Origin of the sequence: Mesorhizobium sp. M0016, assembly GCF_040324035.1 — a bacterium.
Classification (GTDB): domain Bacteria; phylum Pseudomonadota; class Alphaproteobacteria; order Rhizobiales; family Rhizobiaceae; genus Mesorhizobium.
Map to the genome: position 1 here is coordinate 1 of NZ_JAMYVM010000017.1, position 56,831 is coordinate 56,831.

56 protein-coding genes, 1 tRNA gene and 2 riboswitches (1 of these 59 running past the window's edge) are annotated in these 56,831 nt (G+C 63.6%); of the genes, 20 read left to right on the forward strand and 37 right to left on the reverse strand.

Annotated features, from left to right (window positions below; all coding sequences use genetic code 11):
* Positions 1–182: 182 nt before the first annotated feature.
* From cobO to NKJ88_RS22210, 5 genes are all read right to left on the reverse strand, one after another.
* Positions 183–797, reverse strand: a complete 615-nt coding sequence (gene cobO / locus NKJ88_RS22190) for a cob(I)yrinic acid a,c-diamide adenosyltransferase (protein WP_023830515.1) — start codon at positions 795–797, stop codon at positions 183–185.
* A 1-nt stretch (position 798) separates the two neighbouring features.
* Positions 799–1,311 (reverse strand): bifunctional adenosylcobinamide kinase/adenosylcobinamide-phosphate guanylyltransferase, encoded by a 513-nt coding sequence (cobU, locus tag NKJ88_RS22195; protein WP_023710812.1) that lies wholly within the window; start codon positions 1,309–1,311, stop codon positions 799–801.
* The gene (locus NKJ88_RS22200; RefSeq protein WP_023670783.1) at positions 1,304–2,107 is read right to left on the reverse strand and encodes a CbtA family protein; all 804 of its coding nucleotides are present in this window, start codon (positions 2,105–2,107) and stop codon (positions 1,304–1,306) included. The genes cobU and NKJ88_RS22200 overlap by 8 nt, the downstream gene beginning before the upstream one ends.
* A gap of 15 nt (positions 2,108–2,122) precedes the next feature.
* Positions 2,123–2,302: a CbtB domain-containing protein gene (locus NKJ88_RS22205; RefSeq protein WP_023670784.1), complete on the reverse strand. Its 180-nt coding sequence runs from the start codon at positions 2,300–2,302 to the stop codon at positions 2,123–2,125.
* Between the two features lie 36 nt (positions 2,303–2,338).
* Positions 2,339–2,534, reverse strand: a riboswitch (cobalamin riboswitch).
* A gap of 67 nt (positions 2,535–2,601) precedes the next feature.
* Positions 2,602–3,294, reverse strand: a complete 693-nt coding sequence (locus tag NKJ88_RS22210) for a gamma-glutamylcyclotransferase (RefSeq protein ID WP_031199063.1) — start codon at positions 3,292–3,294, stop codon at positions 2,602–2,604.
* 134 nt (positions 3,295–3,428) lie between these two features.
* On the opposite strand from NKJ88_RS22210, the gene NKJ88_RS22215 reads away from it, so the two are divergent.
* Positions 3,429–4,604, forward strand: coding sequence for an aromatic ring-hydroxylating oxygenase subunit alpha (locus tag NKJ88_RS22215; protein ID WP_023670786.1), 1,176 nt, complete (start codon positions 3,429–3,431; stop codon positions 4,602–4,604).
* A gap of 7 nt (positions 4,605–4,611) precedes the next feature.
* Here the strand turns inward: NKJ88_RS22215 and NKJ88_RS22220 are convergent, their stop codons facing one another.
* On the reverse strand, positions 4,612–5,811 hold the full coding sequence (locus NKJ88_RS22220; RefSeq protein WP_352445494.1) for an MFS transporter: 1,200 nt from the start codon (positions 5,809–5,811) through the stop codon (positions 4,612–4,614).
* A gap of 233 nt (positions 5,812–6,044) precedes the next feature.
* Here NKJ88_RS22220 and NKJ88_RS22225 point away from each other — a divergent pair, with 233 nt between their 5' ends.
* A complete protein-coding gene (locus NKJ88_RS22225) occupies positions 6,045–7,055 on the forward strand; it encodes an acetyltransferase domain-containing protein (RefSeq protein WP_352445496.1) in 1,011 nt (336 codons plus the stop codon).
* The gene (locus NKJ88_RS22230) at positions 7,052–7,558 is read left to right on the forward strand and encodes a methyltransferase family protein (protein WP_023670789.1); all 507 of its coding nucleotides are present in this window, start codon (positions 7,052–7,054) and stop codon (positions 7,556–7,558) included. Before NKJ88_RS22225 ends, NKJ88_RS22230 begins: the two co-directional genes overlap by 4 nt.
* Before the next feature lie 311 nt (positions 7,559–7,869).
* Here the strand turns inward: NKJ88_RS22230 and NKJ88_RS22235 are convergent, their stop codons facing one another.
* Both NKJ88_RS22235 and mgtE read right to left on the reverse strand, forming a co-directional pair.
* Complete coding sequence (locus NKJ88_RS22235) at positions 7,870–8,256, reverse strand: MerR family transcriptional regulator (protein WP_023685221.1); 387 nt, start codon at positions 8,254–8,256, stop codon at positions 7,870–7,872.
* Between the two features lie 158 nt (positions 8,257–8,414).
* Positions 8,415–9,833, reverse strand: a complete 1,419-nt coding sequence (gene mgtE / locus NKJ88_RS22240) for a magnesium transporter (RefSeq protein ID WP_023753461.1) — start codon at positions 9,831–9,833, stop codon at positions 8,415–8,417.
* Between the two features lie 313 nt (positions 9,834–10,146).
* Here mgtE and NKJ88_RS22245 point away from each other — a divergent pair, with 313 nt between their 5' ends.
* The 5 genes from NKJ88_RS22245 to sucD all read left to right on the forward strand — a co-directional run bounded on the left by NKJ88_RS22245 (position 10,147) and on the right by sucD (position 15,206).
* Positions 10,147–10,767 (forward strand): response regulator transcription factor, encoded by a 621-nt coding sequence (locus tag NKJ88_RS22245; protein ID WP_032910960.1) that lies wholly within the window; start codon positions 10,147–10,149, stop codon positions 10,765–10,767.
* 146 nt (positions 10,768–10,913) lie between these two features.
* A complete protein-coding gene (locus NKJ88_RS22250; protein ID WP_352445500.1) occupies positions 10,914–12,104 on the forward strand; it encodes an aminotransferase class V-fold PLP-dependent enzyme in 1,191 nt (396 codons plus the stop codon).
* Positions 12,105–12,114: 10 nt separating this feature from the next.
* On the forward strand, positions 12,115–13,089 hold the full coding sequence (locus tag NKJ88_RS22255) for an HpcH/HpaI aldolase/citrate lyase family protein (protein WP_023670793.1): 975 nt from the start codon (positions 12,115–12,117) through the stop codon (positions 13,087–13,089).
* 18 nt (positions 13,090–13,107) lie between these two features.
* Complete coding sequence (locus NKJ88_RS22260) at positions 13,108–14,292, forward strand: malate--CoA ligase subunit beta (protein WP_023712720.1); 1,185 nt, start codon at positions 13,108–13,110, stop codon at positions 14,290–14,292.
* A gap of 14 nt (positions 14,293–14,306) precedes the next feature.
* Entirely contained in the window at positions 14,307–15,206 is a 900-nt protein-coding gene (gene sucD / locus NKJ88_RS22265) for a succinate--CoA ligase subunit alpha (protein WP_023690296.1), read from the forward strand.
* A 27-nt stretch (positions 15,207–15,233) separates the two neighbouring features.
* Here the strand turns inward: sucD and NKJ88_RS22270 are convergent, their stop codons facing one another.
* Positions 15,234–16,166: a TauD/TfdA dioxygenase family protein gene (locus NKJ88_RS22270; protein WP_023685215.1), complete on the reverse strand. Its 933-nt coding sequence runs from the start codon at positions 16,164–16,166 to the stop codon at positions 15,234–15,236.
* Positions 16,167–16,565: 399 nt separating this feature from the next.
* Here NKJ88_RS22270 and NKJ88_RS22275 point away from each other — a divergent pair, with 399 nt between their 5' ends.
* Together NKJ88_RS22275 and NKJ88_RS22280 are read left to right on the forward strand one after the other, a co-directional pair.
* Positions 16,566–17,645: a sensor histidine kinase gene (locus NKJ88_RS22275; protein WP_023685214.1), complete on the forward strand. Its 1,080-nt coding sequence runs from the start codon at positions 16,566–16,568 to the stop codon at positions 17,643–17,645.
* A gap of 235 nt (positions 17,646–17,880) precedes the next feature.
* Positions 17,881–18,114, forward strand: a complete 234-nt coding sequence (locus NKJ88_RS22280; protein WP_081726058.1) for a GcrA family cell cycle regulator — start codon at positions 17,881–17,883, stop codon at positions 18,112–18,114.
* A 200-nt stretch (positions 18,115–18,314) separates the two neighbouring features.
* Here NKJ88_RS22280 and NKJ88_RS22285 read toward each other — a convergent pair.
* Positions 18,315–18,399 (reverse strand) — tRNA-Leu (locus tag NKJ88_RS22285).
* Positions 18,400–18,737: 338 nt separating this feature from the next.
* On the opposite strand from NKJ88_RS22285, the gene lipB reads away from it, so the two are divergent.
* Positions 18,738–19,481, forward strand: a complete 744-nt coding sequence (lipB, locus tag NKJ88_RS22290; RefSeq protein ID WP_023735909.1) for a lipoyl(octanoyl) transferase LipB — start codon at positions 18,738–18,740, stop codon at positions 19,479–19,481.
* Between the two features lie 19 nt (positions 19,482–19,500).
* Here the strand turns inward: lipB and NKJ88_RS22295 are convergent, their stop codons facing one another.
* From NKJ88_RS22295 to NKJ88_RS22420, 26 genes are all read right to left on the reverse strand, one after another.
* Entirely contained in the window at positions 19,501–20,751 is a 1,251-nt protein-coding gene (locus NKJ88_RS22295; RefSeq protein ID WP_023735910.1) for a peptidase M50, read from the reverse strand.
* A gap of 460 nt (positions 20,752–21,211) precedes the next feature.
* Positions 21,212–21,895, reverse strand: coding sequence for an ABC transporter ATP-binding protein (locus NKJ88_RS22300; protein ID WP_023685211.1), 684 nt, complete (start codon positions 21,893–21,895; stop codon positions 21,212–21,214).
* Positions 21,892–23,130: a lipoprotein-releasing ABC transporter permease subunit gene (locus tag NKJ88_RS22305; RefSeq protein WP_031209216.1), complete on the reverse strand. Its 1,239-nt coding sequence runs from the start codon at positions 23,128–23,130 to the stop codon at positions 21,892–21,894. The genes NKJ88_RS22300 and NKJ88_RS22305 overlap by 4 nt, the downstream gene beginning before the upstream one ends.
* Before the next feature lie 119 nt (positions 23,131–23,249).
* Entirely contained in the window at positions 23,250–24,578 is a 1,329-nt protein-coding gene (gene proS, locus NKJ88_RS22310) for a proline--tRNA ligase (RefSeq protein WP_023823103.1), read from the reverse strand.
* Between the two features lie 730 nt (positions 24,579–25,308).
* Positions 25,309–25,593 carry a DUF1467 family protein gene (locus NKJ88_RS22315; protein ID WP_023823104.1) on the reverse strand — a complete coding sequence of 95 codons (285 nt, stop codon included), beginning with the start codon at positions 25,591–25,593 and terminating at the stop codon, positions 25,309–25,311.
* A complete protein-coding gene (gene mce, locus NKJ88_RS22320) occupies positions 25,590–25,994 on the reverse strand; it encodes a methylmalonyl-CoA epimerase (RefSeq protein ID WP_023805491.1) in 405 nt (134 codons plus the stop codon). Before mce ends, NKJ88_RS22315 begins: the two co-directional genes overlap by 4 nt.
* Positions 25,995–26,091: 97 nt before the next feature.
* On the reverse strand, positions 26,092–27,765 hold the full coding sequence (locus NKJ88_RS22325; RefSeq protein ID WP_023753471.1) for a ribonuclease J: 1,674 nt from the start codon (positions 27,763–27,765) through the stop codon (positions 26,092–26,094).
* Between the two features lie 32 nt (positions 27,766–27,797).
* The gene (locus tag NKJ88_RS22330; protein WP_352445505.1) at positions 27,798–28,619 is read right to left on the reverse strand and encodes a biotin--[acetyl-CoA-carboxylase] ligase; all 822 of its coding nucleotides are present in this window, start codon (positions 28,617–28,619) and stop codon (positions 27,798–27,800) included.
* A gap of 5 nt (positions 28,620–28,624) precedes the next feature.
* Positions 28,625–30,061 (reverse strand): NADH-quinone oxidoreductase subunit NuoN, encoded by a 1,437-nt coding sequence (nuoN, locus tag NKJ88_RS22335; protein WP_023823105.1) that lies wholly within the window; start codon positions 30,059–30,061, stop codon positions 28,625–28,627.
* Positions 30,062–30,079: 18 nt separating this feature from the next.
* Positions 30,080–31,585 (reverse strand): NADH-quinone oxidoreductase subunit M, encoded by a 1,506-nt coding sequence (locus NKJ88_RS22340; RefSeq protein ID WP_023823106.1) that lies wholly within the window; start codon positions 31,583–31,585, stop codon positions 30,080–30,082.
* A complete protein-coding gene (nuoL, locus tag NKJ88_RS22345) occupies positions 31,585–33,558 on the reverse strand; it encodes an NADH-quinone oxidoreductase subunit L (RefSeq protein ID WP_352445507.1) in 1,974 nt (657 codons plus the stop codon). Before nuoL ends, NKJ88_RS22340 begins: the two co-directional genes overlap by 1 nt.
* 10 nt (positions 33,559–33,568) lie before the next feature.
* Positions 33,569–33,877 (reverse strand): NADH-quinone oxidoreductase subunit NuoK, encoded by a 309-nt coding sequence (gene nuoK, locus NKJ88_RS22350; protein WP_023670810.1) that lies wholly within the window; start codon positions 33,875–33,877, stop codon positions 33,569–33,571.
* A 1-nt stretch (position 33,878) separates the two neighbouring features.
* Entirely contained in the window at positions 33,879–34,499 is a 621-nt protein-coding gene (locus tag NKJ88_RS22355; protein ID WP_023690957.1) for an NADH-quinone oxidoreductase subunit J, read from the reverse strand.
* A 123-nt stretch (positions 34,500–34,622) separates the two neighbouring features.
* Complete coding sequence (gene nuoI, locus NKJ88_RS22360) at positions 34,623–35,114, reverse strand: NADH-quinone oxidoreductase subunit NuoI (RefSeq protein WP_023690956.1); 492 nt, start codon at positions 35,112–35,114, stop codon at positions 34,623–34,625.
* A complete protein-coding gene (nuoH, locus tag NKJ88_RS22365; protein ID WP_023685202.1) occupies positions 35,114–36,157 on the reverse strand; it encodes an NADH-quinone oxidoreductase subunit NuoH in 1,044 nt (347 codons plus the stop codon). The genes nuoI and nuoH overlap by 1 nt, the downstream gene beginning before the upstream one ends.
* Positions 36,158–36,159: 2 nt before the next feature.
* Positions 36,160–38,241 carry an NADH-quinone oxidoreductase subunit NuoG gene (nuoG, locus tag NKJ88_RS22370; protein ID WP_023823108.1) on the reverse strand — a complete coding sequence of 694 codons (2,082 nt, stop codon included), beginning with the start codon at positions 38,239–38,241 and terminating at the stop codon, positions 36,160–36,162.
* Positions 38,241–38,522, reverse strand: a complete 282-nt coding sequence (locus NKJ88_RS22375) for a pentapeptide repeat-containing protein (RefSeq protein WP_023731233.1) — start codon at positions 38,520–38,522, stop codon at positions 38,241–38,243. The genes nuoG and NKJ88_RS22375 overlap by 1 nt, the downstream gene beginning before the upstream one ends.
* An 11-nt stretch (positions 38,523–38,533) precedes the next feature.
* Entirely contained in the window at positions 38,534–39,226 is a 693-nt protein-coding gene (locus NKJ88_RS22380; protein WP_023823109.1) for a helix-hairpin-helix domain-containing protein, read from the reverse strand.
* Between the two features lie 72 nt (positions 39,227–39,298).
* The gene (nuoF, locus tag NKJ88_RS22385; RefSeq protein ID WP_023670819.1) at positions 39,299–40,603 is read right to left on the reverse strand and encodes an NADH-quinone oxidoreductase subunit NuoF; all 1,305 of its coding nucleotides are present in this window, start codon (positions 40,601–40,603) and stop codon (positions 39,299–39,301) included.
* Between the two features lie 3 nt (positions 40,604–40,606).
* Entirely contained in the window at positions 40,607–40,810 is a 204-nt protein-coding gene (locus tag NKJ88_RS22390) for a hypothetical protein (RefSeq protein WP_023690953.1), read from the reverse strand.
* The gene (locus NKJ88_RS22395) at positions 40,810–42,141 is read right to left on the reverse strand and encodes an NADH-quinone oxidoreductase subunit E (RefSeq protein WP_023823111.1); all 1,332 of its coding nucleotides are present in this window, start codon (positions 42,139–42,141) and stop codon (positions 40,810–40,812) included. The genes NKJ88_RS22390 and NKJ88_RS22395 overlap by 1 nt, the downstream gene beginning before the upstream one ends.
* Complete coding sequence (locus tag NKJ88_RS22400) at positions 42,142–43,332, reverse strand: NADH-quinone oxidoreductase subunit D (RefSeq protein WP_023670822.1); 1,191 nt, start codon at positions 43,330–43,332, stop codon at positions 42,142–42,144.
* A gap of 66 nt (positions 43,333–43,398) precedes the next feature.
* Positions 43,399–43,776, reverse strand: coding sequence for a four helix bundle protein (locus NKJ88_RS22405; protein ID WP_352445511.1), 378 nt, complete (start codon positions 43,774–43,776; stop codon positions 43,399–43,401).
* 33 nt (positions 43,777–43,809) lie between these two features.
* The gene (locus tag NKJ88_RS22410; RefSeq protein ID WP_023823112.1) at positions 43,810–44,412 is read right to left on the reverse strand and encodes an NADH-quinone oxidoreductase subunit C; all 603 of its coding nucleotides are present in this window, start codon (positions 44,410–44,412) and stop codon (positions 43,810–43,812) included.
* A gap of 4 nt (positions 44,413–44,416) precedes the next feature.
* A complete protein-coding gene (locus NKJ88_RS22415) occupies positions 44,417–44,998 on the reverse strand; it encodes a NuoB/complex I 20 kDa subunit family protein (RefSeq protein ID WP_023670824.1) in 582 nt (193 codons plus the stop codon).
* Positions 44,989–45,354 (reverse strand): NADH-quinone oxidoreductase subunit A, encoded by a 366-nt coding sequence (locus NKJ88_RS22420; protein WP_023670825.1) that lies wholly within the window; start codon positions 45,352–45,354, stop codon positions 44,989–44,991. Before NKJ88_RS22420 ends, NKJ88_RS22415 begins: the two co-directional genes overlap by 10 nt.
* Before the next feature lie 327 nt (positions 45,355–45,681).
* On the opposite strand from NKJ88_RS22420, the gene NKJ88_RS22425 reads away from it, so the two are divergent.
* From NKJ88_RS22425 to NKJ88_RS22465, 9 genes are all read left to right on the forward strand, one after another.
* The gene (locus NKJ88_RS22425) at positions 45,682–46,905 is read left to right on the forward strand and encodes a winged helix-turn-helix domain-containing protein (RefSeq protein ID WP_352445513.1); all 1,224 of its coding nucleotides are present in this window, start codon (positions 45,682–45,684) and stop codon (positions 46,903–46,905) included.
* A 29-nt stretch (positions 46,906–46,934) separates the two neighbouring features.
* Positions 46,935–47,627 (forward strand): DUF6348 family protein, encoded by a 693-nt coding sequence (locus tag NKJ88_RS22430; RefSeq protein ID WP_023823113.1) that lies wholly within the window; start codon positions 46,935–46,937, stop codon positions 47,625–47,627.
* Between the two features lie 58 nt (positions 47,628–47,685).
* A riboswitch (cobalamin riboswitch) is annotated at positions 47,686–47,890 on the forward strand.
* A 38-nt stretch (positions 47,891–47,928) separates the two neighbouring features.
* Positions 47,929–48,354: a DUF1636 family protein gene (locus NKJ88_RS22435; RefSeq protein WP_352445515.1), complete on the forward strand. Its 426-nt coding sequence runs from the start codon at positions 47,929–47,931 to the stop codon at positions 48,352–48,354.
* 2 nt (positions 48,355–48,356) lie between these two features.
* Positions 48,357–49,409, forward strand: a complete 1,053-nt coding sequence (gene cobW, locus NKJ88_RS22440; protein ID WP_023823115.1) for a cobalamin biosynthesis protein CobW — start codon at positions 48,357–48,359, stop codon at positions 49,407–49,409.
* 18 nt (positions 49,410–49,427) lie between these two features.
* The gene (gene cobN, locus NKJ88_RS22445; protein WP_352445517.1) at positions 49,428–53,102 is read left to right on the forward strand and encodes a cobaltochelatase subunit CobN; all 3,675 of its coding nucleotides are present in this window, start codon (positions 49,428–49,430) and stop codon (positions 53,100–53,102) included.
* Complete coding sequence (cobG, locus tag NKJ88_RS22450; RefSeq protein WP_352445519.1) at positions 53,099–54,589, forward strand: precorrin-3B synthase; 1,491 nt, start codon at positions 53,099–53,101, stop codon at positions 54,587–54,589. The genes cobN and cobG overlap by 4 nt, the downstream gene beginning before the upstream one ends.
* Positions 54,590–54,591: 2 nt before the next feature.
* Entirely contained in the window at positions 54,592–55,224 is a 633-nt protein-coding gene (locus tag NKJ88_RS22455) for a precorrin-8X methylmutase (RefSeq protein WP_023823117.1), read from the forward strand.
* Positions 55,221–55,994 carry a precorrin-2 C(20)-methyltransferase gene (locus NKJ88_RS22460; RefSeq protein WP_352445521.1) on the forward strand — a complete coding sequence of 258 codons (774 nt, stop codon included), beginning with the start codon at positions 55,221–55,223 and terminating at the stop codon, positions 55,992–55,994. The genes NKJ88_RS22455 and NKJ88_RS22460 overlap by 4 nt, the downstream gene beginning before the upstream one ends.
* The gene (locus NKJ88_RS22465; RefSeq protein ID WP_023700382.1) at positions 55,991–56,755 is read left to right on the forward strand and encodes a precorrin-3B C(17)-methyltransferase; all 765 of its coding nucleotides are present in this window, start codon (positions 55,991–55,993) and stop codon (positions 56,753–56,755) included. The genes NKJ88_RS22460 and NKJ88_RS22465 overlap by 4 nt, the downstream gene beginning before the upstream one ends.
* On the opposite strand, the gene NKJ88_RS22470 is transcribed toward NKJ88_RS22465, so the two are convergent.
* Positions 56,719–56,831, reverse strand: the final stretch of a protein-coding gene (locus tag NKJ88_RS22470) for a cobalt-precorrin-6A reductase (protein ID WP_352445523.1). The gene runs 646 nt beyond the window's last position; 113 of the gene's 759 nt are visible here — the last part of the coding sequence; its start codon lies beyond the right edge, outside the window; its stop codon occupies positions 56,719–56,721. The two genes, NKJ88_RS22465 and NKJ88_RS22470, sit on opposite strands and share 37 nt — an antisense overlap.

The following is a 56,831-nucleotide window of genomic DNA, read 5'->3' on the forward strand; positions in this document are numbered from 1 at the left end:
TGGTGGTGGCTGGTGGGGGGGTCTCTCTGTCGCCGCCGTGGTCCCCCCCCTCCCCCCCCCCCCCCTCTCCCCCGCCGGGGGGGGGGGGGGGGGGCGCCCGCCGGGGGGGGGGGGCCCCACTGCGACCTACGAGAACCCCCACCCCGATCCGCTTCGCGGATCGACCCTCCCCACGAAACCCCTCAAAACTCGATCCCCTGCTGCGCCTTCACGCCGGCCGAAAAATGATGCTTCGTCACGCCCATCTCCGTCACCAGATCCGCCGCCTCGACCAGCGCCGGCTTGGCGTTGCGGCCGGTGACGACGACATGCAGACCTTCGCGCCGCGCTTTCAGCGCCGCCACCACTCTGTAGAGATCGAGATAGTCGTAACGCAGCGCGATGTTCAGTTCGTCCAGCACGACGAGGCTGATCGAGGGATCGGCGATCAGTTCCAGCGCCTTGGCCCAGGCGGCTTCGGCCGCCTTAATGTCGCGCTTCAGATCCTGCGTCTCCCAGGTGAAACCCTCGCCCATCGTGTGCCAGACGACGCGGTCGCCAAACGCCGCGAAGGCATCCTTCTCGCCGGTGTGCCATTTGCCCTTGATGAACTGGACGATTCCGACGCGCTTGCCATAGCCGAGCATGCGCAGCGCCAGCCCGAAGGCAGCCGTGGTCTTGCCCTTGCCGGGTCCGGTGTTGACGATCAGCAGCCCCTTCTCGACCGTCTTTTCCGCGACCTCGGCGTCCTGCACCGCCTTGCGCTTGGCCATCTTGGCGCGATGGCGCTCTTCGTCTTTTGTGTCGATATCGGTCATCTCATTTCACCTTGAGCGGCAGCCCCGCCACCATCAGAAGCACCATATCAGCTACGACCGCGATCTGCTGGTTGAGCCGGCCGGCGGCATCGCGGAACCGGCGTGCCAGCGCATTGTCGGGCACGATGCCTTGTCCGACTTCGTTGGAGACCACGAACCACGGTCCGCGCGGCCGCGAAAGCACATCGGCCAGCCGCCGGCACTCCCCCTCCAGATCATGATCGGCCAGCATATGATTGGTCAGCCACAGCGTCAGGCAGTCGACAAGCACCGGCTGGTTGTCCGGCAATGCCTCGAGCGCACCGGCAAGATCAAGCGGGGCGTCGATGGTCGCCCACCCCTCGCCACGGCGCGAGCGGTGCTGCGCGATGCGCTCGCGCATTTCGCCGTCATAGGCTAGCGCGGTGGCGATATAAGCCCATGGCGGCAGCAACGCCGTCGCCAAAGTTTCGGCATGCGCGCTCTTGCCGGAGCGCGCACCGCCGATGATGAAGGTCAAACTCCGATCAGGCAAAGCTGTCGCGCAGGCTGGTCGCGGTGCCGGCGAAGCGCGCGCGCACTACACCGACAACTGCGCCGAGCACCAGCCAGAACACCAGATTGGTCAGCGTCACCGCCACCACGAACTGATGATGCAGGCCCTCCGGGATCGGCGTTACGAAACTGTCAGGCTGCGGCGCGCCGACAATATGCGGGGCGACGATCAGGACGACGGCGAGCACGGTCAGGGGCGCCGACGTGCGGAAGGTGATAAGGGCAAGACCGATCGCCGTTGTCATCACCGTTGCCCACCACCAGATCTGGCGCTGCATGAGATCGGCCGCCGGCATTGCCGGCAGTTCCGGCGGCAGGCCGAGGCCCGGCGCCAGCGTGAACACGGCAAAGCCGGCCAAGCCCCAGAACACGCCCTGGCGCCAGCTGCCGATGCCGCCGGCGAACTCGGAAACCGCCACCAGGACCAGCGCGAAGCCGATGCCGGTGACGATATTGGCGACGACACTGAAGGCGAAACGCTCGAAGCCGTCGGCCGGCGCCCAGCCTTCGTCCTCCGCCGGCGCGGCTGCTTCAGCCGGTGCTGCGCTGCTCACCGCATTTTCCGCCGGCGCGGCGGTGCTCATGGCATCGGTGTCCGCAGCGTTGGCGGCGGGCGCCGCGGCATGCTGATGCTCATGGCCGCCACCAGCCTTTTCGTAGACCTCCGCCTTGAGGATCAGCGGCACGGTGGCGTAGGCCTGCATGCAGGCGAGAGCGACACCCGCCACGAGCCCTGCGATCGCCGCGATGAACACGACGTTGCGAAACAGGTTCATGATGTCAGATCCTCGTCAGTGGCAGGGAAACGCCATCGAATGGCGATAGTCGTGCGCCGCATTGTGGACCGCATCGATATGCGAGAAACCGACAACGCCGACGACGAAAATGCCCAGAAACGCGCTAAGCACGAGCTGCATGAAGCGCGACTGCGAGGAGACGGATGCGCCGAGGGAGACGGAAGCGGTATTCATATCTTGTCCTTTCGCCCTCCACCCGAGGGCATCGAAGTCAGTTCCCTGTCGCCGGCAGGTCTCCTGGCTCGCGGATCAGCGCCCTTCCCCACCTTCCCGAGGAAAAATCCTCAGTGGCTTGGAGAGGACTACCGCACACAGTTGCGGGGGCAGCCACGGCATTGGGCAACAAAGTCAGCCCTCACCGCATTCCCTCTTGGTCCCTAACGGAACCGACGACATGCATGACTATAGGCTGAAACGGCCGCATCCGGCAAACCAAATTCCGCCGGCCAACAGCGCGAATGCGCCATGCGGCGTTACGGGTTCAACGCGGTGATCCGCTCGGCAACCAGCCGCTGCAGCCGCCACAGATGGCGATCGTGAATGCCGCGCTCTTCAAGGTTTTTCACCGTGTTGTAGAGATAGTCGGCGCCCGATCCCCAGTGCCCGCAGGACGTGGCCAGCCTTTCGACGATCTTGCCTTCGTCGAGCGGGCCGGAATAGGTCAGGCCGTTGCGGTTGATCACGAAGGCCAATGCCCTGAGCGGTCCGGCCTCGCTTGCAAGCTTCAGCATGCGCGGCCGGTAGCTTGTCGGCTTCAGCGTGACTTCGCGCCGGAAAAGCCGGCCCAACTGCTCGCGCCGGTTATTGTCGGTCAGCCGAAAGGCGACGCCCTTGCATTGTCCGCCACGGTCCAGCGCCATCATCAGGCCGGGGCTGACCTTGGTGCCGCGCCAGCGCGTCATGTTCATGCAAAAGGACCGATGCCAGCCGCGCGCCAGCGCAACGCGGTCCTCGACATAATCTATTTCCGGTTTCCAGATCAGCGATCCATAGCCGAACAGCCATAGCGGTTCGCTATCCGGAAGTTCGACCTGCAATTCATCCAGAAGCGCGTCATAGTCGGCTTCATCGAGATGCATCGCGTCCGGATCAGGCCCGGGGTCCCTGATCTCGCGCCAGCAGCGCGCGACCAGCTCCGGCGTAAGCGACATCTGTCGTGCGGCCACGTCCGAATCCCCCCAATTCCGAATGTCCCATGTCCACGACATGATTATGCGCCGCGCCTGCAACCGGCAATGCGGCACTCTGATTGACAAACGATTTGCCGGGGTGTCGGCTGACGCTTCATAGGAAGCCAGCCATGCATCCCAACCCGAGCGAGCGCGACCCCTATAACGGCCTGAGCCGGGCCGAACCGACGCTACCGTCATCGGCCTATTGGGATAGCGAGGCTTACCAGCGCGATCTCGAGGCCATCTGGTACAAAAGCTGGCTGCTCGTCTGCCGCGAGGCCGATCTTGCCCAGCCTTTGGCATTCAGGACATTCCGCGTCGGCACGCAGGAAATCGTCGTGCTTCGCGACGACACCGGCGAGTTGCGCGCCTTCCACAACACCTGCCGGCATCGCGGCTCGCAGCTTTGCCAGGAAAGCGAGGGCCGGCTGAAAGCGCGGCTCATCACTTGCCCCTACCATGCCTGGTCCTACTCGCTGCGCGGCGATCTCGTGCGCGTTCCCTCGAAATCGCTGCCAGATGGTTTCGACAAGGCAGATCATCCGCTCTACCGGGTGGCGCTGTCGGTGTGGCGCGGCTTTGTCTTTGTGAACCTTCAGCAGGCGACGGCCGGCTCCGCCGAGACCTCCTTCGATCCCGCATCCGGCGACCTCGCCAACTGGCCGCTGGAAACGCTGGTATCAGGCCATGTCCTGCGCAAGGTGATGAACTGCAACTGGAAAATCTTCTGGGAGAACTTCAACGAGTGCCTGCATTGCCCAGGCGTCCACAAGGACCTGTCTCGGCTGGTGCCGATATACGGCCGCGGCCTGATGAGCCGGCACGACGACCCCGACTGGGTCCGCCATGCCGACAATGACGCACCGGAGTTTTCGGGTGGCCTGCGCGCCGGCGCCGAGACCTGGTCGCGCGACGGACATGCCCATGGCCCGGTCTTCCCGGGCCTGACGCCAGCCGAGCGTGCGGCCGGACAGACCTATGCCACCAGCCTGCCCTCGATGTTCATCGTCGGCCATGTCGATTATGTCAGGACGGTGCGACTGATGCCGCTCGGTCCCGAACAGACCGAACTCACCGCCGAATGGCTGTTCGCGCCCGAGGCGCTGGCTGAGACGGACATCGACAATGTCGTCGCCTTCGGCACCCAGGTGCTGGAGGAGGATGCCGCGATCTGCGAGATCAACCAGAAAGGCCTGCGCTCCATGCGTCACGCGGCCGGCGTGCTGATGCCGGAGGAGTACGATCTGCACCGCTTCCACAACTGGGTGCGCGAGCGGCATGCAGCGCTTGAGGCAACCGCCTGATCGGCGACTAAAGCGACTTCGGCAGATAGCGCCAGGTGATAAAGCCGCAAACAGCGGCCAGAATGCCCAGCGTCACGAACACCGAGCCGAGGCCGAAAAACGCCAGCACCACCGAATAGACCAGCGGCGGCGTCAGCTCGGAAAAGTCGAGATAGGTGCGGTAGACCGCGGCCATCTGCGCCCGCTCATAGGACCGCACCGAGCGCATGAAGGCGGTCGAGCCCAGTGCATCGAGCGCGATGGTGAAGAAGGCGCCGCAGAGCAGGAAAAAGCCCGTAAGCAGCGGCGCGGTAGTGCCGACCGCGCCCGCCGCAAGCAGCGTCGCCGACATCGCGAAATAGGCGAAGGTCATGGTGCGCCGGCCGCCGAAGCGTTTTCCCGCTTTGCCCCAGAAGATCGCCATGAACAACAGCGCATTGCCGGCCGAAACCAGCAGGCCGCCGGCAAGCTTGCCCTCGCCGGTAATCACCATGAACAGCGGCCCGTAGACGAAGAACGTCGTCCAGAAGCAGGAGCGGCCGAAGGCGATCAGCCAGGCCAGCCTGAGCCTGGGTTGTGCTACGAAGCGGCCGATATTGGCCAGCGGATTGGCCGGCCGTGTCTTGCCCGGCCGGATCGACCGGTTGTCGCCCAGCCTGTAGGTCCAGAACAGCGCCAGCAAGGCCAACGCAAACACCGCGACCGCGCCATGCGCGGCATAGATGCCGTAGCGTGTGTAGAGGAAGATGCCGAGCGTCGGCCCGCCGGTCCAGGCCAGCATCGACCACGCCATGCGCAGCGATTCGGCCTGCATGAAATCGGTCTTGCGGATGTGGTCCATGATGTAGAGGTTGAGCGTGATCGACAGGGCGCTCGCCCCCATGACGCGGCACAGCATGCCTGTCAGTTGCCCGGCAAGCGTGTGGGTGACGAAGAACAGAGAGCCTATCGCCAGCAGGCAGGCGCCGGCGGTATAGACCCAGCGCCGGGCAAACCTGCGGATCAACATCGGCATGAACAAGGTCACCGACAGGCCGAGCAGCGCCACGATGGTGTAGAGGATCGAGACGATCTGCTCGTTGTGCAGAATCTCATAAGCCTGGATCGGGATGACGCTCGATACCGTGGCGCGGGCGAAGGATTCGACCGCATAGAGCGAGGCAAAGGTGCGGGCATCCGCCGGACGCAGGGCCGGAAGCCAGATCGGATGGCGCACATGGGTGGACATTTGATCCCCAAATCAGACTCGCGGCGTCAAATCTGCGCTGGCGCTTCCTCCGCCGGTAACAGGAAACCGACCCCTTCCCGGCAAAAAGCGAATTCGGCCAAAGGCTTTCCGGCTCTGGCCTAAAGCGCCGCCCGATGCAGCCGCACGGCGCGACCCGGAGCGTAGAGGGCGGCCTTCTTTTGTCCGGTGCAACCGTGATAGTCGTCTTTGGGGCTGAATCAGATCGCGAGACCATGAGCATCCATACCGCACCCCCTGGAGATCAACTGAAGCGAGATCAACCGAAGCGCATCGTCGCCATCGATGTCGTACGCGGCATCGCGCTGATCGCCATGGCGAGCTACCACTTCACCTGGGATCTCGAAAATTTCCACTACACCGATCCCGGCCTCACCGCCGTCGGCTGGTGGAAGATCTATGCGCGCTGCATCGCCTCGACCTTCCTGTTCCTGGTCGGCGTCAGCCTGTTTCTCGCGCATGGCAGGCAGATCCGCTGGACCGGCTTCTGGAAACGCTTTGCCATGGTCGCCGTCGCGGCCGCCGCTATATCGGCGGTCACGTACTTCATCACGCCGGACAGCTTCATCTTCTTCGGCATCCTGCACGAGATCGCGCTGGCCAGCCTGCTCGGCCTTTTGTTCTTGCGGCTGCCGTCCTTGCTGACGCTTTTCGTGGCAGCTTTGGTGATCGCAGTCCCCCTGTATCTCCGATCCGAAGCCTTCGATCATCTGGCGCTGTGGTGGGTCGGCCTGTCGGCGATCAACCCGCGCTCCAACGATTACGTGCCGCTGTTTCCCTGGTTCGGCGCCGTACTTCTCGGCATCGCCGCGGCAAAGTTTGCGTCCACCACCGGCCTGCTGGCGCGGCTGGCCACGCTGGGATCAGGAAGCTGGACCAGGCCGCTCACCTTCATCGGCCGCCACAGCCTGGCTTTCTACCTGATCCACCAGCCGCTGCTGTTCGGCTGCGTCTGGCTGTTCTCGCAGATTGCGCCGGCGCCCGTCGAAACAAGGGAAGTGATCTTCCTCAAGGAATGCCAGGTATCTTGCGAACAGCAGCGCGACACGGAGTTCTGCACCAGCTATTGTGTGTGCATGCTGGACACGCTGCAAAGCGAAGCGGCATTCGACCGGCTCTACAATGGCGACCAGACCCCGGAGTTCAAAGCGCATCTCGGTGAACTCGCCGGCATCTGCACCGCCAGGACGGAGGAGAGCCCGATGACGCAGGGAGGGCAACAATGACCGACAAGCTCACAAAACCCGGGCTGGCAAAACCCGATCTATCGAGACCACGGCTGATCCCGTGGCCGCCACTGATCTACATCGCCGCCATCGCCATCAGCATCGTGCTCGGCCTGTTCTATCCCCTGCCCTGGATCGGCGACCTCTTGGGCGACCTTTTGTTTGCCGCCGGCTTTGTGGTGCTGTTTGCCGTCGCAGCCCTCTGGTTCACCGCTATCCGCGCCATGATCCGGGCCAAAACGACGATGAACCCCAATGGCTTGCCGGAGCATCTGGTGACGTCTGGCCCGTTCGGCGTGACGCGCAACCCGATGTATCTGGCCAACACGCTGCTTTTGATCGGCGTCGCCTTCGTCTCGGGGATCATATGGTTCCTGCCGCTGGCCCTGATCGCGGCTTTTGCAACGCAGAAGGTCGCCATCGAGAGCGAGGAGAAGGTGCTGTTCGCCAAATTCGGCAAGAAGTACCGCGACTATACGAAGCGGGTGCGCCGGTGGATTTGAGGCGGGTGTGATCGCTGGCAGGGTTCGCATGCCTTGGCGACTAGCCGAACGCCCATCTCTTCATCATCCACGGGCGGAGTAAGGAGCGTAGCGACGCAGCACAGACCCGAGGATCCATGCCGGGACTCCAGAGCGTTGCTATGGTCCAGAATTCGCTACCGCTGCACTCCACGACCGATGTCACGGAATGGATTCTAGGGTCTCCGCGACGGAGCTTCGCTCCTGCTTCGCCCTAGAATGACGAAGTGCGGAAGGGCTCCGGCTAATCACGAACGTTTGCGACGGGCGCGCGCAAACGCTCGACGGTCCGCTCAGGTATTAACCCCCAGCTCCACCAGCCGCTCAACACATGACTCCTCAGCCTGGTCGAGCTCCGCCAGCGTCTCCTCGAGATCGCGGCGCTTCTGGCGCAAATCCTCGCGCTTTTCCTCGATGCGCTTGATCATCAGGTTGAGTTGACCGACCTCGCCGGGCGGTTCCTTGTACATCTGGATGATTTCGCGGATCTCGTTGATCGAGAAGCCGAGCCGTTTTCCGCGCATGATCTGACGGATCAGATGCCGGTCAGATGGGCGAAACAGCCTTGTGCGGCCCCGCCGGACCGGTTGCACCAGCCCCTCATCCTCGTAGAAGCGCAGCGTCCGCGTCGACACGTCGAATTCGCGGGTCAGTTCGGTGATCGAATAATATTCCCGCATCTTTGCTCCAAATGTCGGAACATCGGAAAACGCCCGGTCGCCCGGGATTTCCAACGCATTCCGATCAACCCCGTTCCAAGCCGGACTCGGCATGAAACCCCGCGCAAGCCTCGCACCACATTTACGTAAAAGTCAATTGAACCCGCAACGCCTCTTTCTCAAGGGATAGCGAACCACCAGGTGGCCAGCCCGAGGAAGGCAAAGAAGCCAACGACGTCGGTGACCGTAGTGACGAAAACCGCCGACGCCACCGCCGGGTCGATCTTGAACCGGTCGAGCAATAGCGGGATCAGGATACCGGCAAGGGCTGCCACGAACATGTTGATGATCATCGCCGCCGCTATGATGCCGCCCAGATTGGCATCGCGGAACCAGACGGCCGCGACGATGCCGATCAGCACGGCGAAGATGATGCCGTTGATGGAACCCACGCCCATTTCGCGGCGGATGATGCGGCCGGCATTGTAGATGTCGAGATCCCTGGTCGCCAGCGCGCGCACCGTGACGGTCATGGTCTGCGAGCCGGCATTGCCGCCCATGCCGGCCACGATCGGCATCAGCACGGCCAGCGCCACGATGTGCTCGATGGTGCGGTCGAACAGCCCGATCACCGAAGCCGCGAGGAACGCCGTCAACAGGTTGACCAGCAGCCAGGGCACGCGCGAGCGCGAGGTCGAAAGAATGCTGTCGGACAACTCTTCGTCGCCGACGCCGCCCATGCGCAGCAGATCTTCCTCGGCCTCCTGCTGGATGACATCGACGACGTCGTCGATGGTCAGCACGCCGACCAGCCGCTCGTTCTCGTCGACGACGGCGGCGGACAGAAGATCGTATTGCTCGAAGTCCCGCGCCGCCTCTTCCTGGTCCATGGTGGCCGGAATGGCGTGCCTCGTCTCGTGCATCACGTCTCCGACCTTGGTCGTGCGCTTGGTGCGCAGGATCTGGTCGAGGTCGATGGCGCCGAGCAACTTGAAGCTTGGATCGATGACGAAGATCTGGCTGAAGCGCTCGGGCAGGTTCTTGTCTTCGCGCATGTAGTCGATGGTCTGGCCTATGGTCCAGAACGGCGGCACGGCGACAAACTCGGTCTGCATGCGGCGACCGGCGGTCTCTTCCGGGTAGTCGAGCGAGCGGCGCAGCCTGATCCGCTCGGTGAACGGCAGCTGCGACAGGATCTCGTCCTGGTCTTCCTTTTCAAGGTCTTCGAGAATGTAGACCGCGTCGTCGGAATCGAGGTCCTGCATGCCCTGGGCAATTTGCTCATTGGGCATATTGTCGACGATATCGCGGCGGATCGCCTCGTCGACCTCGGTCAGCGACGAGAAGTCGAAGTCGGCGCCGAGCAGTTCGACAAGGGCACGACGCTGTTCGGGGTGCAGTGCCTCGAGCAGATCGCCAAGTTCCGACTGGTGCAGATCGTCGACTTCGCGCTTCAGCGTCAGCGTATCGCGATCGGCGATCGCCGCCCCGATCTGGGCGAGGAATGATGACAGGACGGCGCCGTCCTCGCCATAGATGTCGGCGTGGGCATCGTCAGCGGCTTTGGCGCCGGTCTTCTGGTCGTCCTGGCGTTCCACCAGCGGCTCCCGCCATGGGAATTTCGGAAAAGGTGCCTGTCAGGTCTAGCGCGCAACGCACGGGAATATCAAACGAAATGCGCCCCGCCCTGCATATGGGGAGAGAGCGATTTCATCAGGATATGACGCCGCCCAGGATTCAGGCGGCGCGACAGCACATGTCGCTGGGGAAAGAGCACCCGAGCACGGTTGGGGCAGAATTGTCATGATGCAGGTCCTGCCATCTGCCGGACCCGCCCAGGCCATGAACCAGAACAGCCGGAAGCCCTTGAAGATCAGGTCACAGACGCAGAAGGCAATCGAGGAACGGCGCGTGCGCGTGGTCGTCGCCGAACGCAATCCGCTCGTCATATCGGCGCTGCGCGACATGCTGGACTGCGACGGGCGCTTCGATCTCAGGGCCTGCGTGCAAAGCGGCAGGCATTTTCTGGAATTGGCAGCCGAAGCGGAATTCGACGTCGCCGTCATCGGCTGGAAGCTCTCCGACATGGACGGCGCCGATGTGCTGGCCGAGGTTCACAGCCGCAAGCTGGGCGTGCGCATCGCGGTGTTTTCCAACGACCACGACATCGGCATCCTGAAGCAGTGCGTGCGGCTCGGCGCCCAGGGCTACTGCTTCCAGTTCGACGATCCGGCGATCATCTTCGAGACCATCCTGGCCGTCGCGCATGGCCGCATCTGCATCCCCTACATCGACATCAACAAGGTCAACGACACACCCTTGTCGCTGCTCACCGTGCGCGAGCGCGAGCTGCTGGCGGTGCTGTCCGACGGCTGGACCAATCTGCAGATCGCGACGCGTACGGGGATTTCCGAGAACACGGTGAAGTATCACCTCAAGAATCTCTACGACAAGCTCGACGTCCGCAACCGGGCGATGGCCGTCGCGCTCTATGCGCGCGAGCGGCGTACCCAGAAGCAGCCGTTCGGGTAGGAAAGCGATGAGCCGCGGGTAGGTCACCCGGGTAGGCAACCCCCACCCGCGCGCGGCAAGATGTTACCTCTTGAGGTGTTGTTGCCATTAGCCGTCGAAACGAAACTCCCCATCACCGCTTTGCTGGATCAGGAGGAGTTCGCGACATGGCCGGTTTCACCCATCTTTTCATTCCCGGACCGACCAACATTCCCGAACAGGTCCGCCAGGCGATGAACCTGCCGATGGAGGACATGCGTGCAGCATCCTTCCCCGATCTCACGCTACCGCTGTTCGAAGACATCAAGACGGTGTTCAAGAACGAGACCGGCCGCGTCTTCATCTATCCCTCCTCCGGCACCGGCGCCTGGGAAGCGGCGATGACCAATGTGCTCAGCCCCGGTGACCGCGTGCTGATGTCGCGCTTCGGCCAGTTCTCGCATCTGTGGGTCGACATGGCCGAACGGCTCGGCTTCGAGGTCGATGTCATCGACTGCGAATGGGGAACCGGCGTGCCGCTCGAGCTCTATGCCGAGCGGCTCAGGGCCGACAAGGCGCACCGCATCAAGGCAGTCTTCTGCACCCAAAACGAGACCGCGACCGGCGTGACCAGCGACGTCGCCGGCTGCCGCGCCGCGCTCGATGACGCCAACCACCCTGCTTTGCTCTTCGTCGACGGCGTCTCGTCGATCGGCTTGATCGACTTTCGCCAGGAGGAATGGGGCGTCGATTGCGCGGTCAGCGGCTCGCAGAAGGGTTTCATGCTGCCCGCCGGCCTCGGTTTCCTCTCCGTCAGCAAGAAGGCGCTGGTGGCCTCGCGGAGCGCCACCCACCGCCGCTGTTTCTTCTCCTTCGAAGATATGATCCGCGCCAACGACGCCGGCTATTTCCCTTATACGCCGGCTACTCAGCTGCTGCGCGGCCTGCGCGCCTCGCTCGACCTGATCGCCGAGGAAGGGCTGGAAAACATCTTCGCCCGTCACCATCGCCTCGCCGAAGGCGTGCGCAAGGCGGTCGACGCCTGGGGCCTGAAGCTCTGCGCCAAGACGCCTAAATGGCACTCCGACACCGTCAGCGCCATCCTGGTGCCGGACGGCGTCGACAGCGGCGATGTGGTCAAGCGCGCCTACCAGAAATACCAGACCGCGCTCGGCGGCGGCCTCAACAAGGTGATCGGCAAGGTCTTCCGCATCGGCCATCTCGGCTGGCTGAACGAGGTGATGGTGCTGGCCTCGCTCTCGGCCGCCGAAATGGCGCTGCTCGACTGCGGCGTACGGCTGGCGCCCGGCTCCGGCGTCGGCGCCGCCATCCAGCACTTCCGCGCCTCGGCCGCCGTGCCGGTCGCCGAAGCCGCCTGAGGAGCCGACAATGAGCCACACCATCAACCACCTCAAGAAATTACGGCTGCAGCGCAGCGAGCTGGCGGTTCCAGGCTCCAGCCCGGAAATGATCGACAAGGCGGCCAACAGCGCCGCCGACTTCATCTTCCTCGACATCGAGGATGCGGTCGCCCCGCCCGACAAGGAACGCGCCCGCAAGAACATCATCCAGGCGCTCAACGACATCGACTGGCGCGCCAAGGGCAAGACCGTCTCGGTGCGCATCAACGGCCTCGACACGCACTACATGTACCGCGACGTGGTTGACGTCATGGAGCAGGCCGGTGACCGGCTGGACACCATTTTGGTGCCGAAGGTCGGCGTGCCGGCCGACCTCTACATGGTCGAGGCCATGGTCAACCAGATCGAGATGGCAAAGGGTTTCAGGACCCGCGTCGGCCTCGAAGCGCTGATCGAGACCGCGCTCGGCATGGCCAATGTCGAGGCGATTGCCGCGACACCCGGCCGGCTGGAAGCCATGCATTTCGGCGTCGCCGACTATGCGGCAAGCTGCAAGGCGCGCACGGTCAACATTGGCGGCCTCAACCCCGACTATCCCGGCGATCAGTGGCATTTCGCTCTGTCGCGCATGACCGTCGCCTGCCGCGCCTATGGCTTGCGCGCCATTGACGGGCCGTTCGGCGACTTCTCCGATCCGGAGGGCTACATCGCTGGCGCCAGGCGCGCGGCGGCGCTGGGCATCGAAGGCAAGTGGGCGATCCACCCCTCGCAGATCGCGCTTGCCAACGACGTCTTCTCTCCACCGGAAAAAGAGGTCACCCGCGCCCGGCGCATCCTCGAAGTGCTGAAGGAGGCGGAGGCGCAGGGCAAGGGAGCGGCCGCACTCGACGGCAAGATGATCGACGCAGCGTCGGAACGCATGGCGCGCAATGTTCTGGTGGTCAACGAGGCAATCGAACGGGCCAGCCAATTCTCTAGCGAGCCGCGCGTCGCCACGCATTGACTGTTCAGGGAGGACAAAATGGACATCCACGAATATCAGGCCAAGGAACTGCTGGCACGCCACGGCGTGCATGTGCCGCGCGGCGGGCTGGCCTACAGCCCCGAGCAGGCGACCTACAGGGCCCGCGAGATCGGCGGCGCCAAATGGGTGCTGAAGGCGCAGGTGCATTCCGGCGCCCGCGGCAAGGCCGGCGGCATCAAACTGTGCGCCAATGACGAGGAGATTTCCAGCGCGGCCGAGGGCATGCTCGGCCGCAAGCTGGTGACACAGCAGACCGACCCGCGCGGCAAGCTGATTTCGCGCCTGTATCTCGAGGAAGCCGTCGATATCGCGCAGGAGCTCTATGTCGGCTTCGTGCTCGACCGCAAGGAAGAGCGCGTCATGATCGTGGCGTCCGCTGCCGGCGGCATGGAGATCGAGGACATCGTCGAGAAGGCACCGAACTCCATCCTGCGCACATCGGTCGATCCCGGCGTCGGCATGCAGCGTTTCCAGGCGCGCGAGATCGCCTTCGGGCTCGGCCTCGACCACAATCTGATCGGCAAGGCGACCGAAACCATCTTCGCCTGCTATCAGGTGTTCCGCGACTACGACGCCTCGATGCTGGAGATCAATCCGCTGGTGGTGACCCGCGACGGCAATCTGATCGCGCTCGACGCCAAAATGTCGTTCGACGAGAACGCGTTGTTCCGCCGGCCGGAAATCTCCGAGCTGCGCGACAAAAGCCAGGAAGATCCGCGCGAAACTTTTGCCAGCGACCGTGGCCTCTCCTATGTCGGCCTCGACGGCAACATCGGCTGCATCATCAATGGCGCAGGGCTCGCCATGGCGACCATGGACATGATCAAGATCGCCGGCGGCGAACCGGCCAACTTCCTCGACATCGGTGGCGGCGCCTCGCCGGAGCGGGTGGCGAAATCCTTCCGCGCCGTGCTCGGCGACAAGAATGTCGAGACCATCCTGGTCAACATCTTCGCCGGCATCAACCGCTGCGACTGGGTCGCCGAAGGCATCATCAAGGCGATACGCGAGGTCGGCGTCAACGTGCCGCTGGTGGTCCGTCTCTCCGGCACCAAGGCCGAGGAAGGCCGCCGCATCCTGGCCGATTCCGGCGAGGCGGTAATCGTTGCCGACACGCTGGCCGAAGCCGCCGAAAAAGCCGTCGCTGCCTGGCGCGCGGCCACCAAGAAAAAAGCAGCCTGAGGGAGGTCGAGAAAATGGCAATCCTGCTCAACCGCAGCACCCGCGTCATCGTCCAGGGGTTCACCGGCAAGATCGGCAGCTTCCATGCCGACGACATGAAACGCTATGGCACCAAGCTGGTCGGCGGCGTCACCCCCGGCAAAGGCGGCCAGAAGCATCTCGGCCTGCCTGTCTTCAACACGGTCAAGGGCGCGGTGCGCGAGACCCGCGCCGAGGCCAGCATCGTCTTCGTGCCGCCGCCCTTTGCCGCCGATTCCATCATGGAAGCGGCCGACGCCGGCATAAAACTCTGCGTCTGCATCACCGACGGCATCCCGTCGCAGGACATGATGCAGGTCAAGCGCTACATGCTGCGCTACCGCTACGAGGACCGCATGCGGCTGATCGGCCCGAACTGCGCCGGCGTCATCACGCCCGGACAGGCGCTGATGGGCATCATGCGCGGCAGCATCTATCTGCCTGGCCGCGTCGGCATTGTCGGCCGCTCCGGAACCCTGGGCTACGAGGCGGCGTCGCAGATGAAGTCGCTCGGCATCGGCGTCTCGACCAGCGTCGGCATTGGCGGCGACCCGATCAACGGCTCGTCCTTCAAGGACATGCTGAAACTGTTCGAACAGGATGACGACACCGACGCGGTGGTGATGATCGGCGAGATCGGCGGACCGCAGGAAGCCGAAGCCGCGATCTGGGCGCGCGATAATATGCGCAAGCCCCTGATCGCCTACATCGCCGGCCTCTCCGCCCCCAAAGGCCGCCGCATGGGCCACGCCGGCGCCATCATCTCGGCCTTCGGCGAGTCGGCGCAGGAAAAGGTGGAGATCCTCAAGGACGCCGGGGTGATCATCGTGCCGACGCCGTCGTCGTTTGGTGAGGTGGTTGCAGAGACGCTGGCGGGGATGAAGAAGGCCGCCTGAACAGCGGCCTTCGCGTTCGACCGCGCCTCATGCCGCCTTGTCGGCTGCCGGCTTCGCGACCTTGGTGCGGGTGGCGCTGCGGCGGCCGTCGACGCTGACCGGAATGTCGCCGTCGACCGTGGCGCGACGCACCACCCGGTGCTGGTCGCCGTAATCGTTGACGGCGTAGTGCTGCGTCGCGCGGTTATCCCAGATCGCCACATCGCCGGCCTTCCAGCGCCAGCGCACGGTGTTCTCCGGCGCCGTGACATAGGACTGGAACACCTCGTAGAGCTTCGCCGAATCGCTTTTGGAAAGACCGATCAGCCGTTGCACGAAATTGCCGAGCAGCAGCGAGCGCTCGCCTGTTTCGGGATGGACGCGGACAACGGGATGCTCGGTCTCGTAGATCGTCGAGGTGAAGATTTCCTCGAAGTGCTTCTTTTCCGCGGCGCTCGCACGCGGCCGCACCGCGGCGTAATCGTAGGCGTTGCTGTGCACCGCCCAGAGATTGTCGGCCAGCAGCTTCAACGGCTCGGGCAGGTCCTGATAGGCGGCCGCGGTGTTCGACCAGATGGTGTCGCCGCCGGCCGGCGGTATGACGACGCCGCGAAGAACGGAGAATTTCGGATAGGCGTCGACGAAGGTGACATCGGTATGCCATTGGTCGGCGCGACCGCCGCCACGGCTGGAATCGAGTTCGAGAATGGACGCCGTTCCCTTGACGGGACCTTGGGTCGGATGCGGGACGAGGTCGCCGAGACGCTGGGCAAAGCGCTCCTGCTCGGCATCGTCGAGATGCGCCTGGTCGCGGAAGAACACCACCTTGTGCCGCAACAGGATCTGGTTGATCGCCGCGACCGTCTGCTGCGGCAGGTCGCCGGAGAGCCGAATGTTCCTGATCTCTGCGCCGACGCGTCCGGTAAGCGGGACAATATCGGCATCCGGGATGATCTGCTCTACGGGGGTAAGTCTGGTCATGGGAACCTCTTCCTCTAAAGCCGCGGGCTGGTGGCAATGCTCCGCCGTCTGCCGGCCGCATAGCGATCGGCGGAGCAACTCCCTCATCGGGAGCCGACTTGCTTGGCAACGAGAGCACTGATCTCAACTCAGGAGGCGAAGGCCGCCAAGGCTTGCGAGCAGTACCGAGATCCCATTCAAAGCGTAATTCTACAAATTCCATAGACATTTCTTTTCAAAGTTCGGCGGCCCTGAGAAAAATGCCTTCTGTCCAATTCGTTCGTGAGCGGCAGGCGGTGGAGCGCTGCGCGACGCGGCCCGCACCAGTAGTGACGCTGTCGTATCCCCTTCGATATTGGAGATGGCGGGTGAATTGCATGCCTGATATTGATGGCTTCCACGCATCACGCAGGCGCCGAGATGACAGACTCCGATAAGGCTGACGCTGTCGAGCAATTGCTCGATACGCCTGACCTCGCCACCGCGCTGGAAAGCGACCAGTTCAAGAAATTTCTCGACCAGATGCCGATCGCGATCGCCGTCTCGGAATTGATCGCGAAGGAACGTGTCGTCTACGCCAATCCCGAATTCGAGAAGCTCTCGGACCTCAAGGCGCCGAAGCTTGCGCGGGAAAACTGGGCGGCCCTTTCCGGCAGGGGGCTTCATCGGCAGAAGGACAGGCCGCTCGCCGAGGCTGTCGTTGAAGACACCGATTTCGTCGGCACGTTTCGCCTCGAGCGCGGCGAGGACAAGCCGGCAATCGTCGACGTTTATTCCAACGTTATCGAGGACGACAACGGCAAGCTCTGCTTCCGGCTGGTGGCGCTTGTCGACGTCACGGCACACGGTGAGACCGAGGACGCGCGACCCGCGGAGGAGCTCATCCGGGAGAAGGACACCCTGTTGCGCGAACTGCAGCATCGGGTGAAAAACAATCTGCAGATGATCACCGCTTTGATCCGGATGGAAACCCGCAACGCCACCGAACCGGACCAGAAGCGTTTCGAAAGGCTTGCCGGCCGGGTAGACGCATTGGCAATCCTCTACCAGACATTGTCGGCTGACCAGCAGAAGGATGAGGTGGATCTTGGCGTGTACCTTAGCCAGATCGCGTCCGCCGTCATGGCGTCGCACGCAGTCGAAGGTATCCGCCTCGACCTTAAGGTGGATACCTATCCGGTATCCATCAACGTTGCCATGCCGACAGGCCTGGTCGTCAATGAGTTGCTGACCAACGCTCTCAAACATGCATTCGTCGGGCGCGATGGCGGCACGATCACGCTGCACAGCGTCGTCAGCGGCGATGGTTGCCGGGTGACTGTCGCCGATGATGGGATCGGTCTGCCGACGGGTGAGACCTGGCCCAGGCCCGGCAAGCTCGGCTCCTTGATCGCGCGGTCGCTGACCGAAAATGCCAAGGCGCAATTCGACGTCAAGTCGAGTGCCGGCGAGGGAACCAGGGTCACCATCGTCTTCAAGCGATCGGCGGCGACGGACTGAGGCTATGCAACGGCGCGCCGGCAAATCCCGGCCGGACAGGTGCTTCGGGCGCTCGCGGGTGTGGCCTTAAGTCGCAAACGATTTGGCTGCAGAAGCGGGGCGCCGGGCTTCTTTGACGGTGCTATCAGCACCATATGTGGTCCACAGCCCTCCAAAACGAGAGAAGCTCGCTCCGACCGGTCGCATCGCGGCCGTCAGCCGGCAATGGCTATGAACCAGGAAACTGAAAACCATCATGCGTGAAAATATCAGACCAGCGTCGAGAGACGTCCCCCTCATTCAGCTAGGCCTGCACCAGTGCCGCTTCCCGGTGAGCGAAGACCGGTCGGTACCCGGTGGTTACCGGTTTTGTGCCGGGCCGACGTCGCCGGATCGCGTCTACTGCGATCACCACCACACCGTCGTGACGGCCGTTGACCCTCGTCGAGCCCGTCCGGGTCTCCATTTCCCGCAACGACGCGCCGCTTAGGTCAACCACATCCCCTGCCCCGCCACCGGCAAAGCCGGGGACTCAGGTGCAGGAGGCTGGCCGGTGCGAGCCAAGCGGCGTTCGCGTGCGGCTCTGCGACCTCTTGTTGCAACTCTGCTGCGGCCGGTTCAAGCGCCAAAGGCGATGATTTGGCGTCGACGGCCTGAGAAGCCGCAATGATTTCAATGGCCGAAAAATTATGGTGCGGTCGAGAAGACTCGAACTTCCACGGGTTGCCCCACAGCGACCTCAACGCTGCGCGTCTACCAATTCCGCCACGACCGCCCGTGGTAGGAGCCGGAACGAACCGGCTCGCGGCGTGTAGCAAATCGTTTCCTGCGAAACAAGGGCGCGGCGCGCAATAATCGCCGCGAATTGGCATATCGGCCTCTACAGCGCCGCGCGTCCTGTGGGACGCGCAAAGGACGCTGCAGCACTTTGATTTGGCGCATGATCCTTTCCGAAGATCGTTCCTATCTTCGGGGTCGTGCGCGAAGGCCGAAATGCGTGGCGAACTGGACGTTTCAGCCGGATACCGCCATATGAAGGGCAAATGCATTTGGCCCCAGAGCGCAAGGCGGTTTCGCCAAGCCGGCGTGCATCACGCGAAAAACGAAAAAGCCATGACCGAACGCAGCCAGATCGCCACGTCGTTCCTGCCCTTGCCGGGTTCGGCGCCGGTCGAATGGCGCATCGAGCCCGGCCTGACCGGCTACACCGATGCGCTGGCCCTGATGGAAGCGCGCGCCGAGGCGATCCGCGCGGGTGCAGCCGCCGAGATGGTCTGGCTGGTCGAGCATCCGCCGCTTTACACCGCCGGGACCAGCGCCCGCATCGAGGACCTGATCGACCCCGACCGTTTCCCGGTCTTTGCCGCCGGGCGCGGCGGCGAATACACCTATCACGGGCCGGGGCAGCGGGTTGCCTATGTCATGCTTGACCTGAAGCGCCGGCGTGAGGATGTGCGCGCCTTCGTCGCCGCGCTCGAGCAGTGGATCATCGGCACGCTTGCCGCCTTCAATGTACGCGGCGAACGCCGCGAGGACCGCGTTGGCGTCTGGGTGGTGCGGCCCGAGCGCCCGTCCCTGCCCGACGGCTCGCCGGCTGAAGACAAGATCGCGGCCATCGGCATCCGGCTGCGGCGCTGGGTGAGCTTTCATGGCATTGCCGTCAATGTCGAGCCGGATCTCAGCCATTTCAGCGGCATCGTGCCATGCGGCGTGCCGGATCACGGCGTCACCAGCCTCGTCGACCTCGGCCTGCCCGTAACCATGGCCGATTTCGACCTGGCGCTGAAATCCGCCTTCGAGGATGTTTTCGGGGCAGCGAAGTCAACTTCTACAGAACCGGCTCGCAAGGCCGGCTGAGTCTCGCCTCGACCAACGCTCAAAGCAACCGCGCCGAGGCCCACAACAGCCCGAAACCGTGAATGGCGAAGACGGCCAGCAGCGCGCCGGCCATGGCGAAACGATCGAAGATGCGGATCGGCTTCAATTCGTGGCGCGGTTTTACCCCGCTACCCACTGTCATCAGGCTGAGGATGGCAAAGACGGCGCCCGCCACCAGCAGAAAGCTTTGGGAAAAGCCGGCCAGCCAGCCAAGCCACAGCAAGGCCGAGAGCAGGGAAAACGAGGCGAGCGCCAGGGCGGCCGGCCCCGGGCAGATCTGGCGCAGCACCTGACCGCCGTCGAATTTCCAAACCGGCACCAGATTGGCGATGTTGAACAATGCGGCAAAGCCGGCAAGCGTCGCCAGAAGGGCCGCGGCAAGCCGATGTCCCTCGCCGGATGCGAGCCCGCTGGCGACGATCAGCAGCGGAACCAGGAACGCGGAAAAGCCGGCGCCCATCAGCGCCACGAAGGCGACCTCGAAGCGGCTGTCATAAGGCCGGCCACCAATGGCGAGGCCGCCGAGCAGCGGGATAAAGATCATCCGCGCCTTGCGATGACCGGTCAGCCGAAAGGCCGCCATGTGGCCGAGCTCATGCAGGGCGACCACCGAGGTCAGGATCGCGGCCAGCGCCAGGCCGCCGAGATTGAGCCCGAAGAACGGCCACAGGATGAAAGCCGAAAGAACGGCGAAACCGACCTGGCTCAGCGGATGCTCGAACCAACCGCCCTTGCGATATTGTCCGGTCCTCGCCCAGACCTCCAGCTTGCCGAGCTCGCGGCGCATGGCGAAGTAGCGGAACACCAAGAAGGCGACGCCGCGATAGCGATCGGTCTGGCTGAGCGTCACCCGCGTGCCGGCACCTTCCGAGGTGAGTTCAGTGGTCTCATAAAAATCCTTCCAGAACGACGCGTCGAGCGCGGTATCCTCGATGACCCGCATCGAAAAACGACTGCCTTCGACGACGTCCTCGAAGCGCGACCTTCGCTCGATCGGCTGGCCGTCCCGGCCCTCCCAGGACAGCAGGATGCGGGCCGTGCCCTGCCCGTCCAGCGGCTGGGCCGAGAGTATCTCGCCGGACCAGCCGGCATCGCTGCCGAGCGGCCACAGCGCCTGCCAGAGGCGCTGCCGGTCCATTGCGACCACGCGGCTGAGCCTCACCGTGCGCAAACCGAGCGGCGCAGTCATCAGAAGGAAAATCAGTCCGAGATTACCGGCCACCAGAAGGGCCGTCACGATCGGCGACACCTGAGGTTTTTGCTCCCTGTCTTGGCGGGGCAGCCTAGCGTCATGGCGGCAAGAAAGGCTTAACGGCACAGCGCCTTCCTGCCCGCCTAAAACAGTGCGGCGAACCGCAGTTGCATCACATGGCGCCGATCCAGACAGCCATGGAAACCAGAAACGCACTCATGCACACCAACGAAACGACGTCCTGAACAAGATCGCTCATAACTCTCTCCTGTTGTTGATATGTTCGTATTTTGTTCTAACTTTGTTCGAAAGTCAATGAGCGGAAAGCGGCAGGCCGACGAATCCTGACAGCCGGTTTGGGCAGGGTTAAGGAAAGGTTGACGGGGTGACGGCAGTGCTGACGCAGGGCGCATCGCATGCCTTTGCGATCGGGACACGCACCAATCACTTCGTGATCCTAGGGCGGAGCAAGGAGCGCAGCGACGCGGCGCAGACCCTAGGATGAGGAAGTTGGGGCCTACAACGGAACGACCTTGCCATCCGCCAACGTCACCCGGCGGTCCATGCGCGAGGCGAGTTCGTGATTGTGGGTCGCGATCAGCGCGGCAAGGCCGGACTGCTTGACCAGCGCGCCAAGCGCCTCGAAGACATAGGAGGCGGTGACCGGGTCGAGATTGCCGGTCGGCTCGTCGGCGAGCAGCAGCAAGGGCGCATTGGCGACCGCGCGGGCAATGGCGACGCGCTGCTGCTCGCCGCCGGACAGCTCCGACGGACGGTGCGACGCGCGCTTGCCGATCTGCATATAGTCGAGCAGCTGTGCTGCGCGCTCCGACGCCTCCTTGCGCGAAAGCCCTTTGATCAGCTGCGGCATCATGATGTTTTCCAGTGCCGAAAACTCCGGCAGCAGATGATGGAACTGATAGACGAAGCCGACATCGTTGCGGCGGATTGCCGTGCGTTCGTCGTCGGAGAGCCGTCCGCAGGCGCGGCCGGCCAGAATGACGTCACCGGCGTCGGGGCGCTCGAGCAGGCCCGCCGTATGGAGCAGCGTCGACTTGCCGGTGCCCGACGGCGCCACCAGCGCCACCATCTCGCCGCGCTTCAGCGAAAAGTCGGCGCCGTTCAAAATGGTGAGCTTGCGCGGCCCCTGGACATAGTGCCGCTCGACGCTCTTCAGCTCGATAATGATCTCGGACTTCATTCGTATCTCAAGGCCTCGACCGGATCGAGCCGTGCGGCGCGCCATGCCGGAAACACTGTTGCCAGGAAGGACAGGCCGAGCGCCATCAGGATGACATAGGTGGTCTCGCGCGGGTCCATCTTTGCCGGCAGCTGGCTGAGGAAATAGAGTTCCGGATTGAACAGCACCTTGCCGGTCATCCAGGAGAAGAACTGGCGGATCGATTCGATGTTGGTGCAGATGAGCACCCCGAGCAGCACGCCGGCGAGCGTGCCGGTTACGCCGATCGCAGCGCCCGTCATCAGGAAGATGCGCAGGATGGCGCCGCGCGAGGCGCCCATCGTGCGCAGGATGGCGATATCGTGGCCCTTGTCCTTCACCAGCATGATCAGGCCGGAGATGATGTTGAGCGCCGCCACCAGCACGATCAGCGTCAGGATCATGAACATGACGTTGCGCTCGACCTGCAGTGCTGAAAAGAACGTCTCGTTGCGCTGGCGCCAGTCGACCATGTCGATCGGCCGTTGCGCCGCCGCATCGACCAGCGGTTTCAGCGCGTCGACATTATCGGGATTGTCGACATAGATCTCGATCGTCTGCGCCCTGCCGTCCATGTTGAAATAGAGCTGCGCTTCGGAAAACGGCATGTAGACGATGGAGCTGTCATACTCCGACATGCCGACCTCGAAGATCGCCGCCACCTTGTAGCCCTTCAGTCGCGGCGTCGTGCCCATCGGCGTCACATCGCCATCCGGCGAGATCAGCGTAATGGTGTCGCCGAGCACAAGGCCGAGATTCTCCGCCATGCGCTTGCCGATGGCGACGCCCTCGCCGGAGTCGAAGCCCTCAAGCGTGCCTTGCTTGACGTTTTGGGCGACGATTGCGATCTTGCCGAGGTCTTCGGCCCTGATACCGCGCACCAGCGCGCCCATGCCGCCGCCGACATTGCCCTGCGCCAGCACCTGGCCGTCGATCAGCGGGATCGCGTATTTGACGCCGGCCACGCCGTTGATGCGGGCTGCGACCTGCGCATAGTCCTCAAGCGGCGAATCCAGCGGCTGCACGATCAGATGGCCGTTGACGCCGAGGATGCGGGTCAGAAGTTCGGCTCGAAACCCGTTCATGACAGCCATGACGACGATCAGCGTGGCGACGCCCAGCATGATGCCGAGGAAGGAGATCGAGGCGATGACCGAGATCACCGTCTCCTTGCGGCGCGACCGCAAATAACGCCAGGCGACCATGCGTTCGAACATGGAGAACGGGCCGGCGACCGGAGACTTGGTGACCGGAGACTTGGTGACCGGAGACTTGGCGACCGGAGACTTGCCAACCGGAGACTGGGCTACCGAAGACTTCGCTGCCGCGGCTTCGCTCATGCGGTTGCACCGAAGCGTTTCCTGGCCTCCGCGACCGGCAGCGTCTCGCGCTCGCCGGTCCGGCGGTTCTTGATCTCGATCTCGCCGGCGGCCACGCCGCGCGGCCCGACGATCACCTGCCAGGGCAGGCCGATCAGGTCCGCGGTGGCGAACTTGCCGCCCGGCCGCTGGTCGGTGTCGTCGTAAAGCACATCCTTGCCGGCGCTGGTGAAGGCGGCGTAGAGCTCGCCGCAGACGCGGTCGCACTCGGCGTCGCCGGCCTTCATGTTGATCAGGCTGATGTCGAACGGCGTCACCGCTTCCGGCCAGATGATGCCGTTATCGTCATGGCTGGCCTCGATGATCGCCGCCACCAGCCGCGACGGACCGATACCGTAGGAGCCGCCGGAAATGAAATGATCCTTGCCGTCGGGCCCGGTCACCTTGGCGCCCATGGGCTTGGAATATTTGTCGCCGAAATGGAAGATGTGGCCGACCTCGATGCCGCGTGCCGAGACCCGGTCGGCTTCGCCAAGCTTGTCCCAGGCCGCCTCGTCATGCATCTCGTCGGTGGCGGCGTAAGGCGTCGTCCACGTCTTGACGATGTCGGCGATCTCGCCGTCATTGCCGAAGTCGGTTTTCTCGCCGGGCACCTGCAGCGACAGATATTCGCGGTCGCAATAGACCTGGCTCTCGCCGGTGTCGGCCAGGATGATGAATTCATGGCTGAGATCGCCGCCGATCGGCCCGGTGTCGGCTCGCATCGGAATGGCCTGCAGCCCCATGCGCGTGAACGTTCGGAGATAGGATACGAACATGCGGTTGTAGGCGGCTTTGGCGCCCTCGAAATCGAGGTCGAAGGAATAAGCGTCCTTCATCAGGAATTCGCGCGAGCGCATGACGCCGAAGCGCGGACGCACCTCGTCGCGGAACTTCCACTGGATGTGGTAGAGGTTTAGCGGCAAGTCCTTGTAGGACTTGACGTAGGCGCGCACGATTTCGGTGACCACTTCCTCATTGGTCGGACCGTAGAGCATGTCGCGGTCCTGCCGGTCCTTGATGCGCAGCATCTCCTTGCCATAGTCGTCATAGCGGCCGCTTTCGCGCCACAGATCGGCCGACTGGATGGTCGGCATCAGGATTTCCAGAGCGCCGGCGCGGTTCTGCTCCTCGCGGATGATGCGGCAGACCTTGTCGAGCACCAGCTTGCCTAGCGGCAGCCAGGAAAAGCTGCCCTGCCCCTGCTGGCGGATCATGCCGGCACGCAGCATCAGCCGGTGCGAGACGATCTCGGCCTCGCGCGGATTTTCTTTCAGGATGGGCAGGAAAAACTGCGACAAACGCATGGACAGGTCCGTGAGAGAGGAGGCTGCGCCGGAATCGGCGCGGCTGGCTTGCTTGCCCCGGCTTCATAGCTATTTCGTGACGGAATGGAAACCCGACCGGCCGCATCGGCCGGAAATCGCAAAAATCGATTCTTCTTCCAAAGACCTTCGCACCGAAAACGATAATGCTTTTGATACAAAATGATGACCTGACTCCGAAGTGCTCACACACGCTTTGCGCGTCCGGGCGACGCGGCACACCTGACCAGATTAAGGCGGCAGCCCCGGTGTTGTTCGTTTCGCAAGCAAAGCCTGCCGCACTATTGTGCACTGCAGCACAGATTGCCCGATTGCGGGCAAAATTCTGCGTGACAATTTCATCAGGGTTAGGCTAGTGTGCCCCGATAACCGAGAGGGTGGAGAAAAATCTGCTCTCCTACGCGGTCAAAGTCTTGGGAGGATGCGATCTAGGCGCGGTTACCCGCTGCCGCCGGAAACCGGAAAACAGATCGGAACGCGTTTAAATTGCAAGGCCTTGTGCCTTGCATTTTTTTTTGCCCGATCATCTGGTTAGATCAACCTGTTCCCAAATCACGTGAGCTTGCGTCAGCCTGACACCAAGGCGTGATTCTAATGCGGGTGGGCCATGCCTGGCCGCCGATTGCGCATCGCAAGCTGGTGAGCCAAAACCTGAGTTTGGCGCTCCGAAACAGGCACAAACATCCCAGCCGATCTGTCGGCGGGAAAGTGTTTAGTTAGCCGGTGCCTGGCTGGCTTCGGGGATGATGTGCGGGACTTCGTCGAGGCTGTAGCCCAGCCCGTGCGTCAGGCTGTAGAAAACCCCCATGACGACAGCCGTGACGATGGTGGTGCGGATCACGGCACGCAGCATATGCGGTCCGCGCGGCGCGCTCGCAACCGTGCCCAGCGTCACGTCATGGTCGTCATCCTGCGTCTTGACGCTGAACGGCAGCACGATGAACAGCATCAGCCACCAGGTGATGAAGAACAGGGCGGCAAACGAAATCCAGCTCATGCCTGCTCCAGTTCGACCAGCGTGCCGAAGAAATCCTTGGGATGCAGGAACAGCACCGGCTTGCCGTGGGCGCCGGTTTTGGGATTGCCGTCGCCCAGCACGCGGGCGCCGCTCGCTTTGAGGTGATCGCGCGCGACAAGGATGTCGTCGACCTCGTAGCAGACATGATGCATGCCACCCGAGGGGTTCTTGTCCAGAAAGGCCGCGATCGGCGACCGTTCGCCCAGCGGCTCCAGGAGTTCGATCTTGGTGTTGCCGACATCGACGAACACCACGGTAACGCCATGCTCGGGCAGCGCTTGCGGCGCGGTGACCTTCGCGCCAAGCGTATCGCGATAGGCCGCAATCGCCGCGGCCAGGTCCGGCACGGCAAGTGCTACATGGTTCAGGCGTCCCAGCATGAAGTGCTCCACAAGTTAAGGGAGTAGGGAATGGGCAGTAGGCAGTAGTGATACATCTGCATTTTTCTCCACTGCCTACCGCCTACTGCCTATTCCCTCACCTCGTCACAAACACCGTCACCAGCGGCTTCTTGCCCCAGGCCTCGTTGGCGGCGCCGCGCACGGCGCGGCGCACCGCTTCCTGCACCAGATCGAGGTCCTTGCGGCGCTGGCGAGGGATCGAGTCGACCGCGCCGACGGCCGCGTCGAGCATCAGATCTTCCATGTTTTCGCCACGGGCATCGGCCTCGGCGACGCCGATGGCGACCAGATCGGGATCGCCGGCGAGCTCATATTTGTCGTCGAGCACGACATTGACCGCGACATGGCCGGCGAAGGATAGCTTGCGCCGGTCGCGTATGCCCATCGCCTGGTCGGTGCCGATCAGCCTGCCGTCCTTGTAGATGCGGCCGAACGGCACCTGGTCGATGATCGTGGCCGGACCCGGCGCCAGCCGCAGCATGTCGCCGTCGCGCACCTGCGCCACCTGGCCGATGCCGGAGGTCGACATCAGCGACCCCTGCGCCACCAGATGCGCGGCTTCGCCATGCACGGGAACGCCGATCTGCGGCCGCACCCACTCATACATCCTGCGCAATTCGCTGCGGCGGGGATGGCCGGAGACATGCACAAGCGCGTCGCCATCCTCGATGATCTTGATGCCGAGGTCGATGAGGCGGTTCTTGATCTCGAGGATCGCCTTCTCGTTGCCGGGAATGGTGCGCGAGGAAAACACCACCGTGTCGCCGGCCGTAAGCGACACCGACTTCATCTCGTCGCGCGAAAGTTTTGCCAGCGCCGCCAGCGACTCGCCCTGGCTGCCGGTGCAGATGATGACCAGGTTCTCGCGCGGGATGAAGCCGAAATCCTCCTCGGCGATGAACTCCGGCAGCCCGTCCATGTAGCCGAGCTCGCCGGCGACATCGATGACCCGCTTCAGCGAGCGGCCGAGCACCAGGCACTGGCGGCCGGCATCGCGCGCCGCCTTGGCGATCGAGACGATGCGCCCGACATTGGAAGAGAAGGTGGTGACGGCGACACGGCCGACAGCGCTCTGGATGACGCCCCTGAGGCCTTCGCCCACCGCCACCTCCGACGGCGATTCGCCTTCGCGCAGCGCATTGGTGGAATCGCAGACCAGCGCCAGCACACCCTTGTCGCCATAGGCGCGAAACCGCGCCTCGTCGGTCTTGGGGCCGATCGTCGGTTCCGGATCGATCTTCCAGTCGCCGGTATGGATGACGGTGCCGGCCGGCGAGGTGATCGCCAGCGACATCGGCTCGGGGATCGAGTGCGCCACCGGAATGGCCTCGATCGAGAACGGGCCGACGGTGAATGTCTCGCCTGCCCGGTAGATCGTCACCGGAATTTTCTTCGGCGCGCCCTGCTCGCCCTGCCGCTTTGCGTCCAGCAGGCCGGCGCTGAACGGCGTCATCCACACCGGCGCCTTCAGCTTCGGCCAGATGTCGAGCAGCGCCCCGTAATGGTCTTCATGCGCGTGGGTGATGATGATGCCGCGCAGGCCGGCGAGGTTTTCCTCGATGAAGCGCGTATCGGGCAGGATCAGGTCGACGCCAGGATGCGCCGCATCGGGAAAGGTCACCCCGACATCGACGACGATCCACTCGCGCGCGCTAGGCGGCCCATAGCCGTAAAGGGCGAAGTTCATGCCGATCTCGCCGACGCCGCCGAGCGGCACGAAGACGAGTTCGGCGTTTTGCGCTTTCGCCATCAATTTTCCCTTCCCGGCCCTTGCGGCCAGCCCTAAACTTTTGCCGACGCGACGGCGCCGAAATGCACGTCGCCGGCGGCTACCGTCACGACCGACCCCTCATCATCGCGGATCACGAAACGGCAGTCCGCGTCAATGGTCTCGAAGGTACCGCGCACCACATTCCCGTCAATCCTGACAGCAACCTCGCCGCCAAGCCCCGCCGCGCGCGCCAGCCAGCGACGCCGGATGGCGTCGAGCCCGCGTCCGTCGTCCCACAGCCGGGCATTGTCGGTCCAGGCATCGGACAGCGCCAAAAACAGCGTTTCGGCGTCGCATGTCGCGCCCAGCGCCTGAAGCGATGTCGCCGGATACGGCAAATCCGGCGGATGCGCCACCACATTGACGCCGATGCCCACCGCCACCGCGAAACGGCCGCCATCGAGAATGGCCGATTCCAGCAGGATGCCGGCCAATTTGGCGCCGGAGGCAAGCACATCGTTCGGCCATTTCAGCTCGAAGCGGTTCTGCCCCTGGCTGGCGCCGTCGAGGCCGATGGCGATCCTGCCCTTCGGCACCACGGCGTCAAGCGCATCGGCCAGCGACAGGCCGGCGACGAAGCCCAGCGTCGCCGCCAGACGCAACTCACCGCCGGTGATGACCAGCAATGTCGCCGCCAGATTGCCCTCGGGCGATACCCAGGCCCTGCCGCGGCGGCCACGGCCGCTTTCCTGCTTCTTGGAAACGACCCACAATTTGCCGGGGTCGCCTGCCTTTGCATGGTCCAGCGCAAGCGTGTTGGTGGAACCTACACTGTCATGGGCCTCGAGCCGGAACCCTTCCGTTTCGGAGGTGGGAGCCAGCCGAAATGCCATTCCGGTCAGAAAAATGTCTTGGCGGCGGCTTCGGCGTAGGTCGCGATCGGACCGCCGATCAGCACATAGAACAGCACGAAAGCGCCGGAGACACCGAGCACGAGGCGCAGTTCGACGGCCATCGGCACGAAACCGCCGGCGGGTTCGTCGAACCACATGAGCTTGATGATGCGCAGATAGTAGAAAGCGCCCACGACCGAGGCCAGCACGCCGATGATCGCCAGCGCGTAGAGGTTGGCGTTGATGGCGGCGAGGAACACGTACCATTTCCCCCAGAAGCCGGCGAGCGGCGGGATGCCGGCCAGCGAGAACATCAGGATGGTCAGGATCGTCGCCATGATCGGGTTGGTCGACGACAGACCGGCGAGATCGCTGATCTGCTCGACATTGCCTTCCTTGCGCCGCATGGCGAGGATGAAGGCGAAGGTGCCGAGCGTCATGACGAGATAGATCAGCATGTAGATGGCGACGCCGCGCACGCCGGCCTGGCTGTTGGCGGCAAGGCCGACCAGTGCGTAGCCCATATGGCCGATCGAGGAGTAGGCCATCAGCCGCTTGATGTTGGTCTGGCCGATTGCGGCAAAGGAGCCGAGCGCCATCGAGGCGATCGAGATGAAGACGATGATCTGCTGCCAGTCGGAAGCGATCGGCTTGAAGGCGCCCATGGTGACGCGCACGATCAGCGCCATTGCCGCCATTTTGGGGGCAGCCGCCAGGAAGGCGGTGACCGGCGTCGGCGCGCCCTCGTAGACATCAGGCGTCCACATGTGGAACGGCACCGCCGAAATCTTGAAGGCAAGGCCGGCCAAAACGAAGACCAGGCCGACGACGAGCCCCAACTGGCGCTCGCCCCTGCCGAGCGCCGAGGCGATTTCCTGGAAGCCGACATTGCCGGTGTAGCCGTAAATGAGGCTGATGCCGTAAAGCAGCATGCCCGACGACAGCGCGCCAAGCACAAAATACTTCAAACCGGCCTCGGTCGAACGCAGATTGTCGCGATTGATCGCCGCCAGCACGTAAATCGCCAGCGACTGCAGCTCGAGGCCGAGATAGAGCCCGATCATGCCGTTGGCCGAGATCATCAGCATCATGCCGAGCGTGCAGAGCAGGATCAGCACCGGGTATTCGAACTTGTCGAAATGCTCCTGCCTGGCGAAGCGCATCGACATCACCAGCGTCACCGCCGAACCGATCAGCGACAGCACCTTCATGAAGCGGGAGAACGGATCCTGGATGAAGGCGTTGCCATAGGCTGCGCCCTGCCCCGTGGGAAAGATCAGCCATAGGCCTGCGATCACCAGCACGGCGACGGCAAGGCCGGTCACCAGAATGGCCTTGTTGGCGCGCGAATAGGCGCCGACCATCAACAGCGCCAGCGCGCCGATGGCGAGGATCAGCTCCGGCGTCGAGAGCGAAAGGCTGGAATAAAGGTCCGGCGTCATGGTTCGCAAAACCTCTGGTCAGTTCGCCGCCGCGGTCTGCGCGGCGCCGATGGATGCGGTGACATTGGTGACGAGCGCCTTGACCGACTGGGCCGTGGCATCGAAGACGGGAGCGGGATAGACGCCGAAGAAGATGACCAGCACGACCAGCGGGTAGATGATCGCCTTCTCGCGCGTCGACAGATCGAGCAGGCCCTTCAGGCTTTCCTTGGTCAGCGCGCCGAAGATCACCCGGCGGTAGAGCCAGAGTGCGTAGGCGGCCGACAGGATGACGCCGGTGGCGGCGAAGAACGCCACCCAGGTGTTGACCCGGAACACGCCGAGCATGGTCAGGAACTCGCCAACGAAACCTGACGTGCCCGGCAAGCCGACATTGGCCATGGTGAAGATCAGGAACACCGTGGCGTATTTCGGCATGTTGTTGACCAAGCCACCATAAGCGTCGATCTCGCGCGTGTGCATGCGGTCGTAAATGACGCCGACGCACAGGAACAGCGCGCCCGAGACGAGGCCGTGGCTCAGCATCTGGAAGATCGCGCCCTGCACGCCTTCCTGGTTCATGGCGAAGATGCCCATGGTGACGAAGCCCATATGGGCGACGGAGGAATAGGCGATCAGCTTCTTCATGTCCTCCTGCATCAGCGCCACCAGCGAGGTGTAGATGATGGCGACGACCGACAGCGTAAACACCAGCGGCGCGAACATTTCCGAGGCCAGCGGGAACATCGGCAGGGAAAAGCGCAGGAAGCCGTACCCGCCCATTTTCAACAGGATGCCGGCCAGGATCACCGAGCCCGCCGTCGGCGCTTCGACGTGGGCGTCGGGCAGCCAGGTGTGCACCGGCCACATCGGCATCTTCACCGCGAAGGAGGCGAAGAAGGCCAGAAATAGCCATGTCTGCATGTGGGCCGGGAAGTTGTGGGTCAGCAGCGTCGGGATGTCGGTGGTGCCCGCCTGGAAGAACATCGCCATGATGGCGAGCAGCATCAGCACCGAGCCGGCCAGCGTGTAGAGGAAGAACTTGAACGAGGCATAGACGCGGCGCTTGCCGCCCCAGACGCCGATGATGATGAACATCGGGATCAGGCCGGCCTCGAAGAAGACGTAGAACAGCACGATGTCGAGCGCGCAGAACACGCCGATCATCAGCGTTTCCAAGAGCAGGAAGGCGATCATGTAGGCCTTGACCCGCTTGTCGATCGCTTCCCACGACGCCAGGATGCAGAGCGGCATCAGGAACGTCGTCAGGATGACGAACAGCATCGAAATGCCGTCGACGCCCATATGGTAGGAGATGCCGGAATCCAACCAGGCAAACTTCTCGACGAACTGGAAGCCGGCTTGCGAATTGTCGAAGCCGGTCCAGATGAACAGCGAGATGATGAAGGTGGCCGCTGTCGTCGTGAACGCGATGGTGCGGATGTTGCGACGCGCATTCGGGCTGTCATCCCTGATGAACAGGATCATCAGCACACCTACGAGCGGCAGGAAGGTGACCAGCGAGAGGATTGGCCAGGCGGTCATCAGAGCATCATCCAGGTGACGAGTGCGGCCACGCCGATCAGCATGGCGAAGGCATAGTGATAGAGATAGCCGGTCTGCAGCTTGACGACGCGGTCGGTGACGTCGACGACGCGCGCCGAAATGCCGTCAGGACCGAGCCCGTCGATGATGGTGCCGTCGCCGGTCTTCCACAAGAACCTGCCCAGCGCCTTTGCCGGCCGCACGAACAGGACGTCGTAGAGCTCGTCAAAGTACCATTTGTTGAGCAGGAAGGCATACAGCAGCCGATGGTTGGCGGCGACACTCAGGGGCAGTTCCGGCGAGCGGATGTAGAACTTCCAGGCGACTGCAAAGCCGATGACCATGGCGACGAACGGTGCCAGCTCGACCCACAGCGGCAATTCGTGGATATCGTGCAGGATGTGGTTGTCCGGCAGCGTGAACAGCGAGGCCTTCCAGAATTCGGTATAGCCTTCGCCGATGAAGGCACCATGGAAGATAACGCCGGCAAACAGCGCGCCCGCGGCCAGGATGAACAGCGGCACCAGCATCACCGGCGGCGATTCATGGACATGGTGCATGACGTCGTGGCTCGCCCGCGGCTCGCCGTGGAAGGTCATGAAGATCAGCCGCCAGGAGTAGAAGGAGGTGAAGCAGGCGGCGATGACCAGCAGGACAAAAGCGAGGCCGGCGACCGAATTGTGGCCGGCAAAGGCAGCCTCGATGATGGCATCCTTGGAGAAGAAGCCGGCGGTGCCGATGACGGTCACCGGAATGCCGACACCGGTCAGCGCCAGCGTGCCGATCACCATCATCCAGTAGGTCTTCGGAATGAGCTTCCGCAGGCCACCCATCTTGCGCATGTCCTGCTCGTCGGAGACGGCATGGATGACCGAGCCGGAGCCCAGGAACAGCAGCGCCTTGAAGAAGGCATGCGTGAACAAATGGAAGATCGCCGCGCCATAGGCGCCGACGCCGAGCGCGACGAACATGTAGCCGAGCTGCGAGCAGGTCGAATAGGCGATGACGCGCTTGATGTCGTTCTGAACCAGGCCGACGGTCGCCGCGAAGAAGGCGGTGAAGGCGCCGATGAAGGTCACCACCGTGAGCGCCGAATGCGACAGTTCGAAGAGCGGCGACAGCCGCGCCAGCATGAACACGCCGGCCGTCACCATGGTGGCGGCATGGATCAGCGCGGAAACCGGCGTCGGGCCTTCCATCGCGTCCGGCAGCCAGGTGTGCAGCGGCACCTGCGCCGACTTGCCCATGGCGCCCATGAACAGCAGCAGGCAGACGATGGTCATGGCCGCCTGCTTGTCCAGCGCATAGCCGAGGAAGGTCAGCACGGCGGCCCCTTGCGGCGCGCCTTCAGCCGGAATGAACGTCGCGGCATTGGCGAAGATGGTGCCGAGATTGACCGAGCCGAACAAAACGAAGACGCCGAAAATGCCGAGCGCGAAGCCGAAATCGCCGACGCGGTTGACGACGAAGGCCTTGATGGCAGCGGCATTGGCCGACGGCTTCTTGTACCAGAAGCCGATCAGCAAATAGGACGCGAGACCCACCCCTTCCCAGCCGAAGAACATCTGCACCAGATTGTCCGCCGTCACCAGCATCAGCATGGCGAAGGTGAACAGCGACAGATAGGCGAAGAAGCGCGGCCGGTTCGGATCGTGGTGCATGTAGCCGATCGAATAGATGTGGACCAGCGCCGACACCGTGTTGACCACCACCAGCATGACCACCGTCAGCGTATCGATCCTGAGCGCCCAGGACGCGTCCAAGCCGCCGGATTGGATCCAGCGCAGTACCGGCACGGTGAACACCTCGCCTTCGCCGAAGCCGACGGAGAAGAAGGCGACCCAGGACAGCACGGCCGAGATCACCAGGAAGCCCGAGGTGATATATTCCGATGCCTTGGCGCCGAGCGCATTGCCGAACAGGCCGACAATCAGGAAGCCGAGCAGCGGAAGGAAGACGATCGCTTGATACATGTTAGCCCCGTCAACCCTTCATCTGGTTCACGTCTTCGACCGCGATCGAGCCGCGGTTGCGGAAGAAGACGACGAGAATGGCAAGACCGATGGCCGCTTCGGCGGCCGCGACCGTCAGCACGAACAGGGCAAACACCTGGCCGACGAGATCGCCCAATGCCGCCGAGAAGGCGACGAAATTGATGTTGACCGCCAAAAGGATCAGCTCGATCGACATCAGGATGACGATGATGTTCCTGCGGTTCAGGAAGATGCCGAACACGCCGAGCGTGAACAGGATCGCCGATACGGTCAGGTAATGTGCGATGCCGACGACCATCTCAGAGCCCCTCGCCCGACTTGACCTTGCGGATTTCCATGCCTGTCGCCGGCGTGCGGCCGACCTGGGCGGCGATCGACTGCCGCTTGACCCCTTCCTTGTGGCGCAGCGTCAGGACGATGGCGCCGATCATGGCGACCAGCAGGATGAGGCCCGAAATCTGGAAGTAGTAGAGGTAGTCCGTATAGAGGATGTCGCCGAGTGCTGCGGTGTTTGTCCGCGCGGCAAGATCCGGGATGGGTTTGGAGACCGTCGAGGCCAGTTGCGGCGCGAAGGTGTAGCCGCCGAGCACCACGATCAGCTCGGCCGCCAGGATCAGCCCGACCAGCGCGCCGATCGGCGCATATTGCAGGGCGCCTTCCTTCATCTCGGCGAAGTCGACATCGAGCATCATGACGACGAACAGGAACAGCACCATGACCGCGCCGACATAGACGACGAGCAGGATCATCGCCAGGAACTCGGCGCCGGTCAGCATGAACAGGCCGGCGGCGTTGAAGAAGGTCAGGATCAGGAACAGCACGGAATGCACGGGGTTGCGCGACGAAATGACCATGAAGGCCGACGCCACCGCGACAAAGGCGAAGAGGTAGAAAAAGGCCGCCTCTAGTCCACTCAGCATTGGGGATCCCCCGGGTTCCTGTCCAAACAGGACATCCGTCCTGTTTGATTTCTGCGACCGCCTCCGGCCGGCAAGTTGCGTTGTCCTTAGACGAGGCCCCTCGCCCCGTCCATGCGTCAAATGTCAGCGGTAGGGCGAGTCCAGCGAGATGTTGCGCGCCAGTTCGCGCTCCCAGCGGTCGCCATTCGCCAGCAGCCTGTCCTTGTCGTAGTAAAGCTCTTCGCGCGTCTCCGTCGCGAACTCGAAATTCGGCCCCTCGACGATGGCGTCGACCGGGCAGGCTTCCTGGCAGAAGCCGCAATAGATGCACTTCACCATGTCGATGTCGTAGCGCACGGTGCGGCGCGTGCCGTCATTGCGGCGCGGGCCGGCCTCGATGGTGATCGCCTGCGCCGGACAGATCGCTTCGCACAGCTTGCAGGCGATGCAGCGTTCCTCGCCATTGGGATAGCGGCGCAGCGCGTGCTCGCCACGGAAGCGCGGGCTGGTCGGCCCCTTTTCGTGCGGATAGTTGATCGTCTCCTTCGGCGCGAAGAACTGGCGCATCGACAGGAAGAAGGCGCTGACGAAATCCTGCAGCAGCAGCGATTTGGCGGCCTGGCCAAGAGCGGACATCACGCAAACCCCGTGATCTTGAGGAAGGCCGCGGTGGCAACGACCATGAACAGCGAGATCGGCAAAAACACTTTCCAGCCGAGCCGCATCAGCTGGTCGTATCGGTAGCGCGGCACGAAGGCCTTCACCATGGAGAACATGAAGAACATCAGGCAGATCTTGAGCACGAACCAGATCACGCCGGGCACCCAGGTGAAGGGGGCGAAGTCGAAGGGCGGCAGCCAGCCGCCGAGGAACAGGATGGTGGCTAGCGCGCACATCATCACCACGGCGACGTATTCGCCGAGGAAGAACAACAGGAACGGCGTCGACGAATATTCGACCATATGGCCGGCGACCAATTCGGACTCGGCTTCCACCAGGTCGAAGGGCGGGCGGTTGGTCTCGGCCAGCGCCGAGATGAAGAAAATGACGAACATCGGGAACAGCGCCAGCCAGTGCCAGTCGAGGAAGCTGTTGGGCAGGCCAAGCTTGGTGCCCAGCCCATCCTGCTGCGACAGCACGATGTCCGACAGGTTGAGCGAGCCGACGCAGAGCAGCACGGTGACGATGACGAAGCCGATCGAGACTTCGTAGGACACCATCTGCGCCGCCGAGCGCAGCGCGCCGAGGAACGGGTATTTGGAGTTGGACGCCCAGCCGCCCATGATCACGCCATAGACCTCGAGCGAGGAGATGGCGAAGACGTAGAGGATGCCGACATTGACGTTGGCGATCCCCCAGCCGGCATTGACGGGAATGACCGCCCAGGCCGAGATTGCCAGCACGGCCGACACCAGCGGCGCCAGCAGGAACACGCCCTTGTTGGCGCCGGACGGAATGACCGGTTCCTTGAAGACGAATTTTAGCAGATCGGCGAAAGCCTGCAGCGTGCCCCACGGGCCGACGACGTTCGGGCCGCGGCGCAATTGTACCGCCGCCCAGATCTTGCGGTCGGCGTAAAGCAGGTAGGCAACCCCGATCAGCAAAACGACGATCAGCACGACCGACTTTAAAAGGATGATCAGCGTCGGCAGCACGTAGAAGGAGAAGAAGGTGTCCATGTCTACTCTGCCGCCTGCCTGAAGCCGTTTTTCGCCAGCGCCGAGCATTCCGCCATGACGGCGGAGGCCCGCGCAATCGGGTTGGTCAGATAGAAATCCGTGACCGGCGAGGTGAAAGTGCCCTTGTTCAGCCGCCCGCCGAGCTTCGCCACCCTAGCGACGTCATCGGCATTGCCGGCTTCGACATGATCGATGCGGGCGAGATGCGGGTATTCGCCATAGAGTTTGGCGCGCAACTGCTGCAGCGAATCGAAGGGTAGTTTCTTGCCCAGCACATCGGACAATGCCCTCAGGATCGCCCAGTCTTCGCGCGCGTCGCCCGGCGCGAAGCCCGCGCGGTTGGTCTGCTGCACGCGTCCCTCGGTGTTGACATAGGTGCCGGACTTTTCGGTGTAAGCGGCTCCCGGCAGGATGACATTGGCGCGGTGCGCACCGGCGTCGCCATGCGTTCCGACATAGACGACGAAGGCGCCGCCGGTCTTGGACATGTCGATCTCGTCGGCGCCGAGCAGGAACAGAACCTCGCTCTCACCCAGCATGCCGGCAACGTTCTTGCCGCCCCTGCCAGGCACGAAGCCGACATCGAGACCGCCGACGCGCGCGGCTGCAGTGTGCAGCACGGCAAAGCCGTTCCAGTCGGCGCGGGCAGCGTTGACGGCGGTGGCGAGTTTCGCCGCCTGGCCGAGCACCGCCGCGCCGTCGGCACGCGACAGCGCGCCCTGGCCGACGATGATCAGCGGATGCGTCGCCTTCTTCAGCACCTGGAAGAACTTGCCATTGCCGTCGGCCAGGTCTTTCAGCGACTCCGGACCGGCGCCGAGCTGTTCGTAGTCGTAACGCGTGTCGCCGACCTCGCCGATGACGCCGACCGGCAGATTGCCGATCCGCCAGCGTTTGCGGATGCGGGCATTGAGCACCGAGGCCTCGAAGCGCGGATTGGCGCCGATGATCAGCACCGCGTCGGCCTGCTCGATGCCCTCGATGGTCGGGTTGAAGATGTAGCTGGCGCGGCCGAGCGCGGGATCGAGTGCGGCGCCGTCCTGGCGGCAATCGGTGTTCCTTGAGCCCAACGCAGCCATAAGCTGCTTCAGTGCGTAGATTTCCTCGACGGCGGCAAGATCGCCCGCAATCGCGCCGATTTTCTCGGGCGCAGCATTCGACGCCGCATCCCTGATCGCAACGAACGCTTCGGCCCAGCTGGCCGGCGCCAACTTTCCGTCCTTGCGGACATAGGGGCGGTCGAGGCGCTGCGTGCGCAATCCGTCCCATATGAAGCGGGTCTTGTCGGAAATCCACTCCTCGTTCACCGCTTCATTGACGCGCGGCAGGATGCGCATCACCTCGCGGCCACGGCTGTCGACGCGGATTGCCGAGCCGACGGCGTCCATGACGTCGATGGATTCTGTCTTGGTCAGCTCCCACGGCCGTGCCTGGAAGGCGAAAGGCTTGGAGGTCAGCGCGCCGACCGGGCAGAGGTCGATGACATTGCCCTGCAGCTCCGAGGTCATGGCGCTTTCGAGATAGGTGGTGATCTCGGCATCCTCGCCGCGGCCGATCAGGCCAAGCTCGGAAATGCCCGCAACTTCCGTGGTGAAGCGGACGCAGCGCGTGCAGTGGATGCAGCGGTTCATAACCGTCTTGACCAATGGGCCGATATACTTGTCTTCGACCGCGCGCTTGTTCTCGTGATAGCGCGAGGAATCGACGCCGAAGGCCATCGCCTGGTCCTGCAGGTCGCATTCGCCGCCCTGGTCGCAGATCGGGCAATCCAGCGGATGGTTGATCAAGAGGAATTCCATCACGCCTTCGCGGGCCTTCTTGACCATCGGCGTGTTGGTGAAGATTTCAGGCGCCTCGCCATTGGGTCCCGGACGGAGGTCGCGCACATTCATGGCGCAGGAGGCCTGCGGCTTCGGCGGCCCGCCCTTCACCTCGATCAGGCACATGCGGCAATTGCCGGCGATCGACAGCCGCTCATGGAAGCAGAAGCGCGGCACTTCCGCGCCGGCGTCCTCGGCTGCCTGCAGCAGCGTGTAGTGGTCGGGTACAGTGATCTCTTTCCCGTCGACCTTGAGCTTTGCCATCAATTGCCCCCGGCGGTCTGCGCCGTCTCATATGCCTGAAACAGATCGCTCAGCCTGATGCCATTGATCATCATGCCGGCGACTTCAGCGTTTTCTATCTTCAGATTGCTCATATTCACATTGCCGAAAAACGCGTTCGAGAGGTTCGCGTCGTCCACCACGGCCGCCGACAGGTCGACGTTGTGAAACTGCGTGTTCGACAAGTTCACATCGTCAAATCTGGAGTTGCTGACGATGGCATTGCGCACATCGAGAACATCGCTCCTGTCGTGGATCTCCATGCCTGCCACCCCTACTTCTTCGCCTTGGCGGCCAGCGTCAGCGCCGCGGCCTGGCGGGTCCACTCGTCGCGGCCGATACGGCCGGTGAGCGACAGGTAGTCCTCGACCCAGGCGATCTCTTCCGGCGCCCAGGCGGCGATCTGGGCAAAGGTCCAGATGCCGAGGCCGTTCAGCACTTTTTCCAGCTTCGGTCCAACGCCGGTGATCGCCTTGAGATCCGACGGCTTGGCCGGACGAGCCACGGCCTTGGGCTGTCTGAAATCCTCCGGCATCAATCCGATCGTCGCGCCTTCGGCGACGGCATCGGTCTTCTCCGGCTCGGCATCGACGGTGCGAGCGGCAATATCGGTCACATCCTGGGCAAAACTCTGCGCCTCGGCGATCAGGGTTCTGGTCGCCGCGCGCGCCTTGGTGGCGGGGGCGGTCTCGGCGAACCCTTGGCTGCGCTGTTCGAAATCGTCGATGATCGGCTGGAAAATCCGCTGCGATGCCTCGGCAGCACCCGACAAGGCGCCTAGCCACACGCCAAAGGCATGGTTGGCAAGGCCGAAGCCCAGCGCCGACATGGCGGCGGCACCAGCGACAGGATGCGCGAGAAGGTTGACGGCGCTGGCCATCTCCTTCGGCATCATCCTTGTCAAATCCTGGTTCATCTTCTCAAGCTGGTCCAAATTGGGCATCAAAGGGTTCGAATAGGGCGCCATAGACATCTCCTGGTCGTTTCTTCGTCAGCCCCGCCCCTATATTTCCGTCCGGGGCTTGCGCCCGATTTCAATCTACTCAGCAGCCACCATCACCGGTTCGGCCCGGTGCGCGTTGCGCGAAAACTCGTCGATGCGCCGCTCCACCTCGCCGCGGAAATGCCGCATCAGGCCCTGGATCGGCCATGCCGCGGCATCGCCCAGCGCGCAGATCGTATGACCCTCCACCTGTTTGGTGACGTCGAGCAGCATGTCGATCTCGCGCTTCTGCGCCTCGCCGCGCACTAGCCGCTCCATCACCCGCCACATCCAGCCGGTGCCTTCGCGGCACGGTGTGCACTGGCCGCAGCTCTCATGCTTGTAAAAATAGGACAGCCTGGCGATCGCCTTCACGATATCGGTCGACTTGTCCATGACGATGACAGCCGCCGTGCCGAGACCCGATTTCAGGTCGCGCAGCGCATCGAAATCCATCGGCGCATCGATGATCTGCTCGGCCGGCACCAGCGGCACCGAAGCGCCGCCCGGAATGACCGCCAGGAGATTGTCCCAGCCGCCGCGAATGCCGCCGCAATGGGTTTCGATCAGCTCGCGGAACGGGATCGACATCGCCTCTTCGACGGTGCACGGATTGTTGACGTGGCCCGAGATGCAAAACAGCTTGGTGCCGACATTGTTGGGCCGGCCGAAGGACGAGAACCAGGCCGCGCCGCGGCGCAAAATGGTCGGCGCGACCGCGATGGACTCGACATTGTTCACGGTTGTCGGACAACCGTACAAGCCGACATTGGCTGGGAATGGCGGCTTCAGCCGGGGCTGGCCCTTCTTGCCTTCGAGGCTTTCGAGCAGCGCTGTTTCCTCGCCGCAGATGTAGGCGCCGGCGCCGTGGTGCATGTAGATGTCGAAATCGTATCCGGACGTGTTGTTCTTGCCGATCAGCCTGGCCTCATAGGCCTCGTCGATGGCGCGCTGCAGCGCTTCGCGCTCGCGGATGAACTCGCCGCGCACATAGATGTAGGCGGCGACCGCGCCCATGGCGAAGCCGGCGATGAACGAGCCCTCGACCAGCGTGTGCGGATCGTTGCGCAGGATATCGCGGTCCTTGCACGTGCCGGGCTCGGATTCGTCCGCGTTGACAACGAGATAGCTCGGCCTTCCGTCGCTCTGCTTGGGCATGAACGACCATTTCAGCCCGGTCGGGAAACCGGCGCCGCCACGGCCGCGCAGGCCTGACGCCTTCATCTCGTTGACGATCCACTCGCGCCCCTTGGCGATGATGCCGGGCGTGTTGTCCCAGGCGCCGCGCGCCATGGCGCCGGCCAGCGACTTATCGAACAGGCCGTAGATGTTGTTGAAGATGCGGTCTTTGTCAGCCAGCATGACTTACCTCTTTCCCCGCAAGACGATCGAGAACCACACCAGCACGCCCATGCCGGTCGCGGCCATCGATTCCAGGGTATCCGAAAACGGCAATTCGACGAGGCGCCGAAGCCCCTCCAGAAGGATGTTGGCAGCAGCGATGCAGACAACGCCGATGACAATGCTGCGCAGCGTCAGCAAAGATCCGGTGCTTTGCGCTTCAGCCATCAACGTGGCTCCTTGCCGAAGACGCGGATGTATTCGGCGACGCCGCCCTTGGCGAGCGCCTTGGCCTGCTTGCCCCAGTCGTCGCGCTCGATGCGGCCCTGGAAAGCGAGATATCCATCCACCCAGTCGCGCTCGGCCTTATTCCAGGATGCGACCTGTGTGAAGGTGAAGATGCCAAGCGAATGAAGGATGCCCTCGATCTTCGGGCCAATGCCCGAGATCAGCTTGAGATCGTCGACCGCAGCCGGCCTGTCGATTCCGGCCGGACGGTTCTTGTCCTCGAGCGACGGCTTTGCGGGCCTGGCTGCCGGCGCCTTGACGGCCGGGGCCACCGCGGCCTTGACCGCTGGCGCCTTGAATTCCGGCGCAGTGAAGGCAGTTGCCGGCGTGGCGGTGGTCTTCGGGCCATTACGCTGCTTGGCGACCTTCTCGACTTCAGGCGCCGCGGCGTTGGCGTTGGCGGCCGAATGCAGGGGCGCCGGGACGCTCGCCGCTTTTTCCGCCGCCGGTGCAACCTTGGCCCTGGAGGGCGACGTCAACGCCGAGCTGGTTTCCGGCGCATCGGTTTTCGGTTTGCCGGCGTTGGATGGCGCGACCGGGGCGGGCGCTGCAGGAGCGGCAGGAGCCGGAACAGGCGCCGCAATGATTGCGTCGGGCGCCGCGTGGGCAGCCTTGCTCGCGGCCCTGGCTTCCTTGTCGCGCGTTGCTTTGAGGATCGCCTTTTCGCTCTTCAGCGTCGTCAGGCCAGGCGCCGGCTCCGAGCCGGTTCTGCCATTTTGCGGTCCCGTGGGAACCGAGGCGCCCTTGCCTGCATCATAAAGATCGATGATTTCGGCCAGCCGCTCAGGCGTCAGATCCTCGAACGTGTCCTTGAAGACCATCACCATCGGCGCGTTGACGCAGGCGCCGAGGCATTCGACCTCCTCCCACGACAGCGTGCCCTTGTCGTTGGTGTGGAACTGGTCGTGATGGATTTTCGAGCGGCACACATCCATCAGCGCTTCCGAGCCGCGCAGCATGCAGGGCGTGGTGCCGCAGACCTGGATATGCGCGCGCGTGCCGACCGGATTGAGCTGGTACTGCGTGTAGAAGGTCGCGACTTCGAGCCCGCGAATGCGCGGCATGCCGAGCATGTCCGAAATCGTCTCGATCGCCGCCTTGGTGACCCAGCCTTCCTGCTCCTGCGCAATCATCAGCAAGGGAATGATCGCCGACTGCTCGCGGCCCTTCGGATATTTCTTGATCCATTGCTTCGCAACCGCCGCATTCGCCCGGTTGAAGGCGAAGGTGGCTGGCTGGACGCTTGCTTCTGCGAGACGGCGGACTGACATTTAGCGATCGACCTCACCAAACACGATGTCGAGGGAACCCAGGACGGCAGTGACGTCGGCCAGCATGTGGCCACGGCAGAGGAAATCCATGGCTTGCAGATGCGCGAAGCCGGGCGCGCGCAGCTTGCAGCGGTAGGGCTTGTTGGTGCCGTCGGAGACGAGATAGACGCCGAACTCGCCCTTCGGCGCCTCGACCGCGGCATAGACCTCGCCGGCCGGCACGCGGTAACCCTCGGTATAGAGCTTGAAATGATGGATCAGCGCTTCCATCGAGCGCTTCATCGCCTGGCGCTTGGGCGGCACCACCTTGCCGTCGAGGTTCGACACCGGCCCGGTGCTCTCCTTGCCGAGCAGAAGGTCGACGCACTGACGCATGATCTTGGCCGACTGGCGCATTTCTTCCATGCGCACGAGATAACGGTCGTAGCAGTCGCCGTTCTTGCCGATCGGGATGTCGAAATCCATCTCGGAATAGCATTCATAGGGCTGCGACTTGCGCAAATCCCAGGCAGCACCCGAGCCGCGCACCATGACGCCGGAAAAACCCCAGGCCCAGGCGTCGGCAAGCGACACGATACCGATATCGACATTGCGCTGCTTGAAGATGCGGTTGCCGGTAAGCAGCTTGTCGAGGTCGTCAAGCGACTTCAGGAACGGGTCGATCCACTTGCCGATGTCCTCGACCAGCTTCGCCGGCAGATCCTGGTGCACACCGCCCGGACGGAAATAGGCCGCGTGCATGCGCGAACCGGAAGCGCGCTCATAAAACACCATCAGCTTTTCGCGTTCGACGAAACCCCACAGCGGCGGCGTCAGCGCGCCGATATCCAGCGCCTGCGTCGTCACATTGAGGATGTGCGACATGATGCGGCTGAGCTCGGAATAGAGCACGCGGATCAACTGGCCGCGCTTCGGCACTTCGATGCCGAGCAACCGCTCGGTGGCGAGCGCGAAGGCATGCTCCTGGTTCATCGGTGCGCAATAATCGAGCCGGTCGAGATAGGGCACCGCCTGCAGATAGGTCTTGTGCTCGATCAGCTTTTCAGTGCCGCGATGCAGCAAGCCGATATGCGGATCGACGCGGTCGACCACCTCGCCGTCAAGCTCCAGCACAAGACGCAAAACACCGTGTGCCGCAGGGTGCTGCGGTCCGAAGTTGATGTTAAAGTTGCGGACGGAGGTTTCAGCCATTCTGGCGCCTCTGGCGAAGAGTCAGTAGTGAGTAGTGAGTAGTGATCATCAATCTCAATGCCTGCTTCATTCCGCCTGCTTGGCCTGCACCGTTCGGATAAGAGATCTCATCATTTTTCCAATCTCTTCGCATCGCAGCAGCAGCTCAATCACATTGTCTTTTCGCAGCAGGCCAACCCGACATGCCAGCAGTATGTGTGTCTCCAGTTCCTTCAACGAGCCTTGCGCCATGCGCAAAAATTGAACGAACGACCCTCTGTTCTCCCGACCGTATCCCTCCGCGACGTTCGCTGCGACCGAAACCGCCGATCGGCGCATCTGAGAGGTCATGCCGTAAATCTCATCCCTCGGAAACTCTTTGGTGAAACGGTAGCAATCCTCAGCAAGCGTCATCGCCGATTGCCACACCTTCAAGTCGCGATAAGATTCGATCCGTTGCTCCAAATCTTTTCCTACTGACTACTCACTACTTCCTACTCACTGTTTCGCCTTCTCATCGCCCGGCAGGACGTAATCCGTCCCTTCCCATGGCGAAAGAAAATCGAAATTGCGGAATTCCTGCTTCAATTCCACCGGCTCGTAGATCACGCGCTTGGCTTCGTCGTCGTAGCGCACCTCGACGAAACCTGTCAGCGGGAAGTCCTTGCGCAGGGGATGGCCCTCGAAACCGTAATCCGTGAGGATGCGGCGCAGGTCCGGATGGCCGGAGAACAGCACGCCATAGAGATCGTAGGCTTCGCGCTCATACCAGTCGGCGCCGGGATAGACAGCGGTGAGCGACGGCACCAGCGTCTCTTCGTCGGCCTGCAACTTGATGCGGATGCGCAAATTCTGCTTCGGCGACAGCAGATGATAGACGACATCGAAACGCTTGACGCGCGACGGGTAGTCGGCGCCGCAGATATCGATGATCGAAATGAACTGGCAGCCCGAATCGTCACGCAGGAAGCTTGCCACCTCGATCAGATTGTCTGTAGCAACCGAGATCGTCAGTTCGCCATAGGCAAGCACTGCATCGGTGACGCGGCCCGGCAGCTTTTCGCCGAGATAGGTCGACAGTTCGCTCAGGGATGCGGCCATGGGTCTACCGTTCGATCGTGCCGGTGCGGCGGATCTTCTTCTGCAGGAGAAGAATGCCGTAGAGCAGCGCTTCGGCGCTTGGCGGGCAGCCGGGCACATAGATGTCGACCGGCACGATGCGGTCGCAGCCGCGCACCACCGAATAGGAATAGTGATAATAGCCGCCGCCATTGGCGCAGGAGCCCATCGAGATGACGTAGCGCGGCTCCGGCATCTGGTCGTAGACCTTGCGCAAAGCCGGGGCCATCTTGTTGGTCAGCGTTCCCGCCACGATCATGATGTCGGACTGGCGCGGCGACGCGCGAGGAGCCACGCCAAACCTTTCAGAATCATAGCGCGGCATCGAGGTGTGGATCATCTCGACGGCGCAGCAGGCGAGACCGAAGGTCATGAACATCAGCGAGCCGCTGCGTGCCCAGGTGATCAGCGCCTCGGTCGAGGTGACCAGAAAACCCTTGTCGGCCAGTTCATTGTTGATCTCGAGGAAGAACGGATCGTCGGAACCGACCGGACGTCCGGTATTGGGGTCGATCAGGCCTTTGGGCTTCGGCGCGACGAGCGTTCCGGAACTGTCGTTCAATCCCATTCCAGCGCTCCTTTTTTCCACTCATAGGCAAAGCCGATGGTCAGCACCGCCAAAAACACCATCATCGACCAGAAACCGAGCATGCCGATCTTCGAGAACGACACCGCCCACGGAAACAGGAAGGCCACTTCCAGATCGAAGATGATGAACAGGATCGACACCAGGTAGAAGCGGATGTCGAATTTCATCCGGGCATCGTCGAACGAGTTGAACCCGCACTCGTAGGCGGAAAGCTTCTCCGGATCGGGATTGCGATAAGCCACCAGGAACGGCGCGATGATAAGCGCCAGGCCTACAACCGCGGCCACGGCGATGAAGAGGACGATGGGCAGGTATGAACTGAGGAGTACGTTCATGCTCGGCTTTCCGTTGGCGGCCAGTCCACTTTGATTACAGCAACCAACCCTAATGCGGAAGCGCGACAGTTTAACCGCTGAACCGTTTTAGGTGCCTTTGCTGCAACGCGGCGAGGGTTAGCGCACGGCTTTCAGCGAAGCAAGTCAAACCTTGTTCAAAAGACAGTGCTGGACGGCAGGCCGGGAAAAACTGGTCCGATCTCCTCCTGTTTGATTTCCTTCATCTTTCACTCCACTTTTGTCTCCTGACACGTCTCCCGCCATTTGCCTGCTAGCATGACCGGAATCGCCGGCTAAAGTCGGGAAAATGGTTCGAGGCAAGACACTTTGACGAAGGACAAAATCTCACTCCCCACGGCCAGGCGCATCGCGCTCGCCGCGCAAGGATTTCTCGATCCCCGCCCGGTCGGCACGCCCGATCGCCGCCACCTCGCCCGCGTGCTGTCGCGCACCGGCCTGCTGCAGATCGATTCCGTCAGCGCCGTGGTGCGCGCCCACTATATGCCGCTCTATTCGCGCCTTGGCCCCTACCCGCTGGCTTTGCTCGACAATGCGGCCATCACCCGCAAACGCACGGTGTTCGAATACTGGGCGCATGAGGCCTCGTTCCTGCCGGTCGAGACCTACCCGCTGATGCGCTGGCGCATGCAGCGGGCCGAGCAAGGCGGCGAAATGTATCTCGGCCTCGCCAAATGGGGCCGCGAGCACGCCGCCTATATCGAAGAGATCTACCGCGCGGTCGCCGAGCGCGGCCCGATTGCCGCTTCGGCACTGGAAGGCCAGAAAGGTTCGGGCGGCTGGTGGGGCTGGAGCCACGCCAAGCACGCCTTCGAATGGCTGTTCTGGGCCGGACGCATCACCACGGCGCACCGCCGTGGCTTCGAGCGTTTCTACGACCTGCCCGAGCGCGTGCTGCCGCAGGCGATCCTCGATCTGCCGGTGCCGGCGGCCGAGGACGCGCACCGCGAATTGCTGCGCATTTCCGCCCGCGCCCACGGCATCGCGACGTCGGGTGACCTGCGCGATTATTTCCGCTTGTCGCCAGCCGACATGAAGGGCCGGTTGGAGGAACTGGTTGAGATGGGCGAGTTGCTGCCGGTAAACGTCGAAGGCTGGGACAAGCCGGCTTACCTCTATAAGGACGCCCGTCTGCCGCGAAAGATCGAGGCCCGCGCGCTACTGGCGCCCTTCGATCCGGTGGTCTTCGAGCGCGCGCGCACCGAGCGTCTCTTCGATTTCCGCTACCGCATCGAGATCTACACCCCGGCCGACAAGCGGCAATATGGCTATTACGTGCTGCCTTTCTTGCTCGGCGACAAGATCGTCGCCCGCGTCGACCTCAAGGCCGACCGGCCTGCGAGTGTCTTACGCGTCCACGCCGCCTATGCCGAAGCAGGCGCACCGCCTGAGACCACCGCACAGCTTTTCGAGGAACTAAAGGAGATGCAGGGCTGGCTTGGCCTTGAGCGCATCGAAGTGACGCCGGCCGGCAATCTGGGGCCGGCATTGGCTAGCGAGAGAGATGGCCAACCCTTGCAGCGTCTGTCATAGACGCCTCAATAAGCCTCGTAGGTTGTGCAATGGCATCGGACAAAGTGCTCGACATGATCCATGGCGCCCTCATTGCGCATGGAATAGATGCAGTCCGCAGAGATAGGGACGTCATGCTCCAATCGAAGCAGCTTCGGTTTGAGGCTGAGGTGTTCGAGACGAGTTCTGACCGGCTGGTCCTGGAAATCTACATTTTTTCTCCGCTGCTTGATGTTCAGCCGGTCATTGAATCCTTTGCTGGCTTCGGCGACACGCGCGAACAGGAACTGAACCAGGCGTTTGAAAAGTTTCTCCGTGGTGTTTTCCATGTGGCCATTGAGGGACTGGCCGAACACGTCTGCGAGAACATGCAGGCCGAAATAGAGCTTTGGCAGCGAAGCAGCGCCAGTTGGAAGATCTGGCGAAAAGATGCCCGCTGGAAAATCTATAGCGGCCCGGTCATTTCCCAGGCCACAACCGAGCTATGCTCGCTGACACCAGGCTATCCAGCATTCTATGCCAAGCTGGAAAAGCTGTTCACAGCTTCGGTACCCCCCGGAAGCCATTTTGTCCGGACCTTTCTGGCAGGCTTGAAGGGCACGCTGATTAGTGCCGAAGTCCTTCTGGACAACGCGGTTTGGCATGAGGGACAGAATCTGGCTGTCGGTCATGACTGGGACTATAGCGATGGCTATCAAGCTATCCGACAGGTCATCCTGGCACTGCCGGAAGCCGGGACATGACAGCCCCTGCCGACATCGCCATGTCGTAGCCGTGCGTTGACACCGCCGCCCGCAAAAGCCTAAATCCGCTGCAGACGGTCCCCTGCCCGCAACGGCAAGGGCCAAGAGGGAATGCGGTGCGGGATTTCGGTCCCAAATCCGCGGCTGTCCCCGCAACTGTAAGCGACGAGCCAAGGCCGAAAGCCACTGGGTAACACCGGGAAGGCGGCTAACCAAGGCGACGACCCGCGAGCCAGGAGACCTGCCGTCTGAGACAAAGTATCCGATCGCCTGGCGGGTTTCCGGGCAAGGAGCACGGTTTTTGGACCAGAACAGCAGTTTTTCGGCTGGCACAGCGGACATTGCGTCCGGGGACAACGACGCCCTGCCCTGCGTGACCGTCATCGTCTGCGCCTCCTGCCGCGATGAGACCGGTTCCGACGCCCATCCGCGCGCCGGCGAATTGCTGGCTGAGGACACACGCCGCGCCGCTGCCGGCGATATCCGGGTCCGCACCGCCGAATGTCTCGGCAATTGCAAGCGCCGCCTCAGCGCCGCTATCCTGCGCGATGGCTGCTGGAGCTATGTCTTCGGCGATCTGACCGCAACCAGCGGCGCCGACCTCGTTACCGGCGCAAAGCTCTTCGCGACTTCGGCCGACGGCCTCATCCCGTGGCGCGGCCGGCCCGATAGCCTCAAGCGCGGCCTCGTTGCCCGCATCCCACACCTCGACATGCTGAAGGACTGACGATGAACGCTTCAAACCCGGCCGCCAACCTCTCCCGTGTTCCCTGCACTGTCGTTACAGGCTTCCTCGGCGCCGGCAAGACGACGCTGGTCCGCCATCTCCTGGAAAATGCCGGCGGCAAGCGCATCGCCATCATCGTCAACGAGTTCGGCGACATCGGCATCGACGGGGAAATCCTGAAAGGCTGCGGCATCGACACCTGCCCCGAGGAAAACATCGTCGAACTGGCCAATGGCTGCATCTGCTGTACAGTCGCCGACGATTTCGTGCCCGCCCTCGACAAGATCCTCGCGCTGACACCGAGGGTCGACCACATCCTGATCGAGACCTCGGGCCTCGCTCTGCCCAAGCCGCTGGTCCAGGCGTTCCAGTGGCCAAGCGTGAAGAGCCGGGTGACCGTCGATGGCGTCATCGCCGTGGTCGACGGCCCGGCGCTGGCCGAAGGCCGCGTCGCCAACGACATGGACGCGTTGCAGGCACAGCGCGCTCAGGACGAAACGCTCGACCACGACGATCCGGTCGAAGAAGTCTTCGAGGACCAGATCGCCTGCGCCGACCTGATCATCCTGTCGAAAAGCGATTTGATGGATTCAGCCGGTTCGGCCCGCGCCAACGCCATCATCAATGAGCATTCCGCTCGCGCGGTAAAAATCGTGCCGACTGCGCATGGCAAGGTCGACCCGTCGGTGCTGCTTGGCCTCGGTCTCGCCGTCGAAGACGACATCGAGAACCGCAAGTCGCATCACGACGGCGCTTTCGATCATGAGCATGACGATTTCGACACCTTCATCGTCGACATCCCCTCGATCGCCAATCCCGACGACCTGGCCAAGCGTGTCGCCACCGCCGCCGAACAGGAAAACGTGTTGCGTGTAAAAGGCTTCGTCGATGTCGGCGGCAAGCCGATGCGGCTTTTGCTGCAGGCCGTCGGCCCACGCGTCAACCATTACTATGACCGCGCCTGGACGGCCGAGGACGATCGCCGCTCGCGTCTCGTCGTCATTGGCCTGAAGGGGCTGAACCGTCCGGCGATCGAGCGTATACTCGCCGGTTGATCTCAGGCACGAGCCGCGATGCATATACTCGCCACGACCTCCGCCTCGCTCGACGATCTCGCCGAGCCAGTTGATCTCCGGCAGACGCCGGCGGATATCGTGGCGCTGTCCTTCACCGACAGCGACCTCGCTGGCCTCGCGGCGGCCTGGAAGGCCGATGCCGTCCGCCTGCCGTCGATGCGGCTGGCGGCGCTGCGCGACCTGCGCCATCCCATGTCCGTGGACCTCTGGATCGACAGCGTCGCCCGCCACGCCAAGGTGATTTTGGTGCGCATCCTCGGCGGCTACGACTGGTGGCGCTATGGCTGCGACCAGCTTGCCGCGACTGCCCGTGCGAACGGCATCAAGCTGGCGCTGCTGCCGGGCGAGAGCCACGACGAGGATCTCAGGCTGATCGAAGCCTCGACGCTGCCGCGCGAGGAGCTGGACGGCCTGCTGGGCTATTTCCGCGAGGGCGGGCCGGAGAATATGGCAGCGCTGATGCAGCGGCTGGCGGGGTTGGCTGGGCAGGATGCGGCGGCGGCTGAGCCGGTCAGCGTGCCGAAAGCTGGCTACTACGAGCCTGGCCGCGGCGTCGTAGGCAAGTTGAATTTTGCCGATGTCGGCGTTCCTTCACACCCCCCTCTGTCCTGCCGGACATCTCCCCCGCAAGGGGGGAGATCAGCCGTTACCAAAGGCGGCTCCTCTCCTGCTCCTTTGGAGATCTCCACAAGGTCTGCGATTGGCGAAAACATTTATGAGAGCACAATCTGCCCCCTTGCGGGGGAGATGTCCGGCAGGACAGAGGGGGGTGGGCGGGAACTCGGCGCAGACAACATCAACCTTCCCATCATCCCCATCCTATTCTACCGCTCGATGCTGCTGGCCGCCGATGTCGCGCCAATCGATGCCCTCTTTGATGCACTCCGCCAGCGCGGCATGAGACCGATCCCGATCTTCGTCTCCAGCCTCAAAGACCCGACCTCCCTGGCCTTCGTCGGAACCGCGCTGGCCACGCTCAAGCCCACCGCCATCATCACCGCAACCGCCTTCGCTTCCGGCGCCGAACCGGGCGTCGAAACGCTCTTCGACCGCGCCGGCGTGCCTGTCTTCCAGGTCATCGTCGCCACCACCCGCCGCTACGTCTGGGACAACAACCAGCGCGGCCTGGCGCCCGCCGACCTCGCCATGCATGTCGTGCTGCCCGAACTCGACGGCCGTATCCTCGCCGGCGCAATTTCCTTCAAGGGCGAGAGCGAGACCGACCCCGCGCTCGGCCACCGCGCCTTTGCAAACCGGCCGGAACCGGATCGCGTGGCGCAAGTGGCGGACAGGCTAGCGGCGTTCACACGGTTGCAGCAGACGCCCCGCGCGACGCGTAAGTTGGCGATCCTCATTCCGGATTATCCGAGTGCGCCCGGCCGCACTGGCTATGCCGTGGGCCTGGATGTGCCGTCCAGCGTGCTGGCCATGCTGCATGACCTGAAGGAGCAGGGCTATCGCGTTGACGGGATTCCGCAAACGCCGCGTGCGCTGCTGGACGCGTTGGAGCGGAGCGATGGTGGGCTGGGGCTGGATGAGTATCTGGACTTCTCAAAGGATTTGCCGGCTGAGGCACTGGCTGCAGTCGAGGCGGCATGGGGCGCTCCTTCACCCTCCCCCTTGTGGGGAGGGTCGGTTCGCGACATTCGCGAAGCGGATGGCGCGAAACGGGGTGGGGGTAGCGGTGCACCACCCCCACCCGGCCCTGCGGGCCACCCTCCCCACAAGGGGGAGGGTAAGAGCGGCTTCCCCTTCCGCGCCGCCACCTTCGGCAACATCACTGTCGCTCTCGCCCCCGACCGTGGCCGCTCGGCCGACCGGCGCGCCGATTACCACGACCCGACGCTGCCGCCGCGCCACGATCTGCTGGCCTTCGGCCTGTGGCTGCGCAAATCGCTCCGCATCCATGCTCTCATCCATGTCGGCGCCCATGGCACGCTGGAATGGCTGCCCGGCAAGACGGTTGCGCTCTCACAAAACTGCTTCCCCGAGATCGCCACCGGCTCGCTGCCCGTCATCTATCCCTTCATCGTCTCCAATCCCGGCGAGGCGGCGCAAGCCAAGCGGCGCATAGCAGCCGTCACGCTTGGCCATCTGCCGCCACCACTGGCAGCTGCTGGCCTTGATGAAGAGCAGCACAAGCTCGAGCGCCTCGTCGACGAATACGCCCAGGCCGACGGCCTCGACCGCCGCCGGCGCGATCGTCTGGCCAAGCTGATCGTCGACACCGCGCAAAAGACCGGCCTCGCCTCCGAAGCCGGCGTCGCCAAAACCGACGCGCCCGACGAGGCGCTGCGCCGCATCGACGCCTGGCTCTGCGACCTCAAGGATTTCGCCATCAAGGACGGCCTGCACATCTATGGCCGCGCTCCCGACGACGAGCCCGACGCCGTGCGCCGGCAAAGTGCCGAAGCCGAGAAGGCAGCACTTCTTGCCGCGCTCGACGGCCTTCACATCAAGGCGGGTCCGGCGGGCGCACCGGCGCGTGGCCGCTCCGACGTGCTGCCCACCGGCCGCAACCTGTTCACCTCCGACCCGCGCACCATGCCGACGCCGACCGCCTACGATCTGGGAAAGGCGGCGGCAGAAGAAGTCGTGCGCGGCTATATGCAGTCGCATGGCGACTGGCCGCGCTCGCTGGTCATCGACCTCTGGGGCTCGGCCTCGCTGCGCACCGGCGGCGAGGAGATCGCGCAAGGCCTGGCGCTTATGGGCTGCCGGCCGCAATGGGATTCGGCCACCGGCCGCATCACCGGCATCGAAGTGCTGCCGCCGGCCACGCTCGGTCGCCCGCGCGTCGATGTCACCTGGCGGATTTCGGGTCTGTTCCGCGACATGTTCCCGACCCAGATCGCGCTGATCGACGCCGCCGCCAACGCCGTTGCCGCGCGCGACGAGGACGATTCGGAAAACCCGCTCGCCGCCAGAACCCGTGCCGATGGCAAGATCGGCCCGCGCATCTTCGGCACCTCGCCCGGCACCTATGGCGCCGGCGTCGAGGACCTGTTGTCGAGTGGCGACTGGGCCGCGCGCGAAGAGATCGGCCGCGCCTATCTCGATGCGACGTCGCATGCCTATGGCGGCGCCAAGAGCGAAGGCATTGCCTCCCCCGGCGCTTTCGAGACCCGCATCGCCGAGGCCGATCTGCTCGTCCACACCGGCGACGATCCCGGCCGCGATATTCTCGAGGGCTCCGCCGATGTCGCCTTCATCGGCGGCTTTTCGGCCGCCCTTGCGGCATTGGGCCGAAATGCCGACGTCATCGTGCTCGACACCACCGACCCGCAAAAGCCGAAGCCGCGCTCGGTCGGCGAGGCTGTGTCGCGGGTTGTGCGGGCGCGAGCCGTCAATGCGCGTTTCATCGCCGGCCAGATGCGGCACGGCCCGCGCGGCGCATCGGAATTCGCCGAGACGGTCGATCGCCTCATCGGCTTTGCCGAAACCACGCACGCCATTTCAGGCGCGCTGATCGAGGCCGTGCATGATGCCTATGTCGGTGCTCCCGATGTCCGCGCCTTCATCCTGCGCGAAAACCCGGCCGCAGCCAAAGTCATCGCAGAACGCTTCCTGTCGGCGCGCCGGCGCGGTCTCTGGCATCCCCTGCGCAACTCGATAGACGACGATCTCGCGGCGTTGATCGCCGAGGCCGAGGCGCTCGGGGTCGCGGCATGAACGCCTTCTCGCGCCGCGGCGCCTGTCCGGCTCTCTCGGAGCCGATGCAGACCGGCGATGGCCTGCTGGTGCGGCTCAACCCGGTTGCTGGAGGGCTTTCCCCCAAGTCGCTGATCGGACTCTGCGAATCCGCCTTGAAGCGCGGCAACGGCATCATGGAAGTGACCGCACGAGGCAGCCTGCAGATACGCGGCCTGACGGCGGAAAGTGGCGTGCTGTTGGCGGCGGAGGTCGATGCACTGGGGATTGCAGTGCGTACCGGCGTGCCGGTCGAGACCGGGCCGCTGGCCGGCATCGATCCGCGGGAGATTGCCGATCCGCGATCTTTGGCTGAGCGGGTCAGGGCTGCGGTCGAGGAAGCTGGGCTGACGCCAAGGCTCGGGCCGAAGGTTTCGGTGGTTGTCGATGGCGACGGGCAGTTGACGATGGATGGGGTGACGGCCGATGTCAGGCTGAAGGCGGTGCGGGACGGCGCTAGCGTTCTGTGGACTGTATCTGTCGCTGTTGACGGCCAAAGCGCGAGACTGCTTGCGACGGTTGGGGACGATGCAGCGCGCGATATCATTGTCGCTGCTCTTCGAATGGTTGCAGAGAAGGGCCGCGACGCCCATGCAAAGGATTTGTCTGAGAGGCAATTGGCATCTCTTGCCGATTGGCTATGTTTGACAAGTTTGCGCGAGGCGCCCCCCTCTGTCCTGCCGGACATCTCCCCCTCAAGGGGGGAGATTACGCTTTCACCGATGATTTCACTAATCTCCGGTGTTGTTAAGGAAAAGCCGGCGTCGAAGCTGCCGATCTCCCCCCTTGAGGGGGAGATGTCCGGCAGGACGGAGGGGGGTGTGCAGGATCGCCGGCCTATCGGTCTTTTCCCCTTATCCAACGACACCACCGCTCTCGGCATAGCCCTCCCCTATGGCAGCATGCCGGCCGAAAAACTCATCGCCCTCGCCCAAAGCGCCCTGTCCCTCGGCGTCGCCGAAATCCGCCTCGCCCCCGGCCGCGCCTTGCTTTTCCTCGGCCAACCATCGTCCGCAAACCACCTCCTGCAAGCCACCGCCACCGCGCTCGGCTTCGTCACCACCGCCGCCGACCCGCGCACCCGCATCGCCGCCTGCCCCGGCACCCCTGCGTGTGCCTCCGGCCGCATCGCCACGCGCGACATCGCCGAGACAATCGCCGCCGAAAACGCTGATATCCTCGACTTCACACTGCACATTTCCGGCTGCGCCAAGGGCTGCGCTCACCCCGGCTCTGCCGCGCTAACAATCGTCGGCGGCGAAAACGGAGCCGGACTTGTCGTGAACGCGACGGCAAAGGCCCTTCCTGCGGGCTACAGGCCGGGCTATGACGCCGCGCGCGGCATCGGTCGCGTCGCAGCGATGGTCCGCAGCGCTCAATATCCAGGTGAAACCGCCGCCGCCTGCCTGACAAGGCTCGGACCGGCGGCAATCGCCAAGGCTTACCGACAAATTGAACAACGGAAATGAGCATGGCCGCCTACGACTACATCCATGACGGCAACGCGATCTATGAACGTTCCTTCGCCATCATCCGCGCCGAGGCCGACCTGTCCCGGTTCTCCGAGGCGGAAGCCGACGTCGCCATCCGCATGATCCATGCCTGCGGCCAGGTCGAAGCATCAAGTCATTTTGTCTTCTCCAGCGATTTCGTCGCCGCCGCCCGCAGCGCTTTGGCGGCCGGCGCACCGATCTTCTGCGATGCCGAAATGGTCTCGCATGGCGTCACCCGCGCCAGGCTGCCGGCCGGCAATGAGGTGATCTGCACCTTGCGCGACCCGCGCACGCACGACATCGCCAAGCAGATCGGCAACACCCGCTCGGCCGCCGCGATCGACCTCTGGGGCGAACGCATGGCCGGTTCGGTCGTGGCCCTCGGCAATGCGCCGACAGCGCTCTTCTATCTCCTGGAAAAGCTGCGCGATGGCGCGCCGAAACCGGCCGCCATCATCGGCATGCCGGTCGGCTTCGTCGGTGCCGCCGAATCCAAGGATGCGCTGGCTGAAAACTCCTACGGCGTGCCCTACGCCATCGTGCGCGGCAGGCTTGGCGGCAGCGCCATGACTGCAGCCGCCCTCAATTCGCTGGCGAGGCCCGGCCTGTGAACGCAGCCGTCAAAGACGATCTGGCAAAAGGCCGTCTTGTCGGCGTCGGCACGGGGCCTGGCGACCCCGAGCTCTTGACGCTGAAGGCCGCGCGCGTTCTGGCCGAGGCCGATGTCGTCGCCTACTTCGCTAAGCGCGGCAACAACAGCAATGCGCGCGCCATCGTCGAGGCGCGCTTCCGGCCGGATATGCTGGAACTGCCGCTGCTCTACCCCGTCACCACCGAGATCGACAAGGATCACGACGACTACCGTTCGCAGATCACCGATTTCTACGAGGAGTCGGCCGAGAAGGTCGCCGAACACCTCGAAGCCGGCCGCATGGTCGCCGTGCTCTCCGAAGGCGACCCGCTGTTCTACGGCTCCTACATGCACCTGCATGTCCGCCTCGCCCATCGCTTCCCGACCGAAGTCATCCCCGGCGTCACCGCCATGTCGGGCTGCTGGTCGCAGACCGGCGTGCCGATCGTCCAGGGCGACGATGTCCTGACGGTTTTGCCCGGCACGATGAGCGAGTTCGAGCTGACACGCCGTCTCGCCGACACGGATGCCGCCGTCATCATGAAGGTCGGCCGCAACCTGCCCAAGATCAGGCGGGCGCTGGAAGCCACCGGCAAACTGACCCGCGCCGTCTATGTCGAGCGCGGCACCATGGCCGGCAGCGTTTCGTTGAAGCTCGCCGACAAGCCGGACGACAAGGCCCCCTATTTCGCCATCGTGCTGGTCGCCGGCTGGTCCGGCCGGCCTGGCGTTATGGGAGGCACGCCGTGAGCGGCCGGCTCACCGTCATCGGCCTTGGGCCCGGCAATGCCGACCAGGTGACGCCGCAAGCCAGCCGCGCCGTCGCCGAGGCAAAGTTCTTCTATGGCTACAAGCCGTATCTCGACCGGCTTGATCTTCGCCCGGATCAAACCCGCGTCGCCTCGGATAATCGCGAGGAACTCGCCCGCTCCAAGGACGCGCTGGTAAAGGCGGCGGACGGCCATGACGTCGCCGTCGTCTCCGGCGGCGATCCCGGCGTGTTCGCCATGGCGGCCGCCGTCTGCGAGGCGATCGAGGCCGGTCCGGCCGAATGGCGCACCGTCGATGTCACTGTCGTGCCCGGCGTCACCGCCATGCTGGCGGTTGCCGCCCGCATCGGCGCGCCGCTCGGCCATGATTTCTGCGCCATCTCGCTGTCCGACAATCTGAAGCCGTGGGACTTGATCGAACTGCGCCTGCTGGCGGCGGCCGGCGCCGGCTTTGTCATTGCGCTCTACAACCCGATCAGCAAGGCGCGCCCTTGGCAGCTCGGCCGTGCCTTCGAATGCCTGGCCGCCATCCTGCCCGGCACCACGCCGGTCATCTTCGGCCGCGCCGCCGGGCGCCCGGACGAGCGCATCGAGGTCTTTTTGCTGGCCGATGTCGACGCGCAAAAAGCCGACATGGCGACCTGCATCATCATCGGTTCGCCGGAAACACGGATCATCAAGCGCGGCGACAAACCGGCGCTGGTCTACACGCCGCGCTCCGCGACGGGGTCGAGACCATGATCGATCATCGCGGCCAATGCTTCGACAGTTTCGGCCGACGGCACCTCCGGCAGGATGGGCCTGCGCACCATCACCA

Coding starts and splice junctions, on each gene's coding strand:
- cobO (WP_023830515.1), bottom strand. CDS start 797: ATGACCGATATCGACACAAAAGACGAAGAGCGCCATCGCGCCAAGATG.
- NKJ88_RS22205 (WP_023670784.1), bottom strand. CDS start 2,302: ATGAATACCGCTTCCGTCTCCCTCGGCGCATCCGTCTCCTCGCAGTCG.
- NKJ88_RS22330 (WP_352445505.1), bottom strand. CDS start 28,619: ATGGCATTTCGGCTGGCTCCCACCTCCGAAACGGAAGGGTTCCGGCTC.
- nuoI (WP_023690956.1), bottom strand. CDS start 35,114: ATGTCCGCTCTTGGCCAGGCCGCCAAATCGCTGCTGCTGCAGGATTTC.
- nuoH (WP_023685202.1), bottom strand. CDS start 36,157: ATGGACACCTTCTTCTCCTTCTACGTGCTGCCGACGCTGATCATCCTT.
- proS (WP_023823103.1), bottom strand. CDS start 24,578: ATGCGTTTGTCGCAGTTTTTCCTGCCCATCCTGAAAGAAAATCCGCGC.
- NKJ88_RS22400 (WP_023670822.1), bottom strand. CDS start 43,332: ATGGCTGAAACCTCCGTCCGCAACTTTAACATCAACTTCGGACCGCAG.
- mce (WP_023805491.1), bottom strand. CDS start 25,994: ATGCTGGGACGCCTGAACCATGTAGCACTTGCCGTGCCGGACCTGGCC.
- nuoK (WP_023670810.1), bottom strand. CDS start 33,877: ATGGTCGTCGGCATCGCACATTACCTGACCGTATCGGCGATCCTGTTC.
- NKJ88_RS22305 (WP_031209216.1), bottom strand. CDS start 23,130: ATGTTCGAACGCATGGTCGCCTGGCGTTATTTGCGGTCGCGCCGCAAG.
- NKJ88_RS22325 (WP_023753471.1), bottom strand. CDS start 27,765: ATGGCGAAAGCGCAAAACGCCGAACTCGTCTTCGTGCCGCTCGGCGGC.
- NKJ88_RS22215 (WP_023670786.1), top strand. CDS start 3,429: ATGCATCCCAACCCGAGCGAGCGCGACCCCTATAACGGCCTGAGCCGG.
- NKJ88_RS22375 (WP_023731233.1), bottom strand. CDS start 38,522: ATGGAGATCCACGACAGGAGCGATGTTCTCGATGTGCGCAATGCCATC.
- nuoN (WP_023823105.1), bottom strand. CDS start 30,061: ATGACGCCGGACCTTTATTCCAGCCTTTCGCTCTCGACGCCGGAGCTG.
- NKJ88_RS22415 (WP_023670824.1), bottom strand. CDS start 44,998: ATGGGATTGAACGACAGTTCCGGAACGCTCGTCGCGCCGAAGCCCAAA.
- NKJ88_RS22420 (WP_023670825.1), bottom strand. CDS start 45,354: ATGAACGTACTCCTCAGTTCATACCTGCCCATCGTCCTCTTCATCGCC.
- nuoF (WP_023670819.1), bottom strand. CDS start 40,603: ATGCTGGCTGACAAAGACCGCATCTTCAACAACATCTACGGCCTGTTC.
- NKJ88_RS22380 (WP_023823109.1), bottom strand. CDS start 39,226: ATGGCGCCCTATTCGAACCCTTTGATGCCCAATTTGGACCAGCTTGAG.
- NKJ88_RS22200 (WP_023670783.1), bottom strand. CDS start 2,107: ATGAACCTGTTTCGCAACGTCGTGTTCATCGCGGCGATCGCAGGGCTC.
- cobW (WP_023823115.1), top strand. CDS start 48,357: ATGAACGCTTCAAACCCGGCCGCCAACCTCTCCCGTGTTCCCTGCACT.
- NKJ88_RS22275 (WP_023685214.1), top strand. CDS start 16,566: ATGACAGACTCCGATAAGGCTGACGCTGTCGAGCAATTGCTCGATACG.
- NKJ88_RS22270 (WP_023685215.1), bottom strand. CDS start 16,166: ATGACCAGACTTACCCCCGTAGAGCAGATCATCCCGGATGCCGATATT.
- NKJ88_RS22395 (WP_023823111.1), bottom strand. CDS start 42,141: ATGTCAGTCCGCCGTCTCGCAGAAGCAAGCGTCCAGCCAGCCACCTTC.
- NKJ88_RS22230 (WP_023670789.1), top strand. CDS start 7,052: ATGACCGACAAGCTCACAAAACCCGGGCTGGCAAAACCCGATCTATCG.
- NKJ88_RS22410 (WP_023823112.1), bottom strand. CDS start 44,412: ATGGCCGCATCCCTGAGCGAACTGTCGACCTATCTCGGCGAAAAGCTG.
- NKJ88_RS22280 (WP_081726058.1), top strand. CDS start 17,881: ATGCGTGAAAATATCAGACCAGCGTCGAGAGACGTCCCCCTCATTCAG.
- NKJ88_RS22220 (WP_352445494.1), bottom strand. CDS start 5,811: ATGTCCACCCATGTGCGCCATCCGATCTGGCTTCCGGCCCTGCGTCCG.
- NKJ88_RS22340 (WP_023823106.1), bottom strand. CDS start 31,585: ATGACCGCCTGGCCAATCCTCTCGCTGGTCACCTTCCTGCCGCTCGTA.
- cobG (WP_352445519.1), top strand. CDS start 53,099: ATGAACGCCTTCTCGCGCCGCGGCGCCTGTCCGGCTCTCTCGGAGCCG.
- NKJ88_RS22390 (WP_023690953.1), bottom strand. CDS start 40,810: ATGGCTGAAGCGCAAAGCACCGGATCTTTGCTGACGCTGCGCAGCATT.
- sucD (WP_023690296.1), top strand. CDS start 14,307: ATGGCAATCCTGCTCAACCGCAGCACCCGCGTCATCGTCCAGGGGTTC.
- NKJ88_RS22315 (WP_023823104.1), bottom strand. CDS start 25,593: ATGAGCTGGATTTCGTTTGCCGCCCTGTTCTTCATCACCTGGTGGCTG.
- nuoL (WP_352445507.1), bottom strand. CDS start 33,558: ATGTATCAAGCGATCGTCTTCCTTCCGCTGCTCGGCTTCCTGATTGTC.
- cobN (WP_352445517.1), top strand. CDS start 49,428: ATGCATATACTCGCCACGACCTCCGCCTCGCTCGACGATCTCGCCGAG.
- NKJ88_RS22355 (WP_023690957.1), bottom strand. CDS start 34,499: ATGCTGAGTGGACTAGAGGCGGCCTTTTTCTACCTCTTCGCCTTTGTC.
- NKJ88_RS22455 (WP_023823117.1), top strand. CDS start 54,592: ATGGCCGCCTACGACTACATCCATGACGGCAACGCGATCTATGAACGT.
- NKJ88_RS22225 (WP_352445496.1), top strand. CDS start 6,045: ATGAGCATCCATACCGCACCCCCTGGAGATCAACTGAAGCGAGATCAA.
- NKJ88_RS22430 (WP_023823113.1), top strand. CDS start 46,935: ATGGCATCGGACAAAGTGCTCGACATGATCCATGGCGCCCTCATTGCG.
- lipB (WP_023735909.1), top strand. CDS start 18,738: ATGACCGAACGCAGCCAGATCGCCACGTCGTTCCTGCCCTTGCCGGGT.
- NKJ88_RS22235 (WP_023685221.1), bottom strand. CDS start 8,256: ATGCGGGAATATTATTCGATCACCGAACTGACCCGCGAATTCGACGTG.
- NKJ88_RS22255 (WP_023670793.1), top strand. CDS start 12,115: ATGAGCCACACCATCAACCACCTCAAGAAATTACGGCTGCAGCGCAGC.
- nuoG (WP_023823108.1), bottom strand. CDS start 38,241: ATGGCAAAGCTCAAGGTCGACGGGAAAGAGATCACTGTACCCGACCAC.
- NKJ88_RS22250 (WP_352445500.1), top strand. CDS start 10,914: ATGGCCGGTTTCACCCATCTTTTCATTCCCGGACCGACCAACATTCCC.
- NKJ88_RS22260 (WP_023712720.1), top strand. CDS start 13,108: ATGGACATCCACGAATATCAGGCCAAGGAACTGCTGGCACGCCACGGC.
- NKJ88_RS22300 (WP_023685211.1), bottom strand. CDS start 21,895: ATGAAGTCCGAGATCATTATCGAGCTGAAGAGCGTCGAGCGGCACTAT.